General features: G+C 35.1%; 70 protein-coding genes, 1 tRNA gene and 1 other annotated feature (1 of these 72 only partly in view). Of the genes, 7 read left to right on the top strand and 64 right to left on the bottom strand.

Features of this window, described 5'->3' with window-relative positions; translation table 11 throughout:
* The 11 genes from AC2JF9_RS00355 to AC2JF9_RS00305 form a co-directional block, all read right to left on the bottom strand.
* Positions 1-117, bottom strand: the beginning of a protein-coding gene (locus AC2JF9_RS00355) for a tetrahydrofolate dehydrogenase/cyclohydrolase catalytic domain-containing protein (RefSeq protein WP_500724667.1). Its footprint begins 732 nt before the window's first position; 117 of the gene's 849 nt are visible here — the first part of the coding sequence; the start codon lies at positions 115-117; the stop codon falls past the left edge of the window.
* 48 nt (positions 118-165) lie between these two features.
* Positions 166-564, bottom strand: a complete 399-nt coding sequence (gene nusB, locus AC2JF9_RS00350; protein ID WP_500724666.1) for a transcription antitermination factor NusB — start codon at positions 562-564, stop codon at positions 166-168.
* A complete protein-coding gene (locus AC2JF9_RS00345) occupies positions 542-1,000 on the bottom strand; it encodes an Asp23/Gls24 family envelope stress response protein (protein WP_500724665.1) in 459 nt (152 codons plus the stop codon). Before AC2JF9_RS00345 ends, nusB begins: the two co-directional genes overlap by 23 nt.
* 18 nt (positions 1,001-1,018) lie before the next feature.
* On the bottom strand, positions 1,019-1,588 hold the full coding sequence (efp, locus tag AC2JF9_RS00340; RefSeq protein WP_500724664.1) for an elongation factor P: 570 nt from the start codon (positions 1,586-1,588) through the stop codon (positions 1,019-1,021).
* A 72-nt stretch (positions 1,589-1,660) separates the two neighbouring features.
* The gene (locus AC2JF9_RS00335) at positions 1,661-2,770 is read right to left on the bottom strand and encodes an aminopeptidase P family protein (protein WP_500724663.1); all 1,110 of its coding nucleotides are present in this window, start codon (positions 2,768-2,770) and stop codon (positions 1,661-1,663) included.
* A 126-nt stretch (positions 2,771-2,896) separates the two neighbouring features.
* Positions 2,897-3,190 carry a 50S ribosomal protein L27 gene (gene rpmA / locus AC2JF9_RS00330; protein WP_046307181.1) on the bottom strand — a complete coding sequence of 98 codons (294 nt, stop codon included), beginning with the start codon at positions 3,188-3,190 and terminating at the stop codon, positions 2,897-2,899.
* Between the two features lie 13 nt (positions 3,191-3,203).
* Positions 3,204-3,518 carry a 50S ribosomal protein L21 gene (rplU, locus tag AC2JF9_RS00325; protein WP_500724662.1) on the bottom strand — a complete coding sequence of 105 codons (315 nt, stop codon included), beginning with the start codon at positions 3,516-3,518 and terminating at the stop codon, positions 3,204-3,206.
* 13 nt (positions 3,519-3,531) lie between these two features.
* Positions 3,532-3,609: a sequence feature (ribosomal protein L21 leader region), on the bottom strand.
* Between the two features lie 84 nt (positions 3,610-3,693).
* Positions 3,694-4,533 (bottom strand): YitT family protein, encoded by an 840-nt coding sequence (locus AC2JF9_RS00320; protein ID WP_500724661.1) that lies wholly within the window; start codon positions 4,531-4,533, stop codon positions 3,694-3,696.
* Positions 4,534-4,773: 240 nt separating this feature from the next.
* The gene (locus AC2JF9_RS00315) at positions 4,774-6,093 is read right to left on the bottom strand and encodes a DUF2325 domain-containing protein (protein WP_500724660.1); all 1,320 of its coding nucleotides are present in this window, start codon (positions 6,091-6,093) and stop codon (positions 4,774-4,776) included.
* 82 nt (positions 6,094-6,175) lie between these two features.
* Positions 6,176-7,945 (bottom strand): DUF2207 family protein, encoded by a 1,770-nt coding sequence (locus tag AC2JF9_RS00310; protein ID WP_500724659.1) that lies wholly within the window; start codon positions 7,943-7,945, stop codon positions 6,176-6,178.
* A gap of 126 nt (positions 7,946-8,071) precedes the next feature.
* A complete protein-coding gene (locus AC2JF9_RS00305; protein WP_500724658.1) occupies positions 8,072-9,835 on the bottom strand; it encodes a DUF2207 family protein in 1,764 nt (587 codons plus the stop codon).
* A gap of 242 nt (positions 9,836-10,077) precedes the next feature.
* Between AC2JF9_RS00305 and AC2JF9_RS00300 the strand changes: the two genes are divergently transcribed.
* Positions 10,078-10,151, top strand: a tRNA-Arg gene (locus tag AC2JF9_RS00300).
* Positions 10,152-10,262: 111 nt separating this feature from the next.
* On the opposite strand, the gene AC2JF9_RS00295 is transcribed toward AC2JF9_RS00300, so the two are convergent.
* From AC2JF9_RS00295 to AC2JF9_RS00050, 50 genes are all read right to left on the bottom strand, one after another.
* Positions 10,263-10,619: a hypothetical protein gene (locus tag AC2JF9_RS00295; RefSeq protein WP_500724656.1), complete on the bottom strand. Its 357-nt coding sequence runs from the start codon at positions 10,617-10,619 to the stop codon at positions 10,263-10,265.
* Positions 10,620-10,786: 167 nt separating this feature from the next.
* Entirely contained in the window at positions 10,787-10,951 is a 165-nt protein-coding gene (locus AC2JF9_RS00290) for a hypothetical protein (protein WP_500724655.1), read from the bottom strand.
* Between the two features lie 76 nt (positions 10,952-11,027).
* On the bottom strand, positions 11,028-11,798 hold the full coding sequence (locus tag AC2JF9_RS00285; protein ID WP_500724653.1) for a hypothetical protein: 771 nt from the start codon (positions 11,796-11,798) through the stop codon (positions 11,028-11,030).
* Positions 11,799-11,903: 105 nt separating this feature from the next.
* On the bottom strand, positions 11,904-12,449 hold the full coding sequence (locus tag AC2JF9_RS00280; RefSeq protein ID WP_500724652.1) for an N-acetylmuramoyl-L-alanine amidase: 546 nt from the start codon (positions 12,447-12,449) through the stop codon (positions 11,904-11,906).
* Positions 12,449-12,769, bottom strand: coding sequence for a phage holin, LLH family (locus tag AC2JF9_RS00275; protein WP_500724651.1), 321 nt, complete (start codon positions 12,767-12,769; stop codon positions 12,449-12,451). Before AC2JF9_RS00275 ends, AC2JF9_RS00280 begins: the two co-directional genes overlap by 1 nt.
* Before the next feature lie 27 nt (positions 12,770-12,796).
* Complete coding sequence (locus tag AC2JF9_RS00270; protein WP_500724650.1) at positions 12,797-12,997, bottom strand: hypothetical protein; 201 nt, start codon at positions 12,995-12,997, stop codon at positions 12,797-12,799.
* 12 nt (positions 12,998-13,009) lie between these two features.
* Positions 13,010-13,408, bottom strand: a complete 399-nt coding sequence (locus AC2JF9_RS00265) for a hypothetical protein (protein WP_500724648.1) — start codon at positions 13,406-13,408, stop codon at positions 13,010-13,012.
* A complete protein-coding gene (locus AC2JF9_RS00260; protein WP_500724646.1) occupies positions 13,389-13,541 on the bottom strand; it encodes an XkdX family protein in 153 nt (50 codons plus the stop codon). Before AC2JF9_RS00260 ends, AC2JF9_RS00265 begins: the two co-directional genes overlap by 20 nt.
* Positions 13,534-13,977: a hypothetical protein gene (locus AC2JF9_RS00255; protein WP_500724644.1), complete on the bottom strand. Its 444-nt coding sequence runs from the start codon at positions 13,975-13,977 to the stop codon at positions 13,534-13,536. The genes AC2JF9_RS00260 and AC2JF9_RS00255 overlap by 8 nt, the downstream gene beginning before the upstream one ends.
* A 3-nt stretch (positions 13,978-13,980) precedes the next feature.
* On the bottom strand, positions 13,981-15,036 hold the full coding sequence (locus AC2JF9_RS00250; RefSeq protein ID WP_500724643.1) for a hypothetical protein: 1,056 nt from the start codon (positions 15,034-15,036) through the stop codon (positions 13,981-13,983).
* Entirely contained in the window at positions 15,033-16,472 is a 1,440-nt protein-coding gene (locus AC2JF9_RS00245) for a hypothetical protein (protein WP_500724642.1), read from the bottom strand. Before AC2JF9_RS00245 ends, AC2JF9_RS00250 begins: the two co-directional genes overlap by 4 nt.
* Positions 16,417-16,638, bottom strand: coding sequence for a hypothetical protein (locus tag AC2JF9_RS00240; protein ID WP_500724641.1), 222 nt, complete (start codon positions 16,636-16,638; stop codon positions 16,417-16,419). Before AC2JF9_RS00240 ends, AC2JF9_RS00245 begins: the two co-directional genes overlap by 56 nt.
* A 10-nt stretch (positions 16,639-16,648) precedes the next feature.
* Positions 16,649-19,948: a phage tail spike protein gene (locus AC2JF9_RS00235; protein WP_500724640.1), complete on the bottom strand. Its 3,300-nt coding sequence runs from the start codon at positions 19,946-19,948 to the stop codon at positions 16,649-16,651.
* On the bottom strand, positions 19,948-20,721 hold the full coding sequence (locus tag AC2JF9_RS00230; RefSeq protein ID WP_500724639.1) for a phage tail protein: 774 nt from the start codon (positions 20,719-20,721) through the stop codon (positions 19,948-19,950). Before AC2JF9_RS00230 ends, AC2JF9_RS00235 begins: the two co-directional genes overlap by 1 nt.
* A complete protein-coding gene (locus AC2JF9_RS00225) occupies positions 20,708-27,037 on the bottom strand; it encodes a phage tail tape measure protein (protein WP_500724638.1) in 6,330 nt (2,109 codons plus the stop codon). Before AC2JF9_RS00225 ends, AC2JF9_RS00230 begins: the two co-directional genes overlap by 14 nt.
* Before the next feature lie 4 nt (positions 27,038-27,041).
* Positions 27,042-27,185: a hypothetical protein gene (locus AC2JF9_RS00220; protein WP_500724636.1), complete on the bottom strand. Its 144-nt coding sequence runs from the start codon at positions 27,183-27,185 to the stop codon at positions 27,042-27,044.
* Positions 27,186-27,246: 61 nt separating this feature from the next.
* Positions 27,247-27,600 (bottom strand): phage tail tube assembly chaperone, encoded by a 354-nt coding sequence (locus AC2JF9_RS00215; protein ID WP_500724635.1) that lies wholly within the window; start codon positions 27,598-27,600, stop codon positions 27,247-27,249.
* Between the two features lie 89 nt (positions 27,601-27,689).
* A complete protein-coding gene (locus tag AC2JF9_RS00210) occupies positions 27,690-28,400 on the bottom strand; it encodes a phage tail protein (RefSeq protein ID WP_500724634.1) in 711 nt (236 codons plus the stop codon).
* A 3-nt stretch (positions 28,401-28,403) separates the two neighbouring features.
* On the bottom strand, positions 28,404-28,766 hold the full coding sequence (locus tag AC2JF9_RS00205) for a DUF806 family protein (protein ID WP_500724633.1): 363 nt from the start codon (positions 28,764-28,766) through the stop codon (positions 28,404-28,406).
* Positions 28,766-29,233 carry an HK97 gp10 family phage protein gene (locus AC2JF9_RS00200; RefSeq protein ID WP_500724632.1) on the bottom strand — a complete coding sequence of 156 codons (468 nt, stop codon included), beginning with the start codon at positions 29,231-29,233 and terminating at the stop codon, positions 28,766-28,768. The genes AC2JF9_RS00205 and AC2JF9_RS00200 overlap by 1 nt, the downstream gene beginning before the upstream one ends.
* Positions 29,226-29,576, bottom strand: a complete 351-nt coding sequence (locus tag AC2JF9_RS00195) for a phage head completion protein (protein ID WP_500724631.1) — start codon at positions 29,574-29,576, stop codon at positions 29,226-29,228. The genes AC2JF9_RS00200 and AC2JF9_RS00195 overlap by 8 nt, the downstream gene beginning before the upstream one ends.
* Entirely contained in the window at positions 29,533-29,895 is a 363-nt protein-coding gene (locus AC2JF9_RS00190) for a head-tail connector protein (RefSeq protein WP_500724630.1), read from the bottom strand. The genes AC2JF9_RS00195 and AC2JF9_RS00190 overlap by 44 nt, the downstream gene beginning before the upstream one ends.
* Positions 29,895-31,136, bottom strand: a complete 1,242-nt coding sequence (locus AC2JF9_RS00185) for a phage major capsid protein (protein ID WP_500724629.1) — start codon at positions 31,134-31,136, stop codon at positions 29,895-29,897. The genes AC2JF9_RS00190 and AC2JF9_RS00185 overlap by 1 nt, the downstream gene beginning before the upstream one ends.
* A 21-nt stretch (positions 31,137-31,157) precedes the next feature.
* On the bottom strand, positions 31,158-31,832 hold the full coding sequence (locus AC2JF9_RS00180; RefSeq protein WP_500724628.1) for a head maturation protease, ClpP-related: 675 nt from the start codon (positions 31,830-31,832) through the stop codon (positions 31,158-31,160).
* A complete protein-coding gene (locus tag AC2JF9_RS00175; protein WP_500724627.1) occupies positions 31,792-32,952 on the bottom strand; it encodes a phage portal protein in 1,161 nt (386 codons plus the stop codon). Before AC2JF9_RS00175 ends, AC2JF9_RS00180 begins: the two co-directional genes overlap by 41 nt.
* A gap of 2 nt (positions 32,953-32,954) precedes the next feature.
* A complete protein-coding gene (locus AC2JF9_RS00170) occupies positions 32,955-33,155 on the bottom strand; it encodes a DUF1056 family protein (RefSeq protein WP_500724626.1) in 201 nt (66 codons plus the stop codon).
* The gene (locus AC2JF9_RS00165) at positions 33,139-35,025 is read right to left on the bottom strand and encodes a terminase large subunit (RefSeq protein ID WP_500725375.1); all 1,887 of its coding nucleotides are present in this window, start codon (positions 35,023-35,025) and stop codon (positions 33,139-33,141) included. The genes AC2JF9_RS00170 and AC2JF9_RS00165 overlap by 17 nt, the downstream gene beginning before the upstream one ends.
* Positions 35,025-35,477, bottom strand: a complete 453-nt coding sequence (locus tag AC2JF9_RS00160; RefSeq protein ID WP_500725374.1) for a phage terminase small subunit P27 family — start codon at positions 35,475-35,477, stop codon at positions 35,025-35,027. Before AC2JF9_RS00160 ends, AC2JF9_RS00165 begins: the two co-directional genes overlap by 1 nt.
* 103 nt (positions 35,478-35,580) lie before the next feature.
* Entirely contained in the window at positions 35,581-36,117 is a 537-nt protein-coding gene (locus tag AC2JF9_RS00155) for an HNH endonuclease (RefSeq protein WP_500724625.1), read from the bottom strand.
* 582 nt (positions 36,118-36,699) lie between these two features.
* Positions 36,700-37,671 carry a hypothetical protein gene (locus AC2JF9_RS00150; protein ID WP_500724623.1) on the bottom strand — a complete coding sequence of 324 codons (972 nt, stop codon included), beginning with the start codon at positions 37,669-37,671 and terminating at the stop codon, positions 36,700-36,702.
* 429 nt (positions 37,672-38,100) lie between these two features.
* Positions 38,101-38,601: an ArpU family phage packaging/lysis transcriptional regulator gene (locus AC2JF9_RS00145; RefSeq protein ID WP_500724621.1), complete on the bottom strand. Its 501-nt coding sequence runs from the start codon at positions 38,599-38,601 to the stop codon at positions 38,101-38,103.
* Positions 38,602-38,619: 18 nt separating this feature from the next.
* Entirely contained in the window at positions 38,620-39,114 is a 495-nt protein-coding gene (locus AC2JF9_RS00140) for a hypothetical protein (RefSeq protein ID WP_500724620.1), read from the bottom strand.
* Positions 39,098-39,439: a VRR-NUC domain-containing protein gene (locus AC2JF9_RS00135; RefSeq protein WP_500724619.1), complete on the bottom strand. Its 342-nt coding sequence runs from the start codon at positions 39,437-39,439 to the stop codon at positions 39,098-39,100. The genes AC2JF9_RS00140 and AC2JF9_RS00135 overlap by 17 nt, the downstream gene beginning before the upstream one ends.
* A gap of 1 nt (position 39,440) precedes the next feature.
* A complete protein-coding gene (locus tag AC2JF9_RS00130; protein ID WP_500724618.1) occupies positions 39,441-39,692 on the bottom strand; it encodes a hypothetical protein in 252 nt (83 codons plus the stop codon).
* Positions 39,693-39,694: 2 nt separating this feature from the next.
* Positions 39,695-39,841, bottom strand: a complete 147-nt coding sequence (locus tag AC2JF9_RS00125; protein WP_500724617.1) for a hypothetical protein — start codon at positions 39,839-39,841, stop codon at positions 39,695-39,697.
* A 151-nt stretch (positions 39,842-39,992) separates the two neighbouring features.
* Positions 39,993-40,223, bottom strand: a complete 231-nt coding sequence (locus AC2JF9_RS00120) for a hypothetical protein (protein ID WP_500724616.1) — start codon at positions 40,221-40,223, stop codon at positions 39,993-39,995.
* A 54-nt stretch (positions 40,224-40,277) separates the two neighbouring features.
* Positions 40,278-40,523, bottom strand: a complete 246-nt coding sequence (locus tag AC2JF9_RS00115) for a hypothetical protein (protein WP_500724615.1) — start codon at positions 40,521-40,523, stop codon at positions 40,278-40,280.
* Positions 40,513-40,764 (bottom strand): hypothetical protein, encoded by a 252-nt coding sequence (locus AC2JF9_RS00110; RefSeq protein WP_500724614.1) that lies wholly within the window; start codon positions 40,762-40,764, stop codon positions 40,513-40,515. Before AC2JF9_RS00110 ends, AC2JF9_RS00115 begins: the two co-directional genes overlap by 11 nt.
* A gap of 258 nt (positions 40,765-41,022) precedes the next feature.
* Complete coding sequence (locus AC2JF9_RS00105) at positions 41,023-42,315, bottom strand: VapE domain-containing protein (protein ID WP_500724613.1); 1,293 nt, start codon at positions 42,313-42,315, stop codon at positions 41,023-41,025.
* Positions 42,312-43,103, bottom strand: coding sequence for a bifunctional DNA primase/polymerase (locus AC2JF9_RS00100; RefSeq protein ID WP_500724612.1), 792 nt, complete (start codon positions 43,101-43,103; stop codon positions 42,312-42,314). Before AC2JF9_RS00100 ends, AC2JF9_RS00105 begins: the two co-directional genes overlap by 4 nt.
* Before the next feature lie 2 nt (positions 43,104-43,105).
* Positions 43,106-43,252: a hypothetical protein gene (locus AC2JF9_RS00095; protein ID WP_500724611.1), complete on the bottom strand. Its 147-nt coding sequence runs from the start codon at positions 43,250-43,252 to the stop codon at positions 43,106-43,108.
* Positions 43,253-43,264: 12 nt separating this feature from the next.
* Positions 43,265-43,834 (bottom strand): single-stranded DNA-binding protein, encoded by a 570-nt coding sequence (locus tag AC2JF9_RS00090; protein ID WP_500724610.1) that lies wholly within the window; start codon positions 43,832-43,834, stop codon positions 43,265-43,267.
* A complete protein-coding gene (locus AC2JF9_RS00085; protein WP_500724609.1) occupies positions 43,834-44,055 on the bottom strand; it encodes a hypothetical protein in 222 nt (73 codons plus the stop codon). The genes AC2JF9_RS00090 and AC2JF9_RS00085 overlap by 1 nt, the downstream gene beginning before the upstream one ends.
* On the bottom strand, positions 44,033-44,569 hold the full coding sequence (locus AC2JF9_RS00080) for a hypothetical protein (RefSeq protein WP_500724608.1): 537 nt from the start codon (positions 44,567-44,569) through the stop codon (positions 44,033-44,035). The genes AC2JF9_RS00085 and AC2JF9_RS00080 overlap by 23 nt, the downstream gene beginning before the upstream one ends.
* A complete protein-coding gene (locus AC2JF9_RS00075) occupies positions 44,566-45,297 on the bottom strand; it encodes an AAA family ATPase (protein ID WP_500724607.1) in 732 nt (243 codons plus the stop codon). Before AC2JF9_RS00075 ends, AC2JF9_RS00080 begins: the two co-directional genes overlap by 4 nt.
* Positions 45,294-46,679 carry a DEAD/DEAH box helicase gene (locus AC2JF9_RS00070; protein WP_500724606.1) on the bottom strand — a complete coding sequence of 462 codons (1,386 nt, stop codon included), beginning with the start codon at positions 46,677-46,679 and terminating at the stop codon, positions 45,294-45,296. Before AC2JF9_RS00070 ends, AC2JF9_RS00075 begins: the two co-directional genes overlap by 4 nt.
* The gene (locus AC2JF9_RS00065; RefSeq protein WP_500724605.1) at positions 46,679-47,152 is read right to left on the bottom strand and encodes a helix-turn-helix transcriptional regulator; all 474 of its coding nucleotides are present in this window, start codon (positions 47,150-47,152) and stop codon (positions 46,679-46,681) included. Before AC2JF9_RS00065 ends, AC2JF9_RS00070 begins: the two co-directional genes overlap by 1 nt.
* A 10-nt stretch (positions 47,153-47,162) precedes the next feature.
* The gene (locus AC2JF9_RS00060; RefSeq protein WP_500724604.1) at positions 47,163-47,642 is read right to left on the bottom strand and encodes a siphovirus Gp157 family protein; all 480 of its coding nucleotides are present in this window, start codon (positions 47,640-47,642) and stop codon (positions 47,163-47,165) included.
* Between the two features lie 222 nt (positions 47,643-47,864).
* Complete coding sequence (locus AC2JF9_RS00055) at positions 47,865-48,203, bottom strand: DUF771 domain-containing protein (protein WP_500724603.1); 339 nt, start codon at positions 48,201-48,203, stop codon at positions 47,865-47,867.
* A 16-nt stretch (positions 48,204-48,219) separates the two neighbouring features.
* A complete protein-coding gene (locus tag AC2JF9_RS00050; protein WP_500724602.1) occupies positions 48,220-48,465 on the bottom strand; it encodes a hypothetical protein in 246 nt (81 codons plus the stop codon).
* A gap of 63 nt (positions 48,466-48,528) precedes the next feature.
* Between AC2JF9_RS00050 and AC2JF9_RS00045 the strand changes: the two genes are divergently transcribed.
* Positions 48,529-48,711, top strand: coding sequence for a hypothetical protein (locus tag AC2JF9_RS00045; protein ID WP_500724600.1), 183 nt, complete (start codon positions 48,529-48,531; stop codon positions 48,709-48,711).
* Positions 48,712-48,844: 133 nt separating this feature from the next.
* Here AC2JF9_RS00045 and AC2JF9_RS00040 read toward each other — a convergent pair whose 3' ends face one another.
* A complete protein-coding gene (locus tag AC2JF9_RS00040) occupies positions 48,845-49,072 on the bottom strand; it encodes a helix-turn-helix transcriptional regulator (RefSeq protein WP_500724599.1) in 228 nt (75 codons plus the stop codon).
* A 151-nt stretch (positions 49,073-49,223) separates the two neighbouring features.
* Here AC2JF9_RS00040 and AC2JF9_RS00035 point away from each other — a divergent pair, with 151 nt between their 5' ends.
* From AC2JF9_RS00035 to AC2JF9_RS00015, 5 genes are all read left to right on the top strand, one after another.
* The gene (locus tag AC2JF9_RS00035) at positions 49,224-49,850 is read left to right on the top strand and encodes a helix-turn-helix domain-containing protein (RefSeq protein ID WP_500724598.1); all 627 of its coding nucleotides are present in this window, start codon (positions 49,224-49,226) and stop codon (positions 49,848-49,850) included.
* A 42-nt stretch (positions 49,851-49,892) separates the two neighbouring features.
* Positions 49,893-50,411, top strand: coding sequence for a hypothetical protein (locus tag AC2JF9_RS00030; RefSeq protein ID WP_500724596.1), 519 nt, complete (start codon positions 49,893-49,895; stop codon positions 50,409-50,411).
* Position 50,412: 1 nt separating this feature from the next.
* A complete protein-coding gene (locus AC2JF9_RS00025; protein WP_500724595.1) occupies positions 50,413-50,763 on the top strand; it encodes a hypothetical protein in 351 nt (116 codons plus the stop codon).
* Between the two features lie 29 nt (positions 50,764-50,792).
* Positions 50,793-51,356, top strand: a complete 564-nt coding sequence (locus tag AC2JF9_RS00020; protein WP_500724594.1) for an SLAP domain-containing protein — start codon at positions 50,793-50,795, stop codon at positions 51,354-51,356.
* A 118-nt stretch (positions 51,357-51,474) separates the two neighbouring features.
* Positions 51,475-52,593, top strand: coding sequence for a tyrosine-type recombinase/integrase (locus AC2JF9_RS00015; RefSeq protein WP_500724593.1), 1,119 nt, complete (start codon positions 51,475-51,477; stop codon positions 52,591-52,593).
* 238 nt (positions 52,594-52,831) lie between these two features.
* Here AC2JF9_RS00015 and AC2JF9_RS00010 read toward each other — a convergent pair whose 3' ends face one another.
* Together AC2JF9_RS00010 and AC2JF9_RS00005 are read right to left on the bottom strand one after the other, a co-directional pair.
* Complete coding sequence (locus AC2JF9_RS00010; protein WP_500724592.1) at positions 52,832-55,186, bottom strand: BspA family leucine-rich repeat surface protein; 2,355 nt, start codon at positions 55,184-55,186, stop codon at positions 52,832-52,834.
* A gap of 381 nt (positions 55,187-55,567) precedes the next feature.
* Positions 55,568-56,712: MucBP domain-containing protein (locus AC2JF9_RS00005; RefSeq protein ID WP_500724591.1), on the bottom strand; the 1,145-nt coding region annotated here is incomplete at its 5' end.

Genomic DNA, 56,712 nt, shown 5'->3' with positions numbered 1-56,712 from the left:
AATATTAATTACGCAAAAAAACGGAACGATTCCTTGCTGTTTTAACTTATCAACTTTTTCTTTTAGTTTGATAGCACTAATGTCGGCCAATAATTTTCCATCAAGTATCTGCGCCATTTAATTCTCTTCTCTAAAAAAATAGCCGGCCTGACAGCCGACTATTAATTATTTTTCGACGAAATTTGCCAAAATACCGTTTATAAACGGTTTTGTTTTCGAATCAGCAAACTCATCACATAAGTTTAAAGCCTCATTAACCGCCGCTTTAGGTTCAATTTCTGTGCTATACTTAATTTCAAATAAAGCAACTTCTAAAATAGCCAATGAAATTTGACTAATTCGATCAATTCGCCAGTTCTTCTTTAAATAAACAGCCAGTTGACCTTTTAATTCGTCTCGCTTTTCAATGACACCATCAATAATCGTTTTTGAATATGCAGGAAGTGTCTTGAGATCAAGCGTTTCGATCGTTTTAGCTTCAACTTCAGCAGGGGTATACTTAGTATCTTGATTAGCTAAATACACCGCTTGCATTGCAACTCTACGACTCTCGTGTTGATTCATTTTTACCCTTTTCATCAATGTCAGAGAACAGTTGGGAAGCACCACTTTCGTCTTCTTCTTCGTCCTCTGGAAATACTAAGCCAATTACGTGGACATTAATTTCTTTAAGGGTTAAATCCGTCATTTGTAGAACTTGTTGTTTCAGAGACTTTTGAAGACCTTTAGCAGTCTTTGGAACATTGCAGCCAGCTTCAACACTAACGTAAACGTCAGCGATTAAGTCGCCGTCTTCATTAACTCTAATTTCTACGCCCCGACGTAAGTCTTCACGACCTAAAACCCAGTTAATTCCAGATCTGACATTACCATGCATTCCGGCAACACCATCAACTTTTTCGGCAGCGATGCCCATGATAATTTCAAGAACACTAGGATCAATTTCAATTTCTTCGCCATTATTTTTATCATCTAAGACAATTTTCGAACTATCTGCCATTTTGTTTACCTCAAAATACTATTTATTTGCGCGAGATACGTAACTACCATCAACGGTATTAATTATTAAAACATCGCCTTCATTAATAAAGAAAGGTACGTTAACTACTAAACCAGTTTCCATAGTTGCAGGTTTACCACCACCAGAAGAAGTATCACCTTTAATATTAGGTTCAGTTTTAGTAACTTCTAATTCAACGGTATTTGGCAACTGAATTCCTAAAGTTTTACCTTCATGCATAATTACACTAACGTCCATGTTTTCCTTTAAGAACTTAGCTTCATCAGTAACTTGTTCATTTGGGATAGCTAATTGGTCGTAGGTAGCAGTATCCATGAAAACATAGTTTGAACCGTCATTATATAGATATTGCATTCCTTTAGTTTCAATTTCCGCAGTTTCAACCTTGGCAGTCGAACGGAAAGTATATTCCTGAACTGCACCGGTATTCAAGCTCTTAAGCTTAGAACGAACAAAAGCACTACCTTTACCTGGCTTCACATGTTGGAATTCAACAATCCGCCACAAGTCATTATTATACTTAATGGTTAGGCCGTTCTTAAATTCGTTTACTGAAATCATTGTCATATTAAGTACCTCATCTCCATAATAATATCTTACCAATTCACGCGTGATTTTACTATAAATAATATTTAACTTTTATAAAGAAATTAACTCATCCTTAGGCAAAGTCGAAAGTGTTTCCGGTGTCTGGTCATTAACTAAGATATCATCTTCAATTCTGACCCCACCTTTATCCGGTAAATAAATCCCTGGTTCAACCGTGTGTACCATATTGTTAACTAGTTCTTGCTTTCCAAATGGTAAAGCTGGTTGGCAGAGTTCATGAATCTCCAAGCCGATTCCATGACCAATTCCATGGCCAAAGTATTCTCCATATCCTTGCTGATTAATGTAGTCACGGGCAGCTCGATCTACATCAGCGCCGCGATTTCCGACAACAGCAGCTGCAATCCCACGTCTCTGGGCTTCAAATACAATTTTATAAATTTTGTTCAATTCATGATCTACTTTTCCAACTGCAATCGTTCGAGTAATATCAGCTGCATAGCCATGATAAAAAGCTCCAAAATCTACCACGACCAAGTCGCCTTGTTCGATTATTTTATCGCTGGCTACACCATGAGCCCATGCTGAACGAACCCCCGAAGCAATAATAGTATCAAAACTTGGGCCTTCTCCTCCGTTAACCTTAAACAAGTAATCCAGTTTAGCACCAATATTACGCTCTATTGCACCCGGCTTAATCATTGGCAGAATTTCATTAAAACTATCCATCGAAATACTAATAGCTTGGCGTAATGCCGTAAGTTCGATAGCGTCCTTTACATTCCGGACACGTTCGATTAGTTCCTCACAAATTTCAAAATCGATTTGCGGGTTTAATTTCTGTAAATTTTGATACTCGACAGCGGAAACAAACTCGCCTTCAATAAGAACCTTTTTTAGATTTGCAGCCTTTAACTGTTTACTTATTTCCTGATCTTGATCACCGCGCTTCATGACTACTTTCATTTCACCAGGGGCTTGCGCTTTAATTTGACCCTCAAAACGCGAATCCGAAAGCAAGATCCGATCTCCCTGAACAGTTAAAATCAACTGAGCTTCTTCACCAGTAAAATTAGTCAAGTAGCGGTAATTCGCTTGGTTGAATATGAGAAAACCATCGGCGTCTTGCTGTTTTACTAATTTGTTAACTTCGTCAATGCGCCGGTTTATTAACGTTAACAATTCATCTCTTTCGGCCATGTTCAACTTCTCCTTATCAGAATCTTGACTTTATTTTACTGCTAAAGGCTCTTAGCAACTATCATTTTAAAAAAAGAAAAAAGACGAGAAGCACATGCTTTTCGTCTTCTTTTTTTAAGAACTAAATTATTTAGCTTCTTCTTCAACTGGAATAACAGAAACTTGTTTTCTGTACTTGTCCTTACGTTCAAACTTAACAACACCATTTACTAATGCAAATAATGTATCATCTCCACCTTGACCAACATTCTTGCCAGGGTGAATCTTGGTTCCACGTTGACGATAAATAATCGTACCAGCATGAATAGTTTGACCATCAGCAGCCTTAGCGCCTAAACGACGTCCAGCTGAATCACGACCGTTAGCAGTAGAACCGCCACCCTTGTGGTGGGCAAATAATTTAAGATTTAAAATATTCATTATCTCTTCACCTCTAGCTTAATTCAATTTTTTCAACTGTAACCTTAGTGTAAGGTTGACGGTGACCATATTTTGAATGTGAGTGCTTTTTAGGCTTATATTTGAAAGTTACAACTTTCTTTTCTTTGCCTTGTTTCTCAACTTTAGCAACAACTTTGGCACCCTTAACTAATGGAGTACCAACTTTAACGTCCTTGCCATCCGAAGCTAAAATTACTTCATCAAAAGTAACTTTCTTACCTTCTTCGACATCGAGCTTTTCAACAAAAACACTATCGCCTTCAGCAACTTTGTATTGCTTACCACCGGTTTTAATAATTGCGTACATTTACTGCCCTCCAAAAAATACTCAGACTCGCCAATCGAGGTGCTTTTCAATAAAAATCTTTTTACCTCGAACTGTGCGGTTGCAGATGTGGAGGTCTCCACAAATACAACTACTTCATAATACTACGCTAAAGTCAAATTGGCAATAAAAATCCTTGTTATTTCCTGCCAATAATTTATATCTGCCACTTGCCGCCATGAACTCGAGCAACATTTTCAGTAACGATAAATGCTTCGTTATCGATTTCACGTGCTTTAGCAACCAGTTGGCCATATTCATTAGTATCAACAACAATTACTAATTGTTGTTTATCTTTATCAGTATAGCCACCCACAACGTTAAACACAGTTAAACCTTCGTAGTCCTTTTGCAACATGTCTCTGATTGAATCAAGCTTTTGATTGCTCATGATCCGAACTTGGTATTTCTTGTCAAAACCAGTTTCAGTGTAACGCATAGTAATCGTGGTAATAACCTGAGAAAATGCCGCTAATAAGAAGGCTTCGGTACCATCGACAAAAAGATTTAGTACAATAATAGTCATATCGATTGCCATTAACGACATTGCCGGATCAATATAAAAGTACTTTTTAATAATGAGTGGCGGAATTGTAGTCCCACCAGAGGAAGCATTGATTCGATATAGCATCGAAACGCCGACGCCCATTAATACTCCTCCGTATATTACCGCTAACATGTTGTTTGAAGTCAGCTTAAAGCTTGGCGTAATCTGCATTAAAATTGGCAAAGTCATACTACCTAAAGCTACTCTTTTTAAGGTATCTCTACCAAGAAAAATAGCTGCTAAAATCAGCATAAGCAAATTTACTACAAAAACAGTCAAAGATCGATTAATTCCCCATACTGCGTCAACCAAAATTGATATTCCTGTAGAACCTCCAGCTGCAACATTAATTGGGGCATAAAAGAAGTTAATTGCAATTGTAATTATTTCCAATCCGGCTAAAAAGAACAGCCAGTATTGCCAAGTGTGTCTATGTTTTACGTTATTCATCTCATCTTCCTTTCGTAAAAATAATTGTGTATTATTATACAAAAAAAGACGAATTTATCCAAGTAATATAATAATGTAAGCGTTTCATTTTAAAGAAGAAGGGTTTTCTTTAAACCTTTTTAAATATTTCCACATTCATCACGATTTAAAAAGTTACAATAAGCTCGATGCTTTATCCAGTTCTACTTGTCATATGAAAATAATGGCATAAGTGTTAATGACAGTTATCACTTTATTTAGTTAATCAGACAATTTGTAATCAATTGTCTGGTTTCCTTCATACGCAGGAAGATGTTTTTCAGCTCGATATAATGCCCGTTCAAATGATTGATACCCTTTACTAGAGCTAACTGCAAATTTAATATTATACTTGCTGGCAAACTCACGAATATTCCAAGTACTATCATGTGCAGCAAATGCTGTAACTAAGATTACAATATCCAAATCCTTGATTTGATTTTCAAGTATTTTTTTCTTCCCTTGAAAGGCATCAATGGGAATTGGGATACCATTGTAGCTGTTCACAATTCCTTCCAAAACTGCCTCATTTTGGTTATCACCAACAGCAATTCCAACACGTTGATAATGTAAATCCATAGCCAATTTAGCAAGTTCTTCTGAACTTTCAGCAGTTTTTATTTTTTTCTTTCTAGTTGTAGCAACAGTTTTGGGCGTATCAACTTCATAAATCCATCTAATTTTTATTGCTGCAGATGGATTTTTTTTAAGACGCACATCTCCATCGTACCAAGCTAAATCAACGATGGACCCATCTGTTAATTGAACATTTCCTCCAGAAAAATGACTCGAGTCAACTGGTAACAAGATTGACTTTCCACGTACTCGTAATTTTTGACCTTTAATGTTGCGACTCACTGATAAATGACCTGGTCTACCTTGCACCACACCATACTTAAACGTTGAAATTTTATCGACTTCCATACTAGAAAGTTGATGAAAACCAACCAAACGTAGAATTTCTGCTTCATAATTTGAATTACTATGGTCAGGTAGCGCCTCAACAATATCGCCACTTTTGAGATTCAAAGAATGAATCTGTGATTCTTTGAGAGTAAAAACACGCCGATTACTATCATTAACTAAATCGCAACCAGATAATAGACGGATAACCGTATAGCGCTTGCCTTTGCGATAATCTCTTTTAGGTGCTTCTTTTTGCTCCAAAGCTGTCTCGAAAACTCTTTTATTAATCACATCTTTAGTAGCCTTAGAAGCGCGAATGGCTTGTTCTAATTCAGTTATGCTTTGGTGATAAGTAGAACTATCATTTGGCGTATACATTAATTGATGAATTGCCGAGAGTGCGTTCTTTTTTGCTCTTGATTCACCAGGCGATTGAAGCAACTTTGCAAGACTAGAAAAAAGAAGCCCTAACTGTTGCGAATCCATATGTGCTTCTTTAGATTTAGATTTTGAAGAAACTTCTTCTTCGGTCATACCTAAAATCAACTTAATAGCAGTCAAACCATTGCGCAAACTTTGGTCATCTCCAGTTGTTCTATCTAAGATTTTTCTTAAGTTATTGCGATAATCAAACATATTTTTCAACTTCTTTAATCAGGTTCTATTTAGTATAGCATTTAAAAAATCCAAAAAGACAGCTTGCTTTCTGGACCTTTTTTTAGAATACTCCTCCACCAGAGCCGCCTCCGGAGCCACCAGATGAACCGCCGGAAAAGGCTCCTGATGAGCCAGCTGAAGAAGAGAAACCCGCTGAAAAATCATTTACAAAACTTAGGCTGTTTCCGAACGAAGATCTTGCAAAATACGGGTTATTGTCACGTTCTTCTAAAGAAAATTCTGACTTAAGTTGATTGAATACATTTTTCGCCAAGCCAAAGGCAACTGCATAAGGCATAGCATTTTCCCAAAACGTTAAATCACCATTATCGTGCATCTTGGCATCGCTAATTTCACTAAGTGCTTTTTTGAAACGATGAACTTGATTAGTTAGTTCCGCCCCTTTTTCAGTATAGATTGATACTAAATAGGTTCTAAGTAAGGCATCAAGATCTAATATCAAAAGAAGGCCATCGACAAGTGCAATTGGTAATATAAATTCTCTTATTCTATACAACAAATAAACAGTTGAAGCAACATTAATAATCATCATTAAGCCAATCACGAATTGATTATTTTCTCTTTTATTCTTATAGTTTTGTGCCACAAGTCCATTATCAAAAAGCTTGCGTTCTTGTTCTCTCCGCCACTGTAAATATGCATTTGAGAGATCAGATTTTTTGTAGCGCCTTAATTCTTCGGTAGTAAAAGATTTGCCATTGCCAACTTTATTAAATAGAACATTCATTACTTCACTTTCATCAATCACATTCGGATCAACTAAAGTAATGGTGAAATAATTCTGCTTTTTATCCGGAATATCATCAATTGAGTCGACTTTTATTTTCTTCTTGGTTGCCAATTCCATCACATAAGCTGTGAATGCTTCTTCATCAGGTAGACGTTCTTGATCCAAAATCTGTGCAGTCACTGGGTCAACGTCAGGAATTTTGAATAAAGGTTCGAGGTCAAAAATAGGTTTTGGACTAGTACCAAATTTTTTAATTTTGCTTCCCCTGATAATTCCATAAAGTGCAGAAACTAAAGCAATTAATACTAGTCCTCCATTTAAGATACTGTTTTTCAGTCTTTGCTTATTTGCTTGGGTAGCGAGATAGTTTTCTTTTTTAAGTACCTGCTTACGACGATTTTTGTTTTTTACATTCTTATTTTTAGCAGTAACACTTAACGGAAAAATTGAGTGTACTTCAATCCCAGTTTTCGGATTAAGCTTTCGAACGGTCATCTCAATGCGTCCTTTTTTAGGATTAACATCAATATGACCATTCAAGGGACCGTGAGCCCACGCTTGCAGATTTTTTACAGATCCGGGAAAAATTACGGTGGCTTTAACATTGTTTAAACTAACATTCCAGCTATTACCAACAATCATGAAATTTAATTCTGCAATATCACGATAATTTGTGATTAAGTTAGTAATTTTATAGTGATAAACAACTTGCATTGAACCACCATCTTTGACCATATAGTATACTCGGAACAAATAGCCTAGGTCATTAAGTTTGATTACTCTATAAGAAGGCAGCCACTTTTCTTTTTTCTTGCCGCTGCATACCTGAATGGTAAGATCTTCAACTTTTTGATTTTTATCAAGATTTTGTTGGTAAAAAACACCCTTTGCTTTATCAACGTGTTTAAACTGATAATTAATTTTCCGATTAATCCATACTGAACCGTCATTATTAACTCTAGCAGTCACGTCGTTGTTAGTAATACTATACTCAGGATTCGCTTTTATCTTTTGTGGCGAAACTAAACATAGAAATATCGTACCAAAAAGCACAAACAATCGTATTAGTTTTCTTTTCATAATATAAATTACTCTAAGTAGTTCTACAATGACCATACCCGATCCTTTAAACCTGTTTTTAATATAGAGCACTTTGCTCATTAGTTATCAGCAATTCTTTAGTTAGCTATGGTCACATAAAACGAGCTAGAAAGCGCCTCCACCAGAGCCACCGCCAAAACCACCAGAAGATCCACTGGAAAAGTCACCGGAACCAGAACTGCCAGATGAAATCCCATTTGTAAAACTAGATGAAAAGCTGTCCGAAAAACTGCTTGAGCCACTAATCATAAACGAACTAGAGTAATTTCGCTGCAATTCTTCTTCGCCAAATTCAAGTTTAAGCTCTTTCAGTACTTTTTTGGCTAAACCAAAGGCGACAGCATAGGGCATGATATCTTGCCAAAGTATAAGATCACCAACATCACGCATCTTAAAACGGCCAATATTAGTAAGCATTTTCTTAAAGCCACGAACTTTATTCGTTTCTTGTGCACCGTCTTGAGAATACTGCGAAATCTGCATAATGCTTCTGACAATTGCCAAAATGTTTAACAGTAAAATGATTACTTCAGTGATTATTACTGGTAATTTCAAATACTCATTGTGGACTATTATAAAATATGCAACTATTGCACTTAAAAACATTAATAAAATAATTATTTCAAAATAAGCAGTTTGCTTTTGTATTAACTTTTCATCAAGTAGACCGGTATTTTGAACTTGGCAATACTGATCTTGGGTCCAAGTAACGTATTCTTCACCAAGTAGCTTACCTTTATACTCTCTTAACTGCTTAGTTGTTACAGTATTTTGATCGCCGACTTCAGTAAACATAGTTTCTACAAGCTTATTTTCAGCTAATACACTAGAATCCACGACAGTTAACCGATAATTAGTTTTTCTTCCTTCTTGGTAATCTTCAATTTTAATGCGGTTTTTACCGGCAAGCTGCATGATATAAGCCGTGAAAGCTCTACTGTCAGGTTTACTTGTTTTATCTAAAATCTGGGCTGTGACTGGATCAACATTCGGAATTGCATAATTAAACGCCAGCTTTTTCATTTTTTTTGCTTTAAAACCTTGTTTTTTAACTGAAAAGCCCAAAACAATCCCTAAAAGCCCGGTAAATAGAAAAAGCAAAAGCAAGAGAATGCTTGTTCTTATTTTAGTAAGACGCATTACACTAGCTCGCCTTGCTAAAACAGCTTCCTGCCTTTGAACAGTTTGACGATGATTCTTGTTAACTACTTTTTTGTTCTTTGAAGTAACGCTCAAAGGAAAAATTGCATGAATTTCAATTCCTGTATGACCATCGAGATTCCTTGCAGTCACAACAATTTTTCCTTTATTAGGTTTGACAACGATATGACCATTAAGCGGACCATGTGCCCATGCTTGCAAGTTTTTGACCGGTCCAGGAAAGATAACACTGGCCTTTACGTTATCAAGACTTGTGTCCCATCCGTTTCCAATAATCATATAATTTAATTCGGCAATATCATGGTAATTAGTAATTGCATTAGTAATTTTGTAGTAATAGGTAACCGTAAAATGTTTTTTTGCTTTAACTTTACGATAAACGGTAAAATAATAGCCTTTATCTATTTTATCTAGGCTATAGGTTGCCCCAAGAGTATTGGAATTACCCTCGCCTTTAATCATAACCCTAGCATGCTCTAGCTTTTGATCCTTGTTTAAATTTTGCCGATAAAAAACACCGTTTGCATCATCATAAAAAAAGTACTTAATTTGACGTTTCATTGAAACAGAACCGTCAGGGTTTATCTTGGCCGTAGCTGTATTATTTTCAATTTTATAGTGAACATCTGCTTTAACTTTTTGTCCAGGAAGAAGACAAAAAACGACAACACTTAATAAAGATAAAATTCGTAATAGCTTTCTTTCCATATTTACTCTCACCTATACTGTATTTACCGTCTCAATTTAACATTATACAAAGTACTAAGCGAAAATGATATATTGGTTATACTGAAATATAGTTTGCTAAGATATTAAAGATAACGTTGACTTTTAAAAATAATTTGATTAAAGTGCTTTACTGCAATGTTAAAACTAAAATATTCTTGTTGCATTTAGCAAAACTTTTCTCTATAATGGTTTATGTTCCAAAAACGGAATTGCATTATCATGGTCTGGTAGCTCAGCTGGATAGAGCAACGGTCTTCTAAACCGTGGGTCGTGAGTTCGAATCTCACCCGGATCATTTTTTATGGTTTTTATTGATTTTTATCAATATTGAATCCTGTTATATCAACATTTTGATGTTTGTTGATTTTAAACAATTTTAAAGTTGGCTAACATTTTGGCTAACATCTCAGATTAACTCAACGTGGTTAATGTCAGTTAAATCGACTGGGTTTCCAGAAACGATAATGTTATCCACATTATAGCCTTGTACCATACCCTCAATATCAGGTTGAGCTTTACCCTCTGGGTCTAGCTCTTTCAACTGAATGGAAACACACTTGCTATTAGCATACGCAGCCATTAGTATCTCGCCTATTTCTTCTTGTGTCATCGTTTTCTTCATATGATAGACTTTTGAGCGGTTTTTGTTGTCGCGGTTCATAGTAGCTACGTGGTCACTAAGCATCATGCCCTGCCACTTAGTCATTCCTCTATCTTGATAGTTCTTGAAGAAATCATAGACAATATTATCAAAATCAGACATGTTTAAAGCTCCTTTTTATACGAACGTGTATTCGGCAATTATACAACAAAAAAGCCCGAGCATTTAATCAAAAAAATATTGCACAAAAATAGCCACCCTAGTTTTTCCTAGAGTGGCTTGTTTATATTGTAGAAAAAAGATAGTTAATAGTATTTTTTACATTTTAATTAGAATAAAACATACGCACGGTTACCTGTAACATATACTTTTTTACCGCGGTACATGTCTTTAGACCCTAAAAAACGACCTTTTTGACCAGCAACAAGATGAATCTTGTTAGTGGTTAACTTGTACACTTTTTTGCTTTCAGCGTCCAATTCCTTTAGTTGCACAGACACCAGCTTGCGGTTTGCAAAAGCGTACATCTTGCAAATTTTATTTAAAAAACTAAATAATTACTTTATTTTTTTAGTATAGTGTATCTTTAATTTCAAGTATTGTATATTCGTACATATCTAATGATGGATAAAATATTGGAAAGATACTGCCTAAAAAACAAAAGTATTTAAAATAACTTAATAAAACAGGGATTTCTACTAAGACTTTCAAATTTAAAAATAAAACTGACCATTCTGCTATACCAATCAGAAATGATTTAATTGATTTTTCAATAAGTAAATCTATGCGTTGATTTAGTTTGATCTTGGTTATAAAACGGCACAAAAGAAAGTAAACTAACCAGTTTGATACGATCAAGGGCAAAATAAACCACCATACAACAACGGCCTCTCCAAAGTCTTTTGCATCAGTCATATAACTACTTAAACTATAAATGAGATAAGCACTAACAGCAGTCATAATAAGAAAATAAATCCAGGACATAGAATCAAATTCTGTTCTTAAAGAAAGGCTTTTTCCTTTTTTGTAAATATCAAATACAATCATTATGATGTCCAAAACTATAAGCATTATACTTGAAATAAGAAGAGTATATACCAAGCTAAGATCTGTAGCCGTAATATTCATATTTTGCTTGTTAGTTACCTTAGGTATTTTGTCAACCCAACCGCATGCATACAAAAGACAAAGAATACTAATAATACCACAGATTACGAAAAAAATTTTCACAAAATATCTTTCCTCTTTTCTTTTGGGAGTTTTTATTACTGTCAGAAAAGCCCACACTATATACACTATTAAAAGTGGGCTTATTACAATTATTAATACATTATTTATCATAATTATTTACCTTTAATGCTAAATCAAAACTCTTTTATCCTATATATTACTTTTTTATTGCAAAAAAATAAACCACCCCAGAAATTAATCCAGAGTGGCTTATTATTATTTAGTTTCTTTTATGTTTTTGCCACTGAATCCTTTGGTTAAGTCCTTGGCAAACTTAGCTTTTGAAATGCCAAGGCTAGTTAAGTAACCCCATGGATCTGTGTGGTTAGTGTTACTGTAACCATGCTGTACTAGCCATGAGTGCGTCTTAATACCAGTCGATTTATTATTATCAAGTGTTAACGGAATATTGTACTTCTTAGCTGACCAACGGAGCCAGTTAACATAGTGCTTATAGGCTTTCATAGCACGTCTATGGTTAGTAAACTCACATAGCTCAATTTGAACTGGTGCCATGTTGTTAGCTGGTGAACCTGCACCCCATGCAACATAGCCAAGCTCTCCCACTTGATATATATTATCATCATCAATTACTAGATGTGTGTACGTTTGACTAGTATTAATTCCACGTTTCATGTTTCGGGCTACTGCCCACGCCTCACCATTTGGTGTAGCAGTCGAGTGCGCCACGATAAATTTATGTTGAGCGATTTGTGAACTACCTTCATGCTCGCTTAGTGCGTAATCGTATTTACGTTTCATTACTTAATTACCTCCTTCATTTTTGCTACTTCTTTTTCTGCAAAAGCCTTAATTAGTGATTCAATTTCTGGTGTAATCTTAATTCCATGTTGTCGCAAAATTGCACAAACACTTTTAATTACCAAGTCCATTTTCTTTTCACCACTGTCGCCGGTAGTTTCAGCTTCATGAACAAATCCAGCTGCTAAATTAGGAATATCAGCAATCCACTTGTTTTTAATTTCATGCTTTGTTCCATAAATCTTCACAGCACAGTAAGCAATGATTGCCACTGCAACCAATAGTGCATAAACAATATCGAATGTTTCTTTAATACTCATAATTTCCTCCATAAAAAAAGAGCATCATTATTTTTGACGCTCTCGTAATTTTTCGTTTTTCTCTTTTTCTTTGTAATAGTCTTTTTTAAACGCATCCCTTTCTTCCTTTAATTCTTCAATTATTTTGTCGTAATCCGCTTTATTCGACTTGTGGGTAACGGCTAGTGCTGTGGCAAACGCGCCAACAAAACCGCCTATCACTTGTAGCAGACTGATAAGATCGTGCAAGTGATCATCCCCCTAACTTTTGTATGCACACCTAACAATTAATATGAATAGAAAAACATCAAAAATAACTGCAATTGTCATTTCAAAATTGTGTGCAAATAAAACTTGGCATAGTTGTTCAACAAATAAAAATGAAACTGCCCCTCCAGAAACCACAATAAAAAATTTTCTGATTTTTAACACTTCTTCATTTTCGTTTATGTCACCTATAACCACGAATATTAATAGGACTATTCCTAACAATATAAAAAACAAATCAGCGTAATCACTATTCATAACTGGTTTAAAATCAGGTGGCCAAGAAAAGTAATTTTTATCAATTAATAAAAAAATGCCAGTTGCAATAATTGCCAATCCAGTTAAGGCTTGGTCAAAATATTGATTAACGTTTTCAACTAACCGTTTTAACATAATCATCACCTGTAATTTCTTTATAGTCATCAGCATTTAAAGTGCCAATTCTTACAAACGATGCAATAACTGCTTTATCGTAAAAGCCCATATTGTAGAACTCCATTGCTAAACTTTTAAAAATATTAAGCATCTGTACTACCTCCATTATTTGTTTTAGGTGTTAATAAAGGTGCCATCATTTGCAACATCTGAGCTAAAGTTTGTGTTTGATCTTTCTGACCTTTCTCAATGTTACTTAAGCTGTTTTTTAAAGCTTCGTTTTCTTTAGAAATTGATTCAGCTTGGTTTTGCACTGTTTCCAATGTTTTTTCAGTTTGTGTTAAACGCACGCTAGTACTAGTTGCATCTTGATCTACCCACATGTGTTTTTCCCAAATATACTTAGGATTGCTGAGCCCCGTTGGCGCTTCAATCACTATTGGATAAACATTTTCTTCGTGTTTTTTAGTTAATAAAATAGGCTCACAATCAACTTCATTGTTTGATTTGTAGCCTATTTGTTTCCACATACTATTCTCGTTAATCATCGGCTTGATATTGTTTGCCGTTTCTTCCCATTCTGCCATATTCTAACTTCCTTTCTTTATTAAATTAACTAATTTTTTAACTGTTAAATTTGCATTACTATCCATATAACAAGCATAAATATTATTATTGCTATCTGTTATTACTTTCAAAAAGCTATAGGTCGTAGGTATCTGGATGTTATCCCAGATTAAAGTGCCATCTGAAGAATATTTCCGTAGCAGATAATTTGTGCCATTGTAGTAAATTACGTAAAGATTATCTTGGCTATCACAGCAAAAACCATATATTCTATCGCTGTTATTTCCTAAAAATCTGCTTTCTAATAATTTACAAGTTTCAGTATCAAACTTGTAAATAGAATCTTGACTGCTAGATCCTAGATAAACATTCCCGATTGAATCTAATGTTATTAATGTTGTTGTCAAACTAATATTTACATTTCCAACTAAATTAGTGCTATTTTTTAAATTATCTTTACTAAATTTAGTACCATAGTTTCCTGTTCCAACAAAAACATAAGGTCCATTATCTACTGCAATACAATAAGCCGTATAAGGAACAGAGGTATATTCAATTAATTTCAAATCGAAGTCTAGTTTTAATATATAACTTGAAATAATCGCGTAGATATTGTTACTATCACTTTTCATATCAGTAAAATAAGCATCTGATATACCAGATATTATAGTATTTACATTTATATTACTAATTAGATTGCCGCTTTTATCTAATTTTGAAACATAGCCTTCAGTGCTGTATCCATTATTTTCATAATATGAACAGTAAATATATTCTGGTGTTATTGCAATCCCTGTAATAGAGCAGTTTGTGATAGTAGTTGTATTAACCTTAGCTTTCCACTTTAAATCTCCGTCTGACCCAATTTTATATAATGTATTGGAAGCCCCAATGTAGATATTATCTTCACTATCTTTTGCAATAGAATTAAAAGAATTTACACGTTCATAGTTCTTATTCCACACTTCGGTACACGTGCTAGGTAGTGTTTCCCAACCATTTGATTGATAAATTAGTGCATTGTTTAGATAGGCTTGCTTAACTACTTTCTTACCATAAAATATATTACTTAGTGTCATTTAACCACCACCTCGTAATCTGAAATAATGAAATAAATCGTCATTGGATCAATACTAGTTAATGCTTGATATTGCGATAATGTACCTGTCCACGATTTCATAGCTGATTGTTTAACTTCAGCCATCTGTCCTTTAACGGTGGTTACATCTTGCTTGATACCACTAATGTCTGGTATTGCAATTGGGATATTGCCACTAGAATCAGGCTTAGTGTTATTAACAGTTAATGGATACTTAGTTAAATCAGAGCTATTAGCTTTTAATGCAATAGCACTATTAATAGTATCGTGTGCTGTTTTAGCGTCTGCTTTAGTTTCATAGCCCGATAAGTCAGGCTGTGGAATAGTTAATTTGGCAATACCATTAGTATCAGGACTAACTGGTGTACCACCATTAACACTGATCTGTTTTAACTTTCCTGCTTGGGCAAGTTTCTGGTCCATTGTTGATTTATCGTAGTAATTATCTAAATCACTTAAATGTGCAAATTTAGTAAAATCAACGTCTTGGATTTTTTCAATTGCCTTATTCGCAGAATTAATAGCATCTTTTAAAGACGTTTGAGCTTTTTCATCTTCTTGCAATTCAGCTGCTAATTTATCTAATTGTTTTTGAAAGTCAGCAACTGTGGTAGCTTTCCAACCATTATAATCAGATTGAATGCTTGCCAATTTATTCTGAAAATCAGTATTACATTTATCCAAAGCAGTCTTTTTATCGTTATCAATTTTAGCAATTTCAGCATCAGCATCAGATTTAATTGTTTTCTTCTGCTCTTGATAATCAGTATTAATCTGTGCTGTTTGTGCTATCCAAGCATTCTGCAAATCGGTAACTTTCTGTCGTTGATTACCCAGCTCAACTTTCCAGTCAGCAATCAACTGATTAGCTTTATTAATTACTGTTTGAATATCATTATTGCCATTATCTACTGCTTGATTAACTTTATTTGTTAACTGATTGATTAATGCAGTGGTATCTTGTTCCGTTCTTTGAATTACTGCTTTGTAATGTGTTTCCAAAGCCGCTAGTGAAGAAACATAGTTATCATTATTAACATGGATAGCTTCATTCTGAATAACATCAATATTAAAGCTCTTAGTAGTATCAATGACAGTACCATCCGTACTGCTAATATCAAACCATGCAATGCCACTAGCTGCATAGACTGCTTCAGCTAACGTGTAGGTAAAGCGCCCAGCTTTTGTATCCGTAACATTAAAATGCCCTTCTTCGCTGTCACTAACAATTTTCCCACCGTCTTTGTTTTCCGAAAACGTAATTACTTTGTCGGTTAAATCATAGCCACTACTATTAGCATCTGTTACTATGACATCTATTTTTTGTCCTTTTTCGCCTTGACCAATTTTACGAACGTGATCACTTACTGTGCTTGTCGATTTGTTGGTCGGCAAGGTTATTAGCGCTAGGCTCATTATTTTCCTCCTTTCTTAAATTATTAATTGTTTCTTGCAATTGCGCATTACGTTCTTTCAACTGCTGATTTTCAGCTTGAGATTGTGCCAGTTCTAGATTTAAATTACCAATTTGTACCGACATATTCGTTGAAATGAAACGTAACGTTTGATTTTGATTATCCATTTTTTAGCTCCTATAAAAAGTCCCATTCACTACTCTTGCCATTCCAGTGACGCCTTACCCATGTTTGGATTGAAGGATTATTATCTTGTGTTTTCAAAAAGTAACTCTTGCCTACTGGTCCGTTGGCAACAATAGTTCTGTTACCACCATCTATCGTAATCCAGTTACCATTTTTATCTTGCACGGACATTTGCGATGGATGAATATCAGCATGTTGTCCATATGCATCCCAGATATTAAGAACGCCAGATCCCAGAATTGAAGTATAGTTTTGAGTTGCTACTGAAACGCCTCGACTACTATCTATACCTTGATTAGAAGCCTGACTGTTATAAGCCCCAACAGTCATTTCATAACCTCCTACTTTAGCAACAAGTGAACTGTTAACGACTAGACTTTGAACATTCAGGGCTTTAACAATACCCGTATCAATTTCTTCAGCATTAATAACACCATCCGACCTGATAGCTGTCCTAACATTTCCATTCGGGCTATAAAATGCTAAACCATGGTTGTTAAAGATTAGTGATCCTTCACTGTTTTTAGCTACAATCTTTATTGGATTTTTATAAGTTTGATTTCCATTTGCGTCAATAAATTGCAATTCTGCTGAACCACCTGAAGAAATCCATGCATCTGCTTCTTCCATCTGTGCATGATAGTCTTGCAGAGCTTGATCAAACCTCTTTTGGTCAACTTCAAGTTTGCCAGTTCTATCACTAACTATGCCAATTTGTTTTCCAATTAACATTTCGGCTTCAAGTCGCCGATTGCCTTCTAACTTTAATGCTTTGGCAACAGAATCAGTTAAGCCATAGGCTTTTTTAATCGCTCGATTAGTCTTTTTGAATTTCTCATTTGATTTATTATCAATGGAATTTTCCATCAAGTGTTGCCACGTTTCAGGTGGTTTACCTAGCTGAATCTGCATATATTGATGTGTAAGACAATCAAATTGCGTAGCAGTAACTTCAGCAGTTTCCGCAATGTTATATTGTGGAAAACGAACATACACTTTATCGTACAGACTTAATTGCGTCCAGTCCGCGTTAATACCAGACATCTCTTTGTAAGAAACAGTTAATGAAACATCCACATGCCCATATCTATGTTCAATCAGATAGTTTTGTCCTAACTGATTAAGTTGGTCAATATCAGCTTGCGTTGCAACAAAAGACCCATCAGGTTGCTGTCCTGATAGGTCTTGGTCGTCATGTTTAAAATTACCACTTAAATCAACGGTATTAACTTTATCGACATTAATATCAATGCCGAATCCATCTGCATAAAGTGGACCAATCTTAACGGTAACTTCTTTTTGCGATTCATCAACGCTTGCATTGTAGTCACCATCATCTGAAATATCATTTTCGTCTGGTGCGTGTAAAGTAGAATTAGTTAAGTTATCTTCTGGAATCCAACCCGTTTTACCTTGATAAATAACTTCAACATAAGTCTTGCCATCTCCACCTTTAGCTTCATGACCACCAATAGTGAAGTCGCCTTTTTCGGAACTAGCACCCGATGGAATTGTCCAACTGGCTGCATTACGGCTGTATGGAGTGTCATAGACCGCAACTGAAGAACCATCTTTTAATTTCTGCTTTAAAATCTGGTCCCAAGATTGCGGTTTAACCATACCGTTCTTATGATAGTCAATCGAACCTGATGCTATCCAGCCATATTTAGTATGGTGGTAAGTTTTACCATTTTGAACAATCGTCTTATCAATAGTTGCTTTACCAGTCTGTGCTGGAACTTTAACAGTTTTTTCTTTCTCTTTCCAATAAGATTTATTAGGGACTTTCTTACCATTTACGTAGCGATACGGCTTTTTACTACTGCCGTGAGTAACCACAGTTTCAGTAGTTGGCACCATTTGATGTTTCTTTTCATCCCAATGATACTTAACGGCACCTTTTTTAATAGTTCCGTAACCAGTATTATTGTATTCCTTGTAAGCTCCTTCTTGTGTTAATGATAAATGCGGTCCATATAGCCATTCATTAGTGCCAACCTGATACCAAATATCACCATTTGCATTTCTAGCAGCCATTGTGTAATGAACAACTGTACCATTTTTATAGGTTTTACCCGTTCGGTAGTGACCAGGACCAATATCTGGTGAGTAATATCCATTGATAACTCCGCCAGCCTTATAAGCAACAACTGCTGTACCTGACATATTAATCCTAGAACCCACACCAGATTCATCATTAATATTATTAGCCTGAACAGTTCCATTCCCGGTTACTTTATTAACTAAGTAATCGCCACTTTTATCGAAATTAATCCAGTTAGCATTAATCCAGCCGCCACCTTGAATTGGGTACCAATCATCACCATTAACAGTATTAATCTGGAGCTTTCCATCTGGAGTTAAATCTCCATCATGAACTGGAGTACCAAGATTGACCTTGTCCCCATTAGTTAATGTGCCAATTAATTGCTGACCCTCAACTGGAGCATCATAAATATTAACCGAACCGCCTGCCATATAGACAGTTGCAACACTAGAATAATCAGTTTCCCAATTATTCCAATCAACATTGTCATGAGTAGCAAGAGCTTGCCCTGGTACATAGGTTGCAACAAATACTGCACCTGTCCACATATTTTCAATGCTGCGGTCTTGGCTTATGGATTGAATATTTTTTCCATATTCAACAATAATTCCTGTATCTGTCCCAGCTTGTTTTGAATGGTGAATGTCAAAGTTATCAAACTCTAACTCGCCACCAAATAAACCTAAAACAGACTGTACCGCAGCATCTCCTTCAGCATCAGGCTCAATTAAAAGTGAACCTGCTTGTTGACCTTTTTCAATATTAATATTACTTACAGTAGTTTCTGTACTATCAAAATTAATATCTTTCTGCGGTTGCATTGTATTTAAAACCTGATTCATCAAATCTTGAGCTGAACCAGAAACAATCTGAATTGTATCTGGCACTGTTGCATCATTAAGTGTTGAAGCAATGTGGTTAGCGTCAATTACTAATTGCTTATCTTCTCGTTGAACATGAACAACTTTAAAGATTTGATGAACAAATTTGTAGTTAATATCTGCCATAATATAGGAGTTTTCAGCTATTTTCTTAGCATGAATACCATCTCTAGGGTAGGTTAACTGCAATGTTGGAAATTGATTGCTGTTCCAAGTTGTCTGACAACTAATTGCATCACTTAAAGTTAAACCAGGAGTTGTAAAATCACTATTAACGCTTTGATACCAATGCGGATAATCTAATAGATAATCGTAAACACTATAATCAGTTTCGGGTATTTTACCTTCTGTAATTAATGCCATTAAATTAGCCTCCTCCATCTTGGCATGTATTCTGCGCGAGTTACCACGCCTGCTTCAGCAGTAATAGATATTTTGTTTTCACCTGGTGGCAATTCTGGTGGTAACAGATTAGGAAAATGCGTTTGATTATTAAACAAAGCATTATCTTTGTCATAAGTATCACCAGTTTCACCATTGAGCCAGAATTCACCATTCATATTATCGAATTGATAATTAAGATCATTTACATTTAAAACAAATGAACCCTTAGCAACAAAGTGCCAATTGGGGATTGCCACCCTAGATTCAGAGTTGTACACTACGCCATTATCAGGCAGATTAATGTAATTAATCCCATCAACACGGTATTGATAAGGTTCGCAATAAAATGATATCTGACCAGTTGCGATATTAGGATTGTTTTGATCCCAGTTAATAACTGGTTGTGTTTGTACCACAGCATTGTATGCATATTCTGGATCAATATCGAATTGCAAAAATTCATACTGTTTTCTGCCTTCTAAAACTGGACTAGCTAACCAGTCAATTAATTCTCTTTCCCAGTCAAATTGAGTTACATCTGCTGGGCGATGAACAATACAATTAAACGTTCTAGTTACATTTTGATAAGAATCATTATCTTGTAAAAAATCGCCAGAGCGACCATTAATATGTGTCACATCGATATCAGGTACGGGAAAAACTGGATCTAATGGATATTGCACCATGATTCCTAAATCTAAAGATGATTTATTCTGATAAATTAAACCTGCATAATCATTAGAAGTTGCCACTTAATCCCCTCCTTTGCCTAATTTGAGTTGACCTCTGATTTTCTTTGAAAAACGGCTCAACTACTTCCCACAAAGTTCGACCTTGTGGTGTAGTTAATTTAATATTTGCGGAACCGTCTTTACTTACTAATTGTTGAAGTAATAACAATACAGCTTGTCTGAATTCGTGTTCTTCTTTCTTTTCTTTGTCATCAACTACCTGTTGATTACTAAATCCACTTTGAGCAGAAAGAATACCAACTGCCTTACCGATTAATTCCCAAGCACGTGTTGCTTTAGATGGAACTAAAGGTACTGCCATTTCTGGTCCAGCTTCGCCAAAGATAGATGGTTTATTAGCAATACCACCATTAGCATAGCCATGACCATTCCCTAAGAAACTAAGACTTGGACCGTATTTATGTTTGGCATAATTTAAACCTGCGTAAATATTATCTGGTCCATTAAAGATATCGCCAGCGCCTTTGCGCTTATAAGCATTAAAAGTTGCTCGTTTAGTTTGCATCAAACCTAAAGCTGGTCCTGAACCATCACCATCAGGATCATTACCTGGTTGTCTAGCTTTTGGATTACCGCCTGATTCAGTTTGAATCTGGCGTAAAACCCTATCAACCATTGATTTTGAAGTCGATAAATTAAGCATGCCCAGAACTTTTTTAACTGTACTTGCCCATCTTTGGACACCTTCGCCACCAATGTTAGGACCTAATGCTCCTTCGTCACCTAGCTTATCTTTAATCCACTTAATTGCAGATGCACCAAGCTGCTCTCTTGCTAAATCTAATAATGATTTGTCAACGCCTTTAGACTTTTTGCCTTTAGCATCGTGTAATCCTTTTACTCGATAGAAACCGTAGCCCATACCACCAGCTTCAGTAATTTTTGAAACACGTGCGCTTGGTGGTGTTTCATTAAACATAGTCCCTTTAGCTGGATTTTTAACGATACCAACGTGACCTGCTGCTCCTGAGCCGTGACCATAAATAAATAAGTCACCTGGTACAGTTTTACTTACGTCTTTACCAAGATACTGAACACCACTGGATTCTTGCATTGCTACGGTTGTACGACCGATATCAACACCAAAGTGCTTTAACGCTTGCATTACCATACCGGAACAATCACTTGCAAACTTAGATGCAGCACCCATTACATAACGAACGCCAGTAAAGTTCTTTTCAGCAAATTTAAGGAACGCTTCACGCGTACCACCTTTACCGATTGCATCCCCCATTGCATCGTTAATAACTGTCCACATTGCTTGCGACCATTTATTACCGTATTCGGTACTTGAACGATTACCTAAATCAGTAAAGCCTTTTTCAACACTCGTGCCTTTAGAATCAACATTTTTAGTAAACATCGATTCAAAACTATCTGCATAATTATTCAGACTTTTTTCCGCTAGTTTACGTAAAGCGTTATGACTTACGCCTGAACCTTTAGCAAAGTGTGGTAAACCAAAACTATTCGCTAGTTCCTGCGTTTGCAGTCCATTAAGAACTTGGTCACCCTTTTGCAAAGGTATAACCCTATCTTTCCCATGTGGGATTAATAGATTATTACCTCTAACAATAGCTTCTTGCCTTGGACCATATTGATCGTCATTAACCATAGCTAAAGTATCATGTGCTAATGCACCATTAACTGTACCCTTAGCAAATTTGACTGGCTTAATTACACTAGCATTACCACCAAATTGTTCTAGAACTTTATCAATGCCTTTAATACCACGATTTAAAGCATTAATTGTGCCTTTCATGTCACTCTCGGCATAACCAATCATTTTATGTAGTGCATTCTTAAAGCCAGTAGCAGTATATTTAGCCCATTTCACAACACCACTATGGATGTTCTTCATTGAAGTTTCAATCTTCTTCTGCATTGTGGAGAATCTACTGGTAGCCGTCTTTTGTATGTCAGCAGATTCTTTATCAATCACCCTGGACATAGCCTTAAATTCTTTTGTGGATTTATTGGACATTGAACTAAAGGCTTTGGCAACACCATTCTTTTTAGCTTCTTTGGTTAAGGTTTTTAGCTCTTTATTAACAGCTTTAATAGCTTTAGAGAGTGATTTAAGCGATTTAGTACCACTTACTTTAACAATAACTTTTTTATTAGTGTTTTTGATCTTTTTAATTGCTTTAGCTAAAGCATTAACTTGTTTAGTTCCCGAAACTTTAGCAGAAACACTAACTGATTTAGAGTTAATTCCATAAGAACCACCACTTAAGCCTAAACTTGTAGTTGTAGAAGATGAGCTTCTTGTACCAGTCCGTCTTGTAGTTCCTGTTCGTCTAGTTGTCGCGGTTTTCTTTGGTGCAGTAGTTAACTGATCAAATAGCTTATTACTAATCCAAGTTGAATGACCTGTTCTTCGATTCGCGCCAGTTAATAATCCTTGATCAACTAATGTTTTACCTTTATGCGGGTCAGGTTTCTTAGAAGCTTTCCTAGTTGCTGAATACCGTTTGCTTAGGGCATTAAATTCAGTTGTTAATTGCTTGGCTTGTTCAAGATTACCGTCTTTTAGAGCTTTTGCAATCCGGTCACCAAGTTTGTCTAGCTGTTTCTTTTGTTCTTTAGCTCTCTTTTTTGCATCTAAACGTTTCTTTTCAGAAGCAGTTAACTTTTTATTTTCTCGTTTTTCGGTTTTGTTCCAAAAATTCTTTAGTTCTTCTTGACGTTTGTCACGCTTCTTAATTTCTTCTTTAGTAAGTTCAGGTATCTTAGGACTGTTATCAACTTTAACTGTTCCGTCTGCAAAGTGCCTTGCTTTGCCAAACATCTTAGCCATATCTTTAGCGTTAATAACATCTTGACCTGGCAATAGCATTCGTTTTACAAAACGACCGTTAACTACTTCCACAGAGCCATCTGGATTTAAAATACCTTCACGATTTCCAGTTTGAGGGCTGTCGTTGCCATCATTTAAAATAGCTGGAATACCGTAGCGGTCTTTCCAATTAGTACCACTGGCTAAATGTATATTGCCAATTTTGATTTTACTTAAAGAACCTAAAGCATCTCCAATACCGCCAAAGAAGTTATTCCAAGTTTTTTGAATACCATCAATAATACCTTTAAACCAATTAGTAATTGACTTCCATGGGTCTTTAAAGAACTTAACAGTATTCTTACCAATTTTGCTAAAGAAACCGGTCATTCCTTGCCAAGATTTCTGAACCTTTTTACCAAGGTCAGAAAACCAGCCTGACATACCCTTCCATGATGATTTCAATCCTTTAGACATGTTTTTTCCGAGTTTAGTAAACCAAGAAGTCATGCCTTTCCAGGACTTTTGAATACCTTTACCTAAGTTAGAAAACCACTTTTCAGTGCCCTTCCATCCGTTTTTGAAATCTTTAACTAAACCATTAACCCATTTTTTAAATTTTGGATTATGTTTATAAAGCGAATTGATGCCGCCAGCTATTGGACTAACAAAGTAAACACCAATTTCCTTCCAGTTCTTTTTGAACCACTTAATAGTTTGACCAACACTTTTAGTAAAGCCATTCCACATCGAGTGAGCTGACCAGCCTAGATTTTCTAAACTCCAGAAACTCTTTGGTGGTTTCTTAGATTGCCATCCTTTTGTAAATTTATTGACAGCTTGACCGCCCCAGTCACCGACTACTTTGCCGATTTGTGAACCAATCAAAGCACCTGCGGGACCACCAAACCATAGTCCGATTCCCCCACCAATACCTGATCCAATACCTTTACCGATGTCTTCACTTCGCTTATCAGCTGAATGTCGATTTTGATATGCACTTAAAAAACTGGCGCCTGCATCTATTGCAACACCTGCTCCTGCTATTCCTGTGCCTACTTTTCCCGCTGTGGTTAAATTACTAAAACCACCTGCTGAATTAGCTGATTGCATTAATCCATTTAATTTGCCAGCTCCGTTGCCTTTGCCAAATAAGCCTTTACTAAAGTTAACTGACTTATTAAAAGCATCAGAGAAAGTTTTAGCTAATTTTTCTCCTAAAGCAGCTAATTTTGGACCTAATTCTCTAAGTTTTTCAACTAAAGATTTTGCACCGTTTTTAATTAAAGAACCTGTTTTGTTGAATGCTTTAGAAAATGCACTTCCTAGCTTAGATCCTAGTGATGCTAATTTAGGTCCAAGATTTTGAAAACCTTTAAGTAATAGTTCACCAACTTTGCTTGTTCCAGTTTTTACCAAAGAACCAGCTTTACTAAAGCCTTTACTGATTAAAGTATCATCAAATAGATCTACTAATGATCTTTTTACTTTTGCAATCCCACTAATTAATTTGTAACTAGCGAATGCAGTAAGCATTGCTTTCCCGAAGTCGGTAACTTTTTTGAAATTGTCACCCTTGCCAATCCAGCTAATAAAATCAGCAAGTTTATTAGCAATAGTGCCAATTCCTTCGGCTATTTTTTTAATGCCCTTCATTGTTGACGGACGATTAAATACCTTAACCATAGTTGTTGATGCCTTAGACAAAGCTGGCATCATTGCACTACCAATATCAATCTGAACTGCTTCCATCGCTTCATGGAATTGCTTTTGTTGATTCTTAGTAGCTTTCATATTTTTGTTGGCTAGTTTTCCAACATAGTCATTTTGATATGCGCCTGCAACTTGTTTGTTAACTCTTTCTAATTCCTTAGTATTAGTTGCCAAAATTGCAGCTGCATTTTGCCCAGTAGTTCCAAACACATTATGGAAGAAATTAGATCTATCTGCTTTTGGAACATGATCTGCAATTTCTTTGAAAATAGTAGAGATAGGTTTTAGGTTTCCTGCTTTGTCTTTAAAATCATTAACAGACATACCATATGCTTTAAGTGCTTCAGCACCTGCTTTAGATGGTGTTTGTATACTGATCAAAATCTTACGTAGTCCAGTACCAGCTTGCTGTGCTTCAAGCCCGGAGTTTGACAATACACCCATTGCACTAGCAGTTTGAGTTAATGAAACACCCGCTGTTTTAGCTGACGTACCAACGTAATTCATACCAATACCCAGTGATTTGAAGTCAGTTGAAGTGGCATCGGCTGCCATAGCTAACTTGTTAGCCACTATCCTTGTATTACGTAACATCCCGCTAACAGAACTTGTTCGCATACCAAAGGCTTCAAGCGTAGAAGTAGTAACCTGCATAGTGTCGGCAAAACTATCACCAGAAGCCTTAGATGCTTGTAAGATAGATTTCATTGCACCTAATGACTGCTTGCCATCGTAACCACGCTTGATTAACTCTTGATAACCCTTAGCAATGTTTTGCTGTGATTCTGCATACTCAACTGAATATTTCCTACCATCTTTCTGCATTTCAGCTATCTCTTTAGTAACATCTTTAGTTTTTTCGCCAGAAGTTACCAACAAGTTAGAGTTTTCTGTTATTGTTTTCTCAAGGCTTCCAGCTTTTTGAGCGCCTTGCACAGCAAATGCACCTGCCGCAGCTATGCTTGCTGTTGCCGCAACAGTCGCAGTTTTAACCTTAGCCATCGTTGACTTCAAAGAACTGCCAAGTTTACTAGTACTAACTTTTAATTTAGTAATTGCTTTATCTGCAACTCCAATACCAGTTGGATGAAATTTATTAAATTCTGCTCTTACGTCTTTTTGCTTATTTTTTAATTCTGCAAGTGATAAACCAGTTTTATTTACTCGATTCTCTTGCTTACGATATGCATCACTAGTCTTTCCTGATTCAACTCCTACTCTTTTTAATTCAGCTTCTTGTTTCTTTAATTGTTCAGTTAAATTCCTAATACCTGAACGATAAGAACTCATTTTTACTTGACTAGATTGAAAAAGATTGTGTTCTTCTTTTAATCTAGAAATATAAATTCGAGATGATTCTGATGAATTCTTATAATCATTCTGAAGTTTAGCCAAACCAGATTCGTAATATCTTAACGATTCTTTAGCTTTATTCTGTTGGCTAGTTAACGATGCTAACCTTGTTTCAGCACGCTTAATTTGACCTTCGTTTTTAGCAATTTGTTCGCCATACCTTGCATACTGTTGCTTCCCCGCTTCAGTAGAACGATCAACATTTTTCTGCGCATCAACCAGATTCTTTTGTTCTCTTGTTAATCCGGAAATATACTCTTTCTGCTTATCAATCGTGGTTTTTAAACCATCAAACTTAGCTTTAGCTGCTTCAGTTGATTTTCCCACAGAACTTAATTCAGCCCGTTGAGCCTTCCATGCTGAAGTTGCATTAGTAACTGCTTGACGCAATTCTTTTAATGTTCTAACTGGCTGAGTACCATTAAGAGTAATGTCGGTATTCATCCCACCAACGGGAACATTTCCTGCCATTTATTTATCCTCCTTTCTCTAAATCTTCTGCAAGTTCCCACAACGTCTTAGGACGCTTGTCACGTGGTCTTGCGTTCATAACTTCGATTAATCTGTAATAATCTGTTTCTTCAAATTCCTTTAGCGACATATGACTCATGACAATCATCTGCTGCTCCGAGTAATCAAAATCTTCAATTAATTGATCATATGACCTAACTGGATCATCATCATTTAGATTCAGTTTCTGCGCTTTTGTCAGAATTGAATCCTAGGACTTTTTCAATCACTTCATTTGCTAAATCGACCACATCCTCAAAGTCTGAATTTTCTACCTTTTTCACTTGATCAGGTGATAGTTTAAGAATTGGTGTTAAGAATTGAATATACGTATCAATCATTTGAATTTGGGCGTCTAAAGATTTAATGACTGATTCATCATTTTCCAAATCTACATTGCTGATTGCTTGATCAACCTTTGCAAAATCTCTTTGAGCAACAAGACATTTACGAATGTTTGCTCCAGTTGTTGGAATTTCGAATGTTGTTAAATGCAATTTCTTACCATTTACTTTTACTGACATATTTATTTCCTTTCGAAAGAAAAGAACGGCTGTCACACCGTTCTCTATTAATTATTAAATTTACCTACCACACCCACCCTGCAAATCAACTATTCAGTTGGTGTTGTGGGATTTCCTGAATTGTCAGTTGGGTTCTTATTTTCAGATGTATTATCGGCAGTTGATTGACCAGTAATAAACTTAATCATGTTTGTGAAATCAAAATCGCGTTCGTTTGAATAGAACTTTTCGAATAACAATAAATCACTACCACGTGTTTGCGCACTAAATGTTAATGCGTCGTGAACAACGTTAGGATTTTCAGTATCAGTACCCATGTTAAGTTCACCTGGGGTAAACACACCGAACGGGAATGCAAAGTATAGATCAACATTGTTATGGGTATTAGTAGAGTGAGCTATAATACCGCCATTTACCAATTCAGTTTGACCTTTACGCGCATAACCTCCGAATTTATCTTTAACTAAACCAGTTAACAAATCATAAACTGAATGAGGAATATCATTAGCCCCTAAAGCGATTGATGGTTGTTCTGCTCCAGCATTTACTTCAGCAACATGATCTGAACCATAAACACGTGATACTGTTGGTGCTAAACCAGTAATATTAGCTTGTGTTGCACCAAGAGAAGATTGTAAATCAACCTTAAAAACACCCTTTAATTCTGTTCCATTAACTGGATCGAATACCTTTCCTTTATTACCATCATATGTGAATCCACCATGCTCTGGATCAACATTTAATTTATTACTTTTGTCGTATGTCCAAACAAAAATATCTTTTAAACCTGTAATTTCCATTAATTAATTTCTCCTTTTGAAAAATAAATCGATCTCTACTCTGTCTTGATCGTCAATGTAGTGACCATTATCTGGCTGTCTTAGCCAATTTTTTTCTATAAAAAAAGATGCAATTGATTTTTCGAAATCATCTGCATCTATTGGTTTACTTTTCGGATAACAGATTTTAACCTGTATCCTCTCTTCTACTTGATTGTAGGTATTGCTGCCATGTTCCGTTGGTAATTGCATAACTTCAGAAATAGCCAACAATGCCTTATCAGCATTTACTAGTGAACTCGCTGGTATATTGTATGGATAAGCTCGTCCAAGATTAGCTATACCTGCTTGATTAAGTTCATCAATAACTTTTTTAGCAACGGTCATTAATTTCTCGTCACTTCCTTAAATTTTGCTATTTCTGCTTTCAAAACCGCCTCCCTTGAAGCCACTTGAGCTTTTTCAATAAAGTGCATATTCTTTACTTCTTTAGCACTCATACCAGCAGTTCCATTATTAACATATCTAGCCACCATTGCTTGATACTTACTATCAAAGCCAACAGTTGTATTACCGGAATATACTTTCCCGGTTGTATAACCAGGCTTGAAAGTAATTGAATCGCGCAAGTGTTTAGTTTTGCGTGGTTTTTCATTGTGCTTCCAGTTAGCATGCCCAACAGACCGTCCAGAACCATAATGTTCAGAACTGACTGGTGTAGTAGCTTTCAATGCTTCAGCAAAGGCAGCTGCACCAGCTCCCGTTATCTTACTTTTCTGTTCAGCAGATAAGTCGTATGTACTTTCGACCGACTTAAACCAGTTTTCTAGCTTATCATCTAAATCATTAGCCATTGGCATCACTTGCTTTCGTCAATGTGATTAAATCGTAAGCTGTTGGATTCCGATATGGATCTTGATTAATATTAGTTACTCTATATAACTCATTGCTAAACATTGCATGAGTAATACTAGACCACACTTCTCGATGATGAACAACGATGATAATGCTCTCGTTTTGTTGCATCCCTGCCATTTGAACAATTTGATTAGTTGACAAACTCCACCGCCCACACAATGTAGGCTTACCAATTTGCGAAAACTCTTTACTTGGTGAGCCATTAATATCTTCACTATCTTCAATAGTGCCAAACTTAACTGTCTGCGATAGTCTGTCCGGATTCTGAAGTTGAACCATTAGTCATCTCCTCGTAATTATCAAAAATACCACGCATCTGCCCAATTACGGCTTTAGCAACCGTGCTAGATGAAGCAGTAGATGGATGATTAAACCAGTTTGATGCTATTGAATAACAAGCAATTTTGTAAAGCGACTTGTTATCTTTATCTTGGTAGTATTTGCCATTTTTTCCAATGGAGTTCTGAACAAATACTTCAGCGGCAGATAGCGATGATTCCATTCTAGCAATCGTCTGGCTATCCAAAGATTCATCATCAGGCAGATATCCTAAAGTTCGCTTGAATTCATCATCAACTTCTAGATATCGCTCCATCATTATTTACTCGTCTTGCCGTCTGTACTTGAAGTACCACTTGCTTGACTAGCAATATTCTTAAATGAAGCTGCTGCAAATGCACCATCATCAATTAACTCAACATCGAAACGATCAATAAAGCGAATCTTAGTTGTATCAGTTTCGAATGCGCCACCACCAATGTTAGTTGGAGTGACAGACATTCTTTGACGGTCGTACAAGGTAATACCTTGCTTCAAGTCACCGAAGTAAAGTGGATGTGAACCTGATACATCTGGTAACCACTTATCGCCAATAACTTGAACTGCATGTCCACCAATCTCTTTAACTTCAGGATTCGTTACATTAGGTTGGATTAGGTAACGACCATCAGCGTCTTTCATTTTAGATAAAACATTGAAACCAGATTGGTTTGTAACATAACTTGAAGTTGCGATAATTGCTGGATCAAGTGTGTTATTTTGCAAATCCTTAATATCATCAAAGTTAGTAATAGTAGGTTTAGCAGGTGCTTTACCCATGACAGCAAGAATAGCTTGATTACGAGTAACAACATCTTTACGCGCTGCCCATTGTTGTAACCAACCAAGAATATTTTCAGCAGTATCAGCTAAAAGTGTGTTAGTAACAGTAGTAATACCTGCGTAACGATGAATTGCAAACTTAATCAAAGTTAACTTAGGATCATCAATATCGCCAATTTGTGCTTTTTCATCATCCAAGTTAACAAATGGTGTAATATCAGCAAGTTTTTCATAAACTCTAGAACCATGTGCAGTAGATACACTTTCAACATTTACTAATGTTTCTAATGACGAATATTGTCTTACTAAAGTATGAATAGCTGTCTGTACATCAACTGGGATAGTCAAACCAGCTTCTGAATCATCCCCAGCAATCTTTGAACCATCTGGCTTAGTACCCGAAGTTACTAGGTTCTTGAAGTCAAGAATAAACTTATTCTTTACATCCTTAGCAATTTCTTTATCAGTCTTTTTTGGTTCAACTGGTTTCTTATTCGCAATATCTTCAGATGCCTGTGCTTGATCCAAAGTCTCTTTGGCAAAATCTCTAGCAGTAACAGCATCTTTATAATCTTGAGATACTTTTTTCATCTCATTCTTAAAACTTTCTTTTTCTTCATCATTTAGGTTAGCAAAGGTAGAATTTAACTTTTCGCTCATTGCAATCTTCTTTTCTAAAAGATCGGTAACTTTGTTACCCTTCGCAACCCAATCATCATGTAATTGATTAATATCCATTTATCATTTCTCCTTTAATATTTATTTCCAAAGTAAAAGAGCCAGGTTTTCTTTTTCCTGACTCTTTTTTGGTTTTTCTTCAATTTTCTCTTTATGTAACAAATTTTTGATTTTAGAAATCATTTCTGGTTTAACAACTAAATCACCATCTGCATTAACAGTTGCTGGTTCATCTTCAAACATAACCTCATCAGCAAAACCATTTTCAACAGCCGTCTTTGCATTCATCCACGTTGTCTTTGACATCATCTGATAAATTTCTTCAGGTGTCTTTTTTGTTTTCTTTGAATACAAATCCACATACGCTTTATCCATTTCATTTACAGCATTTGCTGCACTTGATAAATCATCTATGTTACCTGAAACATCAGTTGACGCTCGATGAATCATCATTTGCGCAGTTGGTGACATAACTACCTTATCAGCCGCCAATGCAATCCATGATGCAGCCGAACATGCTTGGCCAACAATTTTAGCCGTAATCTTACCAGTATATTCTCTCAAAACTGTATATATCTCAGAACCGGCTGAAATATATCCGCCTGGCGAATTAATTTCTAAAGTCACATCTTGACCGTTAGCTTCCTTTAATATTTTAGAAATATCTTTAGGTGCAACATTGTCGTAGCCAAACAAATCATAGACTTCTTTATCATCATTGTTTACGATTGTTCCCTTGATTGGAATTGTTATCATTGTCCTCACCTCCTTCATATTTAGGGTCTGGCAAATCTTGTGGGAAATAACCTGCTCTTTGCAAGACAAATTGTGCCTGGTTTGGAGATAATGCTCCATCATCAACCATTTGTGATATTCGACCAGCAAAGCCATCTCCGACTGCATCAACAGCTGGACGTAAATCAGGTGTTATCACGTCATTTAGCTTATTATTAAACTCACTAATGATTGGACCAACAAAACGTTTCAATGCTTTTGCATATTGATTGTTTTCTTGATCTAGGTTAGATTGCTGATCACCACCACCATTTAGATAGCTGTCAGGTACACCATAAACTTTAGCAATCTGTTTACTAGTCCAATCAACTTGGGACAATAATTTAGCAACATCACTCTTTATTTCAAGTGGTGTCCATGTTTCGAGATCATCTAAAACTACTGCTTGACCGTCTTTTATTTGTTTCATAAAAGCACGACCACGTGCCGCTTTTTGAGCAGCATTTAATAGACCTCCGCCCTGAATCGTTAAAACTCCAGGTGAAGTAACTGATTGCGATAAAGCAGTTTTGGTCAATTGGTTAGACTTATCTTTAATAGATAGTTCATTAACCAACGCTTTTAATGGCGAATACCCAACAATTCCAATCGAATTTCTAGACATTAACTTAAAGTGAATCATGTCACCTTGTGGCACATTAGTTTTAAGCCCTACATTAGGTTCATCAAAAGTAACATCGTAAACTACGCCTGTTCCGTCTAATAGCTTATAGGGAGCTACTTGAGAAGGTCTTAAACCTTCCCAATATAAATCCACACCATTAGCATTTCGCCAACGGTAAGCATATGCATTACCATCTAAAAGCAATTGTGCGAACATGCTTTGCCAAAAGCTAAATCCATTAGTTTCATCACTAGGATTTGTTAAAAACTTTTGCCAACGTTTTGTATTTGTCTGAAACCTTACTAATGCTAAATCGGCAGATAGTTGAGAAATTAATGAATATAAATCTGAATTGGCTAATGCTTTATCCGCTGAAACATATTGTTCATTATTACCTTCAGTCAAAAAATCTATAAATTCTTCACTGTTTAAGTCAACTGTCTGCCTTGAACCTTTATTAAAATTAAAAACCGGCAATATTAATCACCTCCTTCCTGACTATTAGGAAGAAATTCAATGATTGTACAAGTAACCAATAACGCTATTCCTAAACAGATAAGTCCAGCTTTTAAATCCCATAAAAAACAGGCTGTGACGATACATCCCAGCCCACTAATATATAGAAGTACATCAATGATTTTCCAAATGTTTTTAAGTAGTGTTCTAATTAATATCTTCATCACCCCCTAGCAATCCAGATTCAGGATTGTTAAACCACTCTAAAACCTGCTCCTGCGTCATTCTCTTAACTTCAGTAGATTTATCATTAACAATCCCATACTTTTCAAAATGGTTCATCCCTTGATACATCGCATCAATTAACGCGTCAACCACATCAATCTTAAACGTAGCCTTATCTTTAACAACCTGAATGCCAATCTTATCTTCTTTCATTGATGCATTTAACAGTGCTTTTTCCATAATTGGATCATTAAATCTAGTTATTTTCCCAACAGAAAAACACTCTTGAAGAAATTTGGTTGGATCAGAAATTTCTCCAGAAATTTGTTTAATATCTTGAATTAGCCAGCCTTGATTAGAACTTAAACTTTCTGTAATGTTCTTAACCTGAAAACTGCCATAATGGTCATAACCTAAAAAGACAACTTTTAATCTATGATCTTCAACATATTTTACAATCCACTTATAAACCTGCTCTGGATTAATTATTCCATCTATCTGCTCTGTTATAGTGCAGAATTGTGGAAATTCATGATAGTTAATTCCATCTTTTTTCTCTTTAGCTTCCAGAGATCCAGCCTGCCTCCATGGAATAAAGCTATGCTGTGCGATATGCCAACGCGGTTCTTCTTTGTCATTTTTATAAGGATAAACAAATGCAACTGCTGTATTATCGGAAAACATTGAGTAGTCTAATCCGATATACACTTGCCGACCATCAATTTTAAAGTCTTCATCAATTGCATCTTCAACTTCCTTTAAAGTTAAATAGCTTGCGATCGATTGTTTCAACCATAGATTTAAATTTTTATTTTCGAAATCTGAAATATTACCAGTGAGCAAATCACTATCGCGCTTATCCTTAAGCCCTGACATCAAAGTTTCTTTTTGATCTGGTAAATCAAGCAATGGATTAGACTTAACCCATGTTTCAGGCTTATAAACTTCGTCCATATCATCTTGTGCCCACATTAAGCCCAAGTAGCTATCAGCATTGCGTTTAAAATCTTGTTCCATTGCTTGAATTATCATTTTTTCATCTTCATGAAAAGGAACAGTTGGATCAGGATATGCCGTAGATATTTGTACAAATTGATGGTTTTGTACCTTAACTTGACCAGAAATAATTTTTGAAACTCGATCCCGTGTAGTCACTTCGCCAATCTCATCAAATACCGCTGTTCTAAAGTGGTAAGAATCGAACTGCCCAGCTTCGTGCGAAATAGCACGAAGAATATTATTGGTTTTCTTTTCAATTATTTGCTCAGATTGAAGTTCTAGACCAGCTTCGTTAGCTAACGTTTTAAATGGCTCAATATCAATTATCTTTCGAAGCATTGATTTGATATAGCCAAAGATTTTCATTGTTTGCTTATAATTGATAGAAGCAACTAAGTAATCTTGGTTTTCTAACTTTAATGATTCAATTAAGTAACTGTAAGCCACTAGTATAGCCATCAAATAGGTCTTACCTTGGCCACGAGCTACGCTAACAATTACACGCGTAAATCGTTTAAAATCATCATCATCGCGCCATCCTAACATCATGCAGAAAATAAACTTCTGCCAGTCCATTAATTCAGTTGGCTCTCCAGTATCTACATTTGGAGCGATAGCAGCAAATTTCAAAAGCATATTAGCAGCTTTAATATCGTAATGATAAGGAAAATCCTTTGCGTTTTGTCTTTGCAAATCTCGAAGATGTCTAAAACAAGCTAGCTTAATTGAATAACCTGCTTGTACTTTTTTATCTAAAACGTCAAAACTATATTTTGTTCCCGGATCTTTGTATTTATTTCTTATCTCTGCCCAATCAACTGATTGATATGCTCCATCGACATCATGAGTTTGTGTTAAATCGATTTTCATCACTTAAAGAACTCCTTCATTTTGTCAGTTACAGATTCTTCGCTTTTATCACCTGGAGAGTTAAGCTCCATCATCTGTGATCTAGCTTTAGGACTTAGACCTAACTCTCTGCCAATCTGATTCATTTTCGAAAGGGAATCGGACATCATCTGATAAGCTGGATTTTTACGATAGCCAGAAAAATCTTTGCTAACCACACTTCCATCAACAGGACTAACGGCAGTTTTGTAGACAGCTTGCTGAATACCATGCTCTTGAATATCTGCATAAGCAATTCGATAAATGTCGTAAGCAGAACAATATTCTTGAACTAGATATTCATCTGCTCGAATTATTTTGGAATTTTTATTCAAATAAGCAGCCAATTTTGGATATAGAGCTTTACCGTACTTACCAAGCCATTTTGGCGAAACTTCAGGCACTTTCGGCGTTGTTAAATCAACCTTTGTCAGTTTTGACCCCCCTTTCAAAAAATATTAAAAAAGTGTCCGTCTAGAAAGCGAACACCACTTGTTGCGGCTCCTCGCCAACCGTTGATGGGGGCGGGGATGAAAATTATTTTTGCATTTTTATTCGATCACTCAACTCGGCAATCAATTTCAAATCTGTTAGTGGTGGATTGCCTGTTGGCTTACCATGATAACCAGTGCCATAGTATTGTTCTTCAAACCTAGTTTTCCAATAGTGACAGTTATTGCAGCACGTTACTAGATTATCAATTTCTTTCATCTGATTAGGAAACAATTCAACCGGCAAAACGTGATCAACAATGTTTCCTTCTTTAATCACACCACGTGCCTTACAGTATTGACACATATGATAATCACGTTCGAATACTATCTTACGGAACCTTTGCCACTGTCTAGTGTGATAGAACTTATTTTGAATAGTCTTAGTTTTATTTCGATAGCGTGTTATATGGTTGTATTTCCAGCGTGATTGCTTGGATTGCGGAGTTGAATATCGGTGTTCAAACTTTGCTCGTTCTTGTCGATACTCTTCTTCTTTTGCAATATGTTTTGAGCAATAATGATTGGGAACAAATGCTGGCGCTTTGCAGTCAAACACACGACAGTTTCTAATTCGTGGCAATCTTTCACTTCCTTTAAGGTTTGAGAGGCGCTCGGACCATCAAGGGACGAGCGCCCCTTGCGCTGGCTATCGCTTGATAGCAACAACAATTAGTAGTAATATAATTAGTGTAAGAATTATATCTGTCAAGGTAATCACCCTCGGATGAAGCAATCCAATTCATTGGATTAAGCTAAGGAGAGGTGATTACCTTTTCTTTTGCAGCCAGCGCAAAGAGCTTTCCCGTCAGGGATGCATCTCTTCGTATGCTTTAACAATCGATTCAATCACTACCGATACAATGAAACCACCCACTTTGAATATTGCCCACAGATTCAGTATTGCAACCGTGAATGGCCACACATTACTACTCAATGCATTCCAAATATTATTAAACATTGTTTCAACTTCCTTTCGAATATCAATATAAATCTTTGAAGGAAAGCAATCAGCACCTTATAAAATTAGAGCAAACAAAAAGACACATCTACGTCTGTTTTATCGACATTTATGCGTCTTTGTTTAGTCAAATGCAAATGCATCTAATACTGCCATTTGTTGTTCTATATCTGTTTCATCATTTATATTCATTCATAAAAAATATCAAGCACGCTCTAATCTTGGCTTTAATTTTTTGTCATTCACTTTTAAATCAAGTACTTCTATACTTATTTCTTTATTTAGACTTTCAATTGATCCCTGTATTTTTATTAAGTAATCATTCATTTTACCTACTCTATGTTTAAAATCTTCTTTAATTTCCTCTTTTTTTTCGCTTATTTCAGTAATTATATTGTTTTCCATGCGTACATTATTTTCGACTTCTACATTCAATTTTTCAATTTTATCAGATATATTTTTAAAACCACAGGCTCTAAATAAATAAATTTCCTGTTGACATGTAAAATTATAGTTTGAAATTTCTATAAGGAAAGAACGCATTTTTTCAAAATTCAAACTCGAGTATTCAAGAGCGTTAACATTTTGATTCCATTCATCTCGCGCATCTTTCAAACTGTCATTTATAGATTTATAATTTCCCTTAATTGTGTCCATTCCATTTATAACTTGTTGTCTAATGAACCTTTCTTTTTCATCTTTTCTAGAAATTGATAACTGGTAGTGTATACTTAAAAAAGCAAACTCAGCAGTTAAAATCACACCAAAGTAATTGAAATAATCGGAAAGGCTAATACCAGAACCTAATTCAAAAAGTACAGGTACTGAATAAAAAATAAATGGTATTATTAGCAAAACCAAAAAATTTAAAGAAAGAATTAGTCTAGCTGTTGCTTTATATTTTTTATTAAAACTTTTAAAGGTTTTTATAGATAGTCCAGAAAGCTTAATAGTTAAGTAGATAATTATAATAAAAATAATAACTAAAATAATTGAATTAGACATATTTTCTATAAGAAGTCTTATATTTGGAAAGTTAACTACTAGCCAAGCTCCACATATTAAAGAAATAATGATAATTATAAGATACGTCACGAGCTTCTTGAGAAATCGTATAGTTTTCTTTTTCTTATTATCTACACACTTGCTATTCTGTTTAGGTTTATTATTGTTCATTTTCAATTCCTAAGTTTAAATAGTGTTCTTTGACATAATAGTAATATAAAGTTAAAAAGCACATTACGATAATATCTAAAGTTAGATAGTTCATTTACATTCACCTCAAACACAATAATACAAAAAACTAGCCATTTAAGCTAGTTCCTTTGAGATGAATATAAAAACGTGTCAGGAATTGAACCTGATACCAATAGGTTTAGTCCACCAAATAATATAACTTGACTGCCGTATTGATATATTGCTATTTTGAATCTATATACAACATTGACATTAACACAATCCACGTTCTGATACGCCACTTAAGGCATATCTATTCTGGCACTGGGAGTTGAACCCAGTACCAGATATTAGTGTTTACGTACATTACATAAGGAGTTAATAGCTATCAAGAATTATTATTTCTTGATGATACCAATATAACACCTATCAAACCCGACCATCATCCGATTTTGACCCGATTCTCACCCGATTTTCAAAAACCAGTAGATTAGGAATATATACATCATAGAGTGTAGCCCATGTCTGAATTGTGTCTGCAAATTGACATAAAGCGTAACGTTTTAAATCACTATACCTTGAATCGCTGTATTGGACTTTTTGGGCTACTTTCCAATCGTCAAGTTCATCTATGTATAGTGCTTTTAAAATTGTTCTAAACGGCTGCTTTGAATTATCAGCGCAATGATCTATCGCTTGATAAACTGCTCTGCATCTTTCCTGCATATTAATGATTAACATCATTTTATTTTCAGAACTGTTAATTCCATGCACAGCCACACCTGTGGGATCGAGCTGCGGACTGCTTAAGTCAGTACGATGATAACCAGCTTTAATTAAATAGTTGGGAAATGTGTATTTGAAAAATTCACGCACTTTTTTAGCTGTCGCTTTTTGATTAATGTCTAAGCCTAAATCACCATTTTCCACGCGCTCAATCCTTTCTTTTTATTTAGTATATATTTCGTAATTAATAATGTATTGTTCATTCGGTTTAATATCACACCAGTGATAATAACTTTCAGCTTTTTCTAGCTGATAACCTTTTTCGTGTAAATATCTTTTCGCATAAGAGAAGGTATTGCATGATCTTCTGCAAAGAAATCTGTATTGCTCAGTACCAGAACTGAAAATGCCAACCCCGTCTTTTATTGCAACATATTTAAATCTTGGTTTTACAATTAAATTGTTCTGCTCAATTGTATTTCTAACTCTGCGTCCAGAAACTCTAGCTAAATATGCTGTTTCTGTGATGTTGTATCCATCTTCAATGTAAGAAATAATCTGTTCTTTTTTGTACTCACTGAAATCATATTTAACTTCTTTATGCTTTGCGTGTAATATCTTTCTGATTTCTTTTAAAGTGGAATTACTCTCAGGCACCAAACTAATTGATCCATATTGAATTTCTAACTCATGAATTAAATCATACGGGATATCCATATCCTACTAACCCCCCATCTACTATCATTAATGCATCTTTTGCACATCTTGCTATGCCGTGTATTACGTTATGACTGGCTAAAAAGTTATGAAAAACAATCTGTTCAGGTCTAGGTTTCCCGGTTGCCGATTTAACTTCAATATAAAACACTTGATCATCAACCCATCTGAAGCCATATAGGTCTGGATGACCTTCAGGTAATCCAGTATTAAACCACCTTCCGTCAGCAGTAATAACCTTGCCCACATTAGTTCTGAACACAGTACATTTGTGCATCGATAATTTAGTCATAATGTCTTTTTGAATTTCGTGTTCGCTAGGCATTTTATTTAACACCCAGAATCAATTTGGCTTTATTTCCGGAATAGAGTTTCCCGTCTGCATCATGAATAAAGTCATCAATGACCGTCGTGTTTGAACAATCGTCAATAAAGACTTCACCATTTTCTATATTTACTAAAGAATAAAAATTATTATTGCGAATTATTAAGTAATACTCTTCTTTATTAGCAAAATAGTTTTTTAAAACTACTATGTCCCCTGATTTAGCTTTTGTCTTTTTAACTTTAACTTTCATCTTTAATCATTCCTAATCACATCAACCCAATCGTTATCTTCTGGCGGTATTCCGAAATATTCGCCATTCTGTAACTTATATCCGTCAGGAACATGTCCTACATAGGCTCGTTTTCCGTTTTCATTAATCTTCCACACTGCTTTTGCCATTTGTTAATCCTCATTCCAATATTTAGCTAAAACTCTGTCAATATCTAAATTGTCCTTTAAACACTCAGGCGAACAATAAGGTAAGCTAGATTCCAGGTCTAAAAAATAGACTGTATCGTCGCCCATCAATCTTTTTCCGCAATATGCGCAATTAACCGTTTCTTCTTCCATTTAGTTTTTCCTCTATTAGCTTTCCATCTTCATAAAATGCCCATTCATCAAAACTGTAATCAGCTAATTTTTTAATTTTTTCAATTGCTGAATTTAAATCATTAAACTCAAATGCAGCTTCTTTATTGTCTGTGAATTGAGGCACTAATTTATGATTTGAATTTTCTAAAATTTCAACTAGCCATTTGCCTCTTTTGACTGTTACACTCATTAATCCGCCTCAACTAGCTTTGCAGCTGCAGTTTTTAGCCTTTCTTTAAATTCTTTATCGTTCATCATCATCGCCCCAAACGACATCACGTTCTTCTTCCATGTATTTTTGCATAGCTTCATAATCTGCTTCTGAAACAATTAAAGTGTCATAGTCTTCAACATTGATAAAATATTCAACCGAAGCTTTTTGTACATTTATTCTTTGACCAAAATACTCTAATTCGGTATCGTCAAAAGAACAAATTTTTCCATCTTCAAGATCTTTAACTGTAATTGTTTTTTTGTTTCTAATTTTCATCGTCATTTGCTCCTAATTTATTTTGTAAATAATCGTATGTTTCTTTGCTAATAAAAATTGTTTCATCTGGTTCATAAATTGATACATCAACTAATACCGAATATCTATGCTCTTCATCGGTTTGTAAATTCAAACTAAGCTGTATTATGTTTTTTATGCAAAAAGAAATTTCTTCTTCCGGTCTTGGCTGTCCTTTATTTGTTCTTCCATCAAAGAACTCCATATCGTTTTTAATTTTCATTGTTTTTAACCTCATAAAGTGAACACATCGGTGAACAGTAACTGTCACCCATTTCACTCATACTCTCTCATACACTTGCATTATGAAAATTCATCGGTGAACAGTAAATTTGTAAAAAACTTTTATTAAAGCCTATAAATATAAATAAAAAGTTTATATAAAATATACTGTCTTAGTGTTCACCTATACACTTTTTTCTTACTCTACCAACGATTTAAGCGGTGAACAGTAACCGTTCACTTAGCGTTCACCTACTGTTCACTTTTGAAATCCGCGAATCACATTTCCAGCAATTTTCTTACGTCCACTTGTGTTAAAACCTAAATGCTCCATGTAATAACGGATATCTCGTGTTTGTTTGCTATTTTTTGACAACGTGTTGTAGTCCTGAAATAGTGCAAAAGATAAATCCCTGTTTGAAATGAAATCTTGGTCTTTAAATTTATTTTCTAAAACGTCCATTAAGTTATCTTCCAAGCCAGATGTATATCTGAATTCTTCACGGTTTGCTTTTAGCAATGCTTCTTGCTTAGGAGTAAATCTGAATGGATCTTTAGCATTCTTATAAAGCCACACTGCCTCGCCCCACAACTGCTGCACCACCTCTGGTGCTAAATCGGTTATTGGGCTTTTTGTTTGCTTTTCAGGATGAGCGTAAATTGATAGAAAACGCCGATCGCCTGAACGGTCTTTCAGATGCCGTACTTCATTAGTCGTTCGTGTGATAACGAATTTTTTCTTGAAGTGAACTGGCTTATGACCATACGGCTTACGGTATTCAAAGTCTTGCATGGTAATGAATTTCTTGATTTCTTCAAAGCTAGCATCATTACTGGCAGTCATTTCATCATCATTCACAATCAAGGCATTTTTCATAACTTCGAAATCGTCTTTTTTCGTGAATGTGTTGAATTGGTCTGTGTAAAGTCCTAAAGGTGCAACATTTTTTAAGATTGATGTCTTACCAACACCCTGACCACCTACTAAATCAAGTACGTAATCGAATTTAGTATCGGCGTTATAAACTTTTGCTACGGCACCCATGAAGAATACACGCGTAATTAATGTGTTTGTTTCATTCTTGTCAGCACCAAGATATTCCACAAAGAAATTATCTAATCTGCGTTTTTTATCCCATTTCTTGAATGCTTCATTCATGTAGTCAATTAATGGATTGTAAGAATTCATGTAAGCAACATTGTCGACTGCTTGCTCAATGATCACATTCTTAAAATTGGTATTCCCATAACTTGATTGCGATTCGATATATAATTCAATCGAATTAGTAGCTTGATCAGTATATGGACCTTTTTGAATTACTGTTTTACCAATATCTGGCAGTTTTATTTCTACTGTCTTAACTACATCGATTTCAGTCGTAAATTCATTTAGTCGAAATAGTCCGTTCAAGTTAGGATCTTTGAGCAGAATTAAAACTACATTTTTAACGCTAGTCGTCTTGATTGCGCCATTAATCTGACGTTCAAGATCAATTGTGTTGTCACGCAATTTATCAGCGTTTTTTTCGTTAATACCAATAACGTCACTCATTCAATCCCCCTTCTTGCTATTTCTTTTTCAATCATAGAATTTACTGTCCGTTCAACTTCGTTGAGCGGTAAACTATCTGTTGTATTTGTGTTTGCAATTATCGCCAATTTAGCTACTACATCTGGATCAACTCCGCGATACAACAATCCACCTACAAAACTAGCTAAAGTTTTATTCCTTTGACCATCATCGCCAAGACCATTTGCAATTTTTTCAAATAAATTAGTGGTTTGGGTCTTGACATTAGCCTTATAGCTAAGAATTGAACGCTTTTCTGGTTTGGCTTTTTCTTTGATTAACGCCAGCAAGCCATCTGGTGCTGGACGGATAATATCATGATTGAGCCATCGGTAATGTTTGCCATTAATCTGACTTGGTGCAACTACCACATAATTATTGTCGTGTGCTTTAAGGTCTACACCAGGTAAGAAACCGATATTTTGTGCAATGGTTTCATTCTTAGGCTTTTGAAAAAAGAAATGATAACCATCATGCGCTGTCTGTTCAGTTAAAGTACCTTTAAACCACTCATCATGATTTAATTGTCTGATTGCTTCCATACCATCAACATCACCGTGACGGTCAACATCAATCACGAAAAACTTATCAGTTTTTAAAGCAATGTTAGCTAACGGATAATGCTGCCATACTTCCTTGATTTCATCTTCAGTAAGTGGTGGTTGATTAGCAAACTTAATTAACGGTCGTTTTGTTGCTCCGATTGGTATTACAGAAAATCCATGTGCTGCATAGTTAATTGCGTAATTGACTAGATTTTCTAGTGTCATAGTTAGTACCAGACATCATGACCTGTACCAATGGTATAAATAGGTTGTCCATTGTAATCACTGCAGATTTCTAATCCACCTTCATCCCAAGCAACAGCTTCCCAGTAATTTCTGTTTTCTAAATAAGTTGATTCCAAAATTTGATTCATTTTAATTACCTCCTAAAATGGAATATCGCTATCATCAACTTCTACCGTGTCACCTGTGTTTTTAAAAGGGTCTACTGCTTCAGCTATCTTCGGTTGTTCATGTTTTGCAAATTCGTAATTTCTAAATGGGAATTGCGGATTCTTTTTATTAGGTGCTGAAGTAATAGTTATTTCTAATACTTTGCCAAGTGCTGGTTGAAAGGCTTTAGCTAATGCTTCATAAGCATCTGATTCATTATCAAAATCAAAACAGTTATCTGGAATTGGATTGTCTAACATTTCGCCGATGACTTGGATCATTGAAATATTTCGAGCAATTACTGAAGCTGGCATTGGCTCTCCATTAGATTTAGTCTGTGCTAATGATGGGAAAATAGATTCTTTTCTTCCTTCTAAATCTCCAGTTACGACTGTAAAGCCTAATGCAAGAAAATCGCGGTCATCTTTAACACTATGTGATGCGCCATCAAGTGTCATAGTATATGTACCATCAGGAATTTTTGCGTAAGCATTAAATTCTTTACCTTCTTTTGGGTCGAAACCATTCTTCTTTAATTCATTAACTGCATCTCTTAAACTCATTATTTGTTCTCCTTTATTAATTCTTGATCTCTATAAAATGCCCATTCGCTTAAGTTATAGTCACTCAAGCTGTTTACTGTCTTAATTGCTGTATCTAAATCTGAAAACCAAATTGCTTTTACTTGGTCGTCAGTAAATTTTGGTTTGGTTTTATTGTTCGTTGTTTTATATATATCAACCAGCCATTTCTGGTTAATCTTATTTTTTGCTGTTACACTCATTGCTGTGCCCATCCTTTTTGGCATCTAAATGGTCTATTTGATCAACAAGCTTTATTAGTTCGCTTTTAACGAACCACATGTCTTTATATGTGCCATTATCTGACCCCCATAAAGCAACAGTTTCTGGGCAAACATCATCATAATGTGCGCAATCAAAGCCAATCATCCACTTTTCTTCTTTAATGGGTTCTGTAAATGTAATTCCTCCATGAACCTCAAGATTCTCAACTACTTCTTCTTCGTAGTTTTTGCCATATAACTTGTTGTCCTTATCAAGTATTACGTATCCACATAAATGTAGTGAGAACAATAACATTCTTTTAATTAAACATGTGTATCCTTTATACTTGAACTTATAAAAGTCAGGTTCATCACCCTTGTTTTTGATATCTTTCCAACTACCTTTTGGAGAAGTACCATAAAACTCTTTTTTCTTTAATTGATAACTAGGCGACACATGATCAACAAAAGATGGTCTACCATCTTCATTGATTTTCCATAGTGCTTTACTCACTTTTTCGCCTCTTTAAAAATACCGTCGCATGTTCCCAGTAATTTCGAAATTCTGGGGTCTTCAATATTCTTGGGATCATATTGTGTTCTTAAGCTCTTAACTTCACGGTAATATGTCGCATTCACGCCATCGCCAACCTTCTTAGTTCGAATTTCAACATCGCAGTTTCCATTAACTACGTTGAAGTATTTAGTTTTAAGTGATGGACTATAAGTTGTTACGCCAGTATTATCATCGGTAATTGATAACTCACGACTGATATATATAATGTTCATTGGCAATGCTTTTAAGTCCATAACCAATTGCTGAAGTGCTGTGTTGAATAGTGCATAACCTTTGCCATAAGCTATATCCCCAAGTGACTTCACACCGTTTTCCCAGCAAATTGCCTGTTCAAGCATTACGATGATATCGTCTATTACATCAACTACAATTGTTTTAAATTGTTCTTCTGGCTTGCGTTGCGCATTTTCGGTTTGCAGAGCAAGGATAATTTCGTCCAGTTGGTCAGTAACCAATTGTGTAGGATTGCCATTCTTGTCTCTTAAGTTTCTAATTTGAAAAGCTGGTGCAGTTCCTTGTTCGCTGTTTCCGTCAGTGTTTAGAATTATTGGATTTGGGAAAAAACTAGCGAAGTAGCTCTTACCACTCATTGGCGCACCCCAGATAAAAAAGTTATGTGGTTGTGCCTTTGGTTCTAATTTTTTTGGTTTTGGTAAAGTAATCATTTCTTAATCATTCCTCTCATTTTCATTTGAATGTAAACCCATCCACTTTTAAAACCGTGTAATTCAGCATAAGCGCTGAATTCGGCTGGTGATTTAAGCTCACTTACTTTCTTGTTAGCGACTTTTTTAAGTAAGTCGCTATGTATAATTTTTGATATTAATTTTTTACGATTTTTTGCTTCTACTAAATCAACATCTGCAACTTCTTTTTCTTGCTTGATTTTAATTTCATTACCGCATAACGGGCATTTACCATCTTTAACTTCGCTAGTCTTAACCACTGCGAAGCAGTAATCACATGTGATGATTGACATTGTCGGCTCGTCACTAGTCTTAGGTACTGATTTAGTTCCACTAATAACTGCTTGTTTCCAATCTCGATCATCATCTGGATAACCGAATTTTTGAACATTATTCGCATGGTCAATAATTATTGCTGTCTTGTTTGGTCTTGGATTCAAACATCTCATCGAAAACTGTAAGTACAATGCTAGTGATGTGGTTGGTCTAGCCATAATTACACAATCAACATTTGGTAAATCAACACCTTCAGTAAATAAATTGACGTTAATCAGTATCTTTAGCTTTTGGCTTTTGAAATCTCTTACTACTGCATCCCTTTCAACTATTGGTGTATTACCATCAACTTCTTTTGCAGTGATTCCTTCATCATTGAATTCTTTAGCTACTCGTTTGGCCGAATCAATTGAATAGGTGTAAACCACAGCTTGCATTCCATTAGCGATACGCTTGTATTGTTTAACGATGTGTCCGTATATCTTGGACGACATTGCTTCATCCATTGACCTGTTAGAATAGTCGCCTGTTGAATTTCGCTTTAATAATTTTGCATCAAAATCATTAGGTGGTTGAAAATATCTGAACGGTGCTAGAAAACCTTTATCCGTTAACTCATGGATAGATTGACCGATAATGATATCGTCAGCAACTTCATCTAACTGCCTTTGACCTGTTCGCCTTGGTGTTGCGGTAAAAAATAATACATAAGCATTTTTAAACTTATTTAGTATTTTCTGATAACTCGCGGCTAAAGCGTGGTGACCTTCATCAATTAATATTAATTGTGGTTCAGGTAATTTATCCACTCGCCTGCAAAGTGTTTGAACTAAACCCATTGTTGCTAATTTAGGATTAACACCTTGATTTTTGAATGTCGCTTTCGCTTGGTCTAATACTTCTTTGCGGTGAATGATAAACATTACTCGGTTGTTCTTAGCTGTGGTTCGTCTGGCAATCTCTGCCATAACCACCGTCTTACCAGTGCGTGGTGGTGACTGTACAATTATGTGATGGTGACCTGTCTGCATTGAATTAGTAATTCGCTTAATTAAATCGTTCTGATATGGTCTTAATTCGTACATTAGATTTGGTCATATGAATTTGCTAGCTTTAAACCTGCTTCAGTTAATCCTTCGACACTATCGCTATTGATCATACTTGCAAAATCAGAACCTTCCATTTTGAAACAAAGTTCTTTAATAATATCTTCCGTATTTAAGCCAAGTTGGTTTATTAAAGCGATTAACAGAATGCCTATAGCACCTTTCTTGCCTTTTTCAGGTAAATACTCTTCACCTACTTTTAAATAAGCTGCCGGTTCTAATAGGTAGAATGCCATCTTGGCAATCTTAGCTATTAGTTCTGTATCAATCTCGCCACGGATGTACGGGACTGATACATCGAAATAATCAGCTAATTTCTGCCATATTTCGTTATTTGGATTTCTTTTACCTTTTTCGTATTGGCAAATTGTATTGCCTTTAACTCCTACTTTTTCAGCAAGTTCCACTTGACTAAGCTCATTCTTAATTCGCAGCTCTTTTAATCTATTCATACTGACCACCTCAATTAATAACAGTTTTGCGATTAGGCTCTAGGTGCGCACCCGGAATATTCTTGCCGTCAATCAAATCATCATAAAGTTTACGTTTATCAATTGAAGCAGTTTCTTTAATTACTCGATATTCTTCAGGCAATTTACTTTCATCGGAAACAATTGTTTTTTGTCGATAACTACGTGGCTTTAAAATGAAATGCTCGGTTTTAACTTGTTTCAGACCTGCATCATCAATTACAGAAGTCATGTAATTAAGAAGACTATTTTTCTGATTTTCGAAATGCCGTTTCTGTTCAGTTAATTTCTTTATCTTATTTGTAAGAAAATCAATATCTGCTGTGTCTCGTTCAATTAATCCTGCCAAACCATCTAGCTTTGCATCCCTAGTTAATGCAAGAGAATCTAGCGTGCCTTTTAACATTTCTGGATCAATATCATCTCTATCTACTATCTGTTTGATTGCATCGTTTATTTCAAATAATTTCATTTGTGTTATAATCTCCTTAGTTAAATAATTTTCTAAAAGGTCCGTTTGCAGACGGGCTTTTTTATGTTCCTGGTAGAATTTCGGGTAAGTCTAAAACATAAATCGCTCCTACTAGCCCAACAATTACTACTAGTAATGAGATTATTAATGACTTCTTGGTGGTCAGATGTATGTCTGTGTATGTGTCTAATAAATGCTGCCATTTCAGTAATATCCTTTCAGTTAAGGTAATTTTGCGTTCCAATCTATTTCACCTCTGTGTTCTTCCATCCATTTCGCAGCTGGTTTTTCAAAAATAAATGTTTTGTTTCCATCTTCATTTTTTCTTGGATTAACTACCCAACCGCCGTTTTTAAAATCAACTTCGGGAAATTCATCAAAAATGAATAATCTTATCCATGGCATTGCTTTACCACCGCAATACTTTTGAGCAAATTCTTTCATTTTGATTGTTTTTCCTTCAACCATCTTATTTGGAACATATCCTCTTTCTTCCATAATTTCATCAACAGCTTTAGTTAAAGTATTGATAGGAATTGGCAGTTCAATGACATCGTTCATTTGTTACTCACCTCCTTTAAATGTTTCCAGATTCCTTAACCAGCTCTTCCAATCCTTCCAACTTATGAAATAGATTTCGTTCAATCTCTTTCTTGTAAAGTTCAACCATCTTTGATTTGAAAGCTGACCATTCTTCTGTCTGTTTAACTTTTGAAAACAATTGATTTGCTCCACTATCACTGGTGGATAGATCTTCGAAGTCTTTCTCGAAAGAATGTTCTGCTTCTTCGTTAATCCGATCGATTAACCAATCTTTATCCATTGTGTTTTCCTTTCCGGTTTTTATCCTATAATTAAGTTATCTCGACCAAGGAGGTGATTAATTATGGATAAAGACCTATTGCATGATGCCGTTCAACTAGCTGCTAGTCAGGCAATTGCTAATGCTATTGCTATGCAACGCTCTGCGTCTACTGTTAACCCAGCTAAGCAAACCGAACTTGTTAAAACTTATTACCATCAGTTGAGTTCAGAGGCACGTCGTGGATCTTTTGATCAGAACCAATAATTCTTTTGCAAAGTGATCCGTCTGTTGGTGAAACATAAATATCTTTAGTGTGCTTCTTGTCCTCAGTTTGAAGCACACTTTTTATTTCTTCTGGCAAACCTTTAATAATTAATTCCATTGTGTTTTTCCTTTCTTAAGTAACTATATCGTTTGTTCCATATTGGAACTCTCTAGGTAAAAAAATTTTATCCATTGGTTTATTAAATAACTTGGATAATTTGAACATTTCATCTTGAGTAAATTCTTGTTTACCTTTTTCTTTATCTCTGTAGGCTTTGGTACTAATACCTAAATAATCAGCCATATCTTTTTGCGTTAGCTTTCTTTGCTCTTTTCTTAAATCATATAAAAGTAATTGCATTTTCTCTCTCCTTTTTGTTCCGTTTTGGAACACTTAAAGTATATATCCTTTTTGGAACAAATACAACTAAAATTTCCGCTTTTTTTAAAAAATGTTCCATTTAGGATAATTATATACTATAATATGCATTAGAAATGTGAGGTTTAAAAATATGGATTTATCTAAGTATGTCGGTTCGCAAATTAAAAAACTTCGAGAATCACGTGGTATGGATCAACAAGCTTTTGCTGAAAAAATTGGCACTTCAAGAGTTAATTTAGCTAGATACGAATCGGGCAGTAGAAAAGCAAATCAAGACATCTTATTTCAAATTTCCGAAGCCTTTAATATAAATATTAGTTATTTTTTCCCTTTACCGGATAATTCTGTCGAACTTAACAAAAGTAATTTTCGTCAAGTTCCTTTGATTGGAACGATAGCTTGTGGTACTCCCATACTTGCAGAAGAGAATATTGACGGATACGTCCCTATTTTTTTTGGCGATAAGTATAAAAGCGATATAGTTTTCGCATTAAAGTGTAAAGGGAACTCGATGTGGCCAACTTTAAGCGATGGAGATATTGTTTTTGTTAAGCAACAGTCTTCAGTAGAAGACGGCGAAATTGCCGCAGTACTCGTAGACGATAATGAAGAAGCTACATTAAAACGGATTAAGCATATTAACAATGAAGTGTTATTAATGCCTGACAATACTAATGAATTTAGTCCAATTATTTTAAATAAAAAAAATCCCGGTAAGATTCTTGGAAAAGTAATTGAATCAAGAAGGGTTTATTAGTGTCAATATAGCCTATTGGTTTTCTAGGAGGTAATAATAAAAATGAATAAAAATGCTAAAGAAAAGGTCTCACTAACATCTTTTAATATGTTTGACAATGAAAAACAAATTTATCAAATTGATTTCTCAAAAAACGACGCAAAAGATATTCTATTTAAAATATCAGTTAGTGTTAATTCGTCATTTTCTGAAGAAGCAAAACAATTTCCTATAACTCGTTTTTTCCTAACTTTTACCTCGAATAATCGTAACCCAGGTGAACTTGTATATGAAAAACAATATTACATTAATTTGTACAAAGAAAATTTAAAGTCAACTAGTGAATTTCTTTTTTCTTATAAAGTAACTTTAGAATCATTTGGTCTTGCGAAGTTTGAAAATCTACAGGGTAGAATAAACTATCAACGTTTTTCATATGGTTCTGAATTAACTTTAAATCTTTCTTATGCTTTTTTAACCGATGATAATGTAGAAGATGAAAAAAATGGAAAACCAGTTGCTGATTACCTATTAGATAATATTTCAATTTTTGAGACTAATTTAAATGTAAAGAGGCAATAAAATGGGAAATTCTAAAAATGATAGCCTTTTGAAACTGGATGGTGCAAAAGAAAGTAAAATTAGTGATTCAAATATTTCAATAAAAAATGATGAATCCGGAGGGAAAGAAATGAGTGATAAATTTGTAACTCACAACGAACTAAAACTTAGTAATGAAAAAATTCTTCGCGAAATAGATAATAAATTTCATGAACAGGATAAACATGTAATCAAATTAGAAGCCAAGCTAGATAATCTAACTAGCCAACTTCAAAATAATAATAAAAAAATTGATAAACTACTTGATTGGCTAGTTGGTGGCATTTTAATTGGGATAATAACAACGCTTTTAACTAATTTATTGTTGAAATGACTTTAAAAATCTATATAGGAGATTTAAAAATGAAATATAAAAAAATAATAGCAGCTAGTTTAGCGTCTATTGCATTATTAGGAAGTAACTTAACAGTGGTTAATGCAGTCCCAGCGCCAATTCAACTTATAACAAAAAAAGATACTTATACTTATAATTCAAAGGGTAAAAGAGTTGGCAAAATATACTACAAAGGCTGGTGGTTTGACTTACTTGGAACCAAACAAATCAAAGGAAAGCAGTATTATCGAGTTGGTAAAAATAAATATGTTAGGGCTTCAAAAGTAAGAAAGTACGATCTTAATGTTCCTGAACCAGATTATGACAAACCAATTACACCTAACTGGCAATCAAAACATTTGGTTGATACCAGCGGTAATATCTATGAACAAACTAAAAAAGCTTATGAGTTGCAAGGCGAAGATCGTATAGAAGCTATAAAAGAAATTGCAAACGAAAAGCAGGTGCTTAACACATCAACTGGTGAAATATTAGGTGGTTTGGAAGATTTCGAATCTAAAATTAAAAATGAGTATTATGTTTATTTAGAAGCTATAACCGGAAAACCAGTTAGTGATAATCTACTAAAATAAAAACAAAAAATCCCTTAAGAACACCGTTTGGCATCAGGTTCTTAAGGGATTAGTAAAGCAGACAAAGGCAAAAGCCTTTTGTCTACCCTATTTTAGCATAAACTAGGAGAATTTAAAGATGGCAATCTATAAACGTGGTAGTAGTTGGACAGTACAAATCTCGTGGTATATTTCTGACCCATCAGGGAAAAAGAAAAAATATAAAACCAAAGGTGGATTCAGAACAAAATCACAAGCTAAAAAATGGGAAAATGAGCAAATTGTATCAAAGAACAAAAATAGTATTACAAATGAAAATCCTATTTTTGCAGACTACTTCTGGAAGTGGGCAATGACTTATCGCATTCCAGGAAAAACAGATGGTACTAAAAGAAGATATTCCTACATTAGCAATGTGGTTAAAAAATATTTTGGCACTACTAGAATCAATGATATTAATCGTTCTGTATATCAGAATTTTATTAATAAGTATGGCGAAAACCATTCTAAAGTAACCATTAAAAAGTTAAACGGTATTTTAAAATCATGCGTTTCAGATGCACATGAAGAAGGTATTATACCGCAGAATTTTACTAATCGCATTAACGAAGTTTGGGATGAAACTAAAACACGACATATAGAGTATCTATCTATTAAAGAAATTCAATCTTTACTTACAATTACAAAAAGCGGATTAAATCATAAATATACTAGCCCGTATGCGATTTTAACTGCAATAGAGACAGGTATGAGGGCTGGAGAGATTTTGGCTCTTAAATGGTCTGATATTGACGAAAAAAAGCAAACTATTAAAATTAGTAAGTCATACGATTACATTTCAAAAAAAATCAAACCACCTAAAAATGAAAGTTCAAAGAGAGTGATTTACGTTTCTAAGTCACTTCTAAATATTTTGGAAGACCTAAAAACTAATAATCAAGAATTTGTCTTTGCAAAATCAGACGGAGAATTACCTTCTGACAATGCATTAAATAAAGCTCTTAGATACCGTTTAAAAGAAGCTAATATATCTAAGAAAGGTTTCCACTTCCACAGTCTACGTCACTGCCATGTAGCATATTTAGTAGCTCATCATGTTGACTGGTATGAAATTAGTAAACGTCTTGGACATTCCAATTTAGGAATTACGATGGACACATATTCATACATGATTGATGAAATGAAAGCCACACAGCAAAAAATACTCGCAAATGCCCTAGATTCAATGAATGAACCACAAAAATTACACTTAGCATAAGTTGGCTAACATTTGGCTAACATGTTTGCCTATAAGTGTTGATACATAAGCATTTTTGCTAGTTATTTAAAGACCACCCGGATCATTTTTTATGGTTTTTATTGATTTTTATCAATATTGAATCCTGTTATATCAACATTTTGATGTTTGTTGATTTTAAACAATTTTAAAGTTGGCTAACATTAAACTAAAAAGCCCTAACCATTTAGATTGGGACTTTTTTTGTTTTTAATTATTATTATTTCTGCTTGCGTTTAAACCAAGCTCCTCCAATAGAACTAATTAACAACATCATACTGCCAAAAATGGACAAGATGCCTTTGTCTTCATTGCTTGCACCTGTTTGTGGCAATGAATCTGGCTTTGCTTCATTAGGATCACCTGCAAGTGGCTTAACTGCCTTTTGCTGGTTCTTATCTTTAGCAGTTTGGCTGTTGGTGCCAGTTATTTTATTCGTATTATTTGATTTGTTATTATTTGGCTTAGCGGGTTTTGGTACATAATTTGGTAATGTTGTATTTACTGTTTCATCATCTTTTGTATAAATGTATATGACCGTCTGCTCATTAGCGGTAAAGCGGCCAGTGGCGTTGCCTCTGACTTCCTTAAACGTGTAACCATTAATGGTCTTTTGCACGCTTTGGTAATTATCGCCAACCCTGCCAGTTAGCACTTCATCTGGGACAATCTCATCGCCATTTTCATCCTGATAATGAACTACAACTTTAGCTTGCACTACTGGCCTGCTTGGCGTTACTGGATTTTTCTTGTAAATAAGCGTAACTTCTTCAGGCAAATCTGAAAATGTCCCGGTAGTATTACCTTGTATTTCTTTAAAAGTGTAACCCGGAATATTAGCTTGCACTAAACTTGTATAATGTTTTCCATACAACCCACTAATAGTTTTATCTCCGATAAGCGAATCGCCTGCTTCATCCTGATAATGCACCCTAACTTTGCATGAACGAACATAGGTGTCGTGATCAGCAGGACCATTGTAGATCCTTTCCATCTCTGCAGGGGTCCAAACTTTATTACCATTTGGTTCATCAATTGTCCCGTCAGCTACGTTTACCCACTTGCTATTTGGATTGAGCTTTACAGTAACTCCTGATATAGTATAGCTATTAGTTAGCCCTGCGTTTTGAATCATACATTTAGGACCAAGATTTAGTACGCTTAGGTTAATCACCCCGCCTAACATATCTTTTGTAATGATTACATTAGACATATCAAAACTGCTAAGATTCAGATTAGTTAAGCTCTCACATGCAAAGAACATCGACTGCATAATAGTTACGTTAGCTGTATTAAAATTGCTAAGATTCAGATTAGTTAAGCTCTCACATGCAAAGAACATCGACTGCATAGAAGTTACGTTAGCTGTATTAAAATTGCTGACATTGATATCGGGCAAATTTCTGCAATTTCCAAACATGATTGCCATATTAGTTACTTTACCGGTGTCAAAATTTGTGACGTCTAAATTCGTTAAGCTCGAACACTCTCTAAACATATTCGACATGTTAGTCACGTTGCTAGTGTTAAAGTTTGTAACATCTAAATTTGTTAGCTTTTTACACCCATAAAACATTTTATCCATTGAAATCACTTTACTAGTGTCGAAGTTTGTAACATCTAAGTTTGTTAGCTCTCCGCAGCCACAAAACAAATTACTCATTCTAGTCACATTGCTAGTGTCAAACCCTGTAACATCTAAATTTGTTAAACTAACACACTGATCAAACATGCTCGACATACTAGTCACTTTACTAGTGTTAAAGCCTGTAACGTCTATATTTGTTAAACTAAGACACTCTAGAAACATACCCGACATATCAGTCACTTTAGTGGTGTCAAAGCTTGTAACGTCCAAATTTGTTAAACTATCACACCAAGTAAACATATACGACATATTAGTTACATTGCTAGTGTCAAAATGACTTAAATCTATACTGGTTAATTTTCTACAGTTGTAAAACATATTAGCCATGTTAGGAACTTCAGAAGTATCTAATTGATCTAACCCTGAAATTGATGTTAAATTAACCAATCTTGAGAACATTTCCTTAGCCGAATACTTAATCTTAATTTTGCCTGTTATTTTGATTTCTTTAATTGATTCAAAACCACGAAATGTTCCACTAGGTCCTATAAGGCCATTATATATTGGGAGGTCGTTATTTAGTTTTACTGGTTCAGTTTCTGTTCCTCCTGGAATAGTTAATATCCCTGTGGTATCATCAAATGTTACATTTATTCCATTCCAATTGTATGTCTTCACTGATCTAGTTAGATCGCTTGTTTCACTTACTGGCTGACTTACTTTTTCTCCATTCGTAGAAGTAGTTGCATTAGTTTGAGAATCGTTTGTTGAATCACTTTCAGTAATACTATTTTCATTACAACCAACAGAGCTTATTGTGGTAGTACCAGAATTATTAACAGACTTGGTTATGTCTTGGCCAGTTGGCAAGCTATCCGCTTTAACTACCGCCCCATTATTCAGATACAGTCCCAAAAGTACCGCCGTCGAAGTAATTATACTGCTAGTCAGTTTTTTTTCTTTGCACGCATTATTTTCCATTCTCATATTTATTTTTCCTAGTTCTAAGATGAATTCTATTAGCCAGTAGTAGTACTAAGTTACTATAATATTAGATATAAACCTAAAAGGACTGCAGTTGAAGTAATAACGCTAATAACGCTACTTGTCAATATTCTCTCTTTACGCTTATAACCAATACAATTAGCTTCTTTTTCCTTTCCTGTAATGTTAAAAACACACTTTACTATTAGTAATCTTCAAGTATCATATATGATATTGTAGTATAACAAAGTAATAATGTACACTGATTTTTTATAAGTTGGTACTTGTTTTATCACTTTATATGCTTGAAAACCACATGTACTAAATCGCAAATATTAAAAAGCCCTAACCATTTAGATTAGGACTTTTTGTTTTTAATTATTATTATTTCTGCTTACGCTTGAACCAAGCTCCTCCAATAGAGCTAATTAGTAACATCATACTGCCTAAAATGGACAAGATGCCTTTGTCTTCATTGCTTGCACCTGTTTGTGGCAATGAATCTGGCTTTGCTTCATTAGGATCACCTGCAAGTGGCTTAACTGCCTTTTGCTGGTTCTTATCTGCAACAGTTTGGCTGTTGGTGCCAGTTACTTTATTCATATTATTTGATTTGTTCTTATTTGGCTTAGTGGGTTTTGGTACATAATTTGGTAATGTTGTAGTTGCTGTTTCATCATCTTTTGTATAAATGTACGTGACCGTCTGCTCATTAGCTGTAAAGAACCCAGTGGCGTTGCCTCTGACTTCCTTAAACCTGTAACCACTAATGGTCTTTTGCACGCTTTGGTAATTATCGCCAGCCTTGCCTGTTAGCACTTCATCACTTGCTATTTGATTACCATTTTCATCTTGATAATGAACTGTTACTTTTGAAGTCGTGGTTGGCACGACTGGACTACTCGGATTCTTAGTGTAAACATAGGTTACTTCTTTTGCAATTTCCTCAATTGTCCCAGTAGCTCCACCTTTTACTTCTTTAAATGTGTAACCATTAATGGTCTTTTGTGTACTTTGGTAGTTATCGCCAACCTTGCCTGTTAGCACTTCATCACTTGCTATTTGATTGCCATTTTCATCTTGGTAATGAACTGTTACTTTAGACATCACCGGGTTCTTAGTGTAAACATAGGTTACTTCTTTTGCAGTTTCCTCAATTGTCCCAGTAGCTCCACCTTTTACTTCTTTAAATGTGTAACCATTAATGGTCTTTTGCGTACTTTGATAGTTATCGCCAACCTTGCCTGTTAGCACTTCATCACTTGCTATTTGATTGCCATTTTCATCTTGGTAATGAACTGTTACTTTGGACAACACCGGATCCTTGGTGTAAACATAGGTTACTTCTTTTGCAGTTTCCTCAATTGTCCCAGTAGCTCCACCTTTTACTTCTTTAAATGTATAACCATTAATGGTCTTTTGCGTACTTTGATAGTTATCGCCAACCTTGCCTGTTAGCACTTCATCACTTGCTATTTGATTACCATTTTCATCTTGGTAATGAACTGTTACTTTAGACATCACCGGAT

It is taken from the genome of Lactobacillus sp. C449L, assembly GCF_059900815.1.
The sequence above is the reverse complement of the archived record's forward strand: the minus strand, read 5'-3'. Positions and strand labels throughout refer to the sequence as shown.

Excerpts from the sequence above, each read along its gene's own strand:
- AC2JF9_RS00260 (WP_500724646.1), bottom strand. The coding sequence starts at position 13,541 with ATGCTTAATATTTTTAAAAGTTTAGCAATGGAGTTCTACAATATGGGC.
- AC2JF9_RS00205 (WP_500724633.1), bottom strand. The coding sequence starts at position 28,766 with ATGACCGTTGCTAAAAAAGTTATTGATGAACTTAATCAAGCAGGTATA.
- AC2JF9_RS00190 (WP_500724630.1), bottom strand. The coding sequence starts at position 29,895 with ATGATGGAGCGATATCTAGAAGTTGATGATGAATTCAAGCGAACTTTA.
- AC2JF9_RS00130 (WP_500724618.1), bottom strand. The coding sequence starts at position 39,692 with ATGAAAGTTAAAGTTAAAAAGACAAAAGCTAAATCAGGGGACATAGTA.
- AC2JF9_RS00070 (WP_500724606.1), bottom strand. The coding sequence starts at position 46,679 with ATGTACGAATTAAGACCATATCAGAACGATTTAATTAAGCGAATTACT.
- AC2JF9_RS00310 (WP_500724659.1), bottom strand. The coding sequence starts at position 7,945 with ATGAAAAGAAAACTAATACGATTGTTTGTGCTTTTTGGTACGATATTT.
- AC2JF9_RS00185 (WP_500724629.1), bottom strand. The coding sequence starts at position 31,136 with ATGGATATTAATCAATTACATGATGATTGGGTTGCGAAGGGTAACAAA.
- AC2JF9_RS00320 (WP_500724661.1), bottom strand. The coding sequence starts at position 4,533 with ATGAATAACGTAAAACATAGACACACTTGGCAATACTGGCTGTTCTTT.
- AC2JF9_RS00090 (WP_500724610.1), bottom strand. The coding sequence starts at position 43,834 with ATGAGTTTAAGAGATGCAGTTAATGAATTAAAGAAGAATGGTTTCGAC.
- AC2JF9_RS00055 (WP_500724603.1), bottom strand. The coding sequence starts at position 48,203 with ATGAACGATGTCATTGAACTGCCAATTCCTATCAATACTTTAACTAAA.
- AC2JF9_RS00020 (WP_500724594.1), top strand. The coding sequence starts at position 50,793 with ATGAAATATAAAAAAATAATAGCAGCTAGTTTAGCGTCTATTGCATTA.
- AC2JF9_RS00010 (WP_500724592.1), bottom strand. The coding sequence starts at position 55,186 with ATGAGAATGGAAAATAATGCGTGCAAAGAAAAAAAACTGACTAGCAGT.
- AC2JF9_RS00195 (WP_500724631.1), bottom strand. The coding sequence starts at position 29,576 with ATGGTTCAACTTCAGAATCCGGACAGACTATCGCAGACAGTTAAGTTT.
- AC2JF9_RS00335 (WP_500724663.1), bottom strand. The coding sequence starts at position 2,770 with ATGGCCGAAAGAGATGAATTGTTAACGTTAATAAACCGGCGCATTGAC.
- AC2JF9_RS00050 (WP_500724602.1), bottom strand. The coding sequence starts at position 48,465 with ATGGATAAAGATTGGTTAATCGATCGGATTAACGAAGAAGCAGAACAT.
- AC2JF9_RS00135 (WP_500724619.1), bottom strand. The coding sequence starts at position 39,439 with ATGCCTAGCGAACACGAAATTCAAAAAGACATTATGACTAAATTATCG.
- AC2JF9_RS00255 (WP_500724644.1), bottom strand. The coding sequence starts at position 13,977 with ATGGCAGAATGGGAAGAAACGGCAAACAATATCAAGCCGATGATTAAC.
- nusB (WP_500724666.1), bottom strand. The coding sequence starts at position 564 with ATGAATCAACACGAGAGTCGTAGAGTTGCAATGCAAGCGGTGTATTTA.
- AC2JF9_RS00015 (WP_500724593.1), top strand. The coding sequence starts at position 51,475 with ATGGCAATCTATAAACGTGGTAGTAGTTGGACAGTACAAATCTCGTGG.
- AC2JF9_RS00140 (WP_500724620.1), bottom strand. The coding sequence starts at position 39,114 with ATGGATATCCCGTATGATTTAATTCATGAGTTAGAAATTCAATATGGA.
- AC2JF9_RS00060 (WP_500724604.1), bottom strand. The coding sequence starts at position 47,642 with ATGAAATTATTTGAAATAAACGATGCAATCAAACAGATAGTAGATAGA.
- AC2JF9_RS00305 (WP_500724658.1), bottom strand. The coding sequence starts at position 9,835 with ATGGAAAGAAAGCTATTACGAATTTTATCTTTATTAAGTGTTGTCGTT.
- AC2JF9_RS00075 (WP_500724607.1), bottom strand. The coding sequence starts at position 45,297 with ATGATTACTTTACCAAAACCAAAAAAATTAGAACCAAAGGCACAACCA.
- AC2JF9_RS00285 (WP_500724653.1), bottom strand. The coding sequence starts at position 11,798 with ATGATAAATAATGTATTAATAATTGTAATAAGCCCACTTTTAATAGTG.
- AC2JF9_RS00085 (WP_500724609.1), bottom strand. The coding sequence starts at position 44,055 with ATGAGTGTAACAGCAAAAAATAAGATTAACCAGAAATGGCTGGTTGAT.
- AC2JF9_RS00295 (WP_500724656.1), bottom strand. The coding sequence starts at position 10,619 with ATGTCTGATTTTGATAATATTGTCTATGATTTCTTCAAGAACTATCAA.
- AC2JF9_RS00235 (WP_500724640.1), bottom strand. The coding sequence starts at position 19,948 with ATGGCATTAATTACAGAAGGTAAAATACCCGAAACTGATTATAGTGTT.
- AC2JF9_RS00120 (WP_500724616.1), bottom strand. The coding sequence starts at position 40,223 with ATGAGTGTAACAGTCAAAAGAGGCAAATGGCTAGTTGAAATTTTAGAA.
- AC2JF9_RS00250 (WP_500724643.1), bottom strand. The coding sequence starts at position 15,036 with ATGACACTAAGTAATATATTTTATGGTAAGAAAGTAGTTAAGCAAGCC.
- efp (WP_500724664.1), bottom strand. The coding sequence starts at position 1,588 with ATGACAATGATTTCAGTAAACGAATTTAAGAACGGCCTAACCATTAAG.
- AC2JF9_RS00110 (WP_500724614.1), bottom strand. The coding sequence starts at position 40,764 with ATGAAAATTAAAAACGATATGGAGTTCTTTGATGGAAGAACAAATAAA.
- AC2JF9_RS00115 (WP_500724615.1), bottom strand. The coding sequence starts at position 40,523 with ATGAAAATTAGAAACAAAAAAACAATTACAGTTAAAGATCTTGAAGAT.
- AC2JF9_RS00065 (WP_500724605.1), bottom strand. The coding sequence starts at position 47,152 with ATGAATAGATTAAAAGAGCTGCGAATTAAGAATGAGCTTAGTCAAGTG.
- AC2JF9_RS00100 (WP_500724612.1), bottom strand. The coding sequence starts at position 43,103 with ATGACACTAGAAAATCTAGTCAATTACGCAATTAACTATGCAGCACAT.
- AC2JF9_RS00315 (WP_500724660.1), bottom strand. The coding sequence starts at position 6,093 with ATGTTTGATTATCGCAATAACTTAAGAAAAATCTTAGATAGAACAACT.
- AC2JF9_RS00215 (WP_500724635.1), bottom strand. The coding sequence starts at position 27,600 with ATGTCAGTAAAAGTAAATGGTAAGAAATTGCATTTAACAACATTCGAA.
- AC2JF9_RS00105 (WP_500724613.1), bottom strand. The coding sequence starts at position 42,315 with ATGAGTGACGTTATTGGTATTAACGAAAAAAACGCTGATAAATTGCGT.
- AC2JF9_RS00280 (WP_500724652.1), bottom strand. The coding sequence starts at position 12,449 with ATGAAACGTAAATACGATTACGCACTAAGCGAGCATGAAGGTAGTTCA.
- AC2JF9_RS00180 (WP_500724628.1), bottom strand. The coding sequence starts at position 31,832 with ATGATAACAATTCCAATCAAGGGAACAATCGTAAACAATGATGATAAA.
- AC2JF9_RS00220 (WP_500724636.1), bottom strand. The coding sequence starts at position 27,185 with ATGATTGTCATGAGTCATATGTCGCTAAAGGAATTTGAAGAAACAGAT.
- AC2JF9_RS00345 (WP_500724665.1), bottom strand. The coding sequence starts at position 1,000 with ATGGCAGATAGTTCGAAAATTGTCTTAGATGATAAAAATAATGGCGAA.
- AC2JF9_RS00095 (WP_500724611.1), bottom strand. The coding sequence starts at position 43,252 with ATGAATCAAATTTTGGAATCAACTTATTTAGAAAACAGAAATTACTGG.
- AC2JF9_RS00025 (WP_500724595.1), top strand. The coding sequence starts at position 50,413 with ATGGGAAATTCTAAAAATGATAGCCTTTTGAAACTGGATGGTGCAAAA.
- AC2JF9_RS00275 (WP_500724651.1), bottom strand. The coding sequence starts at position 12,769 with ATGAGTATTAAAGAAACATTCGATATTGTTTATGCACTATTGGTTGCA.
- rpmA (WP_046307181.1), bottom strand. The coding sequence starts at position 3,190 with ATGAATATTTTAAATCTTAAATTATTTGCCCACCACAAGGGTGGCGGT.
- AC2JF9_RS00030 (WP_500724596.1), top strand. The coding sequence starts at position 49,893 with ATGAATAAAAATGCTAAAGAAAAGGTCTCACTAACATCTTTTAATATG.
- AC2JF9_RS00170 (WP_500724626.1), bottom strand. The coding sequence starts at position 33,155 with ATGAAGATATTAATTAGAACACTACTTAAAAACATTTGGAAAATCATT.
- AC2JF9_RS00035 (WP_500724598.1), top strand. The coding sequence starts at position 49,224 with ATGGATTTATCTAAGTATGTCGGTTCGCAAATTAAAAAACTTCGAGAA.
- AC2JF9_RS00150 (WP_500724623.1), bottom strand. The coding sequence starts at position 37,671 with ATGAACAATAATAAACCTAAACAGAATAGCAAGTGTGTAGATAATAAG.
- AC2JF9_RS00245 (WP_500724642.1), bottom strand. The coding sequence starts at position 16,472 with ATGAGCCTAGCGCTAATAACCTTGCCGACCAACAAATCGACAAGCACA.
- AC2JF9_RS00165 (WP_500725375.1), bottom strand. The coding sequence starts at position 35,025 with ATGAAAATCGATTTAACACAAACTCATGATGTCGATGGAGCATATCAA.
- AC2JF9_RS00265 (WP_500724648.1), bottom strand. The coding sequence starts at position 13,408 with ATGTTAAAACGGTTAGTTGAAAACGTTAATCAATATTTTGACCAAGCC.
- AC2JF9_RS00210 (WP_500724634.1), bottom strand. The coding sequence starts at position 28,400 with ATGGAAATTACAGGTTTAAAAGATATTTTTGTTTGGACATACGACAAA.
- AC2JF9_RS00200 (WP_500724632.1), bottom strand. The coding sequence starts at position 29,233 with ATGGCTAATGATTTAGATGATAAGCTAGAAAACTGGTTTAAGTCGGTC.
- AC2JF9_RS00240 (WP_500724641.1), bottom strand. The coding sequence starts at position 16,638 with ATGGATAATCAAAATCAAACGTTACGTTTCATTTCAACGAATATGTCG.
- AC2JF9_RS00225 (WP_500724638.1), bottom strand. The coding sequence starts at position 27,037 with ATGGCAGGAAATGTTCCCGTTGGTGGGATGAATACCGACATTACTCTT.
- AC2JF9_RS00045 (WP_500724600.1), top strand. The coding sequence starts at position 48,529 with ATGGATAAAGACCTATTGCATGATGCCGTTCAACTAGCTGCTAGTCAG.
- AC2JF9_RS00040 (WP_500724599.1), bottom strand. The coding sequence starts at position 49,072 with ATGCAATTACTTTTATATGATTTAAGAAAAGAGCAAAGAAAGCTAACG.
- rplU (WP_500724662.1), bottom strand. The coding sequence starts at position 3,518 with ATGTACGCAATTATTAAAACCGGTGGTAAGCAATACAAAGTTGCTGAA.
- AC2JF9_RS00125 (WP_500724617.1), bottom strand. The coding sequence starts at position 39,841 with ATGGCAAAAGCAGTGTGGAAGATTAATGAAAACGGAAAACGAGCCTAT.